This window comes from Bradyrhizobium sp. MI1.10 (assembly GCF_055811035.1).
Map to the genome: position 1 here is coordinate 24,781 of NZ_JBVVPN010000021.1, position 55,879 is coordinate 80,659.

52 protein-coding genes and 2 pseudogenes (1 of these 54 cut by a window edge) are annotated in these 55,879 nt (G+C 64.7%); 27 read left to right on the forward strand and 27 right to left on the reverse strand.

Annotated elements, in window-relative coordinates; genetic code table 11:
- Positions 1-537 (forward strand): DUF6101 family protein (locus tag AC0L3K_RS22310; RefSeq protein WP_473366915.1); only part of this gene is annotated, 537 nt, incomplete at its 5' end.
- Here the strand turns inward: AC0L3K_RS22310 and ubiA are convergent.
- Positions 534-1,466, reverse strand: a complete 933-nt coding sequence (ubiA, locus tag AC0L3K_RS22315) for a 4-hydroxybenzoate octaprenyltransferase (RefSeq protein ID WP_473366916.1) — start codon at positions 1,464-1,466, stop codon at positions 534-536. The two genes, AC0L3K_RS22310 and ubiA, sit on opposite strands and share 4 nt — an antisense overlap.
- Positions 1,463-2,122 carry a hypothetical protein gene (locus tag AC0L3K_RS22320; protein WP_473366917.1) on the reverse strand — a complete coding sequence of 220 codons (660 nt, stop codon included), beginning with the start codon at positions 2,120-2,122 and terminating at the stop codon, positions 1,463-1,465. Before AC0L3K_RS22320 ends, ubiA begins: the two co-directional genes overlap by 4 nt.
- A gap of 210 nt (positions 2,123-2,332) precedes the next feature.
- Here AC0L3K_RS22320 and AC0L3K_RS22325 point away from each other — a divergent pair, with 210 nt between their 5' ends.
- The 6 genes from AC0L3K_RS22325 (at position 2,333) to AC0L3K_RS22350 (ending at position 8,353) form a co-directional block, all read left to right on the forward strand.
- Complete coding sequence (locus AC0L3K_RS22325; RefSeq protein WP_473366918.1) at positions 2,333-3,085, forward strand: 16S rRNA (uracil(1498)-N(3))-methyltransferase; 753 nt, start codon at positions 2,333-2,335, stop codon at positions 3,083-3,085.
- 132 nt (positions 3,086-3,217) lie between these two features.
- Positions 3,218-4,369 carry an ATP phosphoribosyltransferase regulatory subunit gene (locus AC0L3K_RS22330; protein ID WP_007596942.1) on the forward strand — a complete coding sequence of 384 codons (1,152 nt, stop codon included), beginning with the start codon at positions 3,218-3,220 and terminating at the stop codon, positions 4,367-4,369.
- Positions 4,370-4,372: 3 nt separating this feature from the next.
- Positions 4,373-5,350: an ATP phosphoribosyltransferase gene (gene hisG / locus AC0L3K_RS22335; protein ID WP_018453440.1), complete on the forward strand. Its 978-nt coding sequence runs from the start codon at positions 4,373-4,375 to the stop codon at positions 5,348-5,350.
- A gap of 112 nt (positions 5,351-5,462) precedes the next feature.
- On the forward strand, positions 5,463-6,539 hold the full coding sequence (locus AC0L3K_RS22340) for a glycosyltransferase family 2 protein (RefSeq protein ID WP_473366919.1): 1,077 nt from the start codon (positions 5,463-5,465) through the stop codon (positions 6,537-6,539).
- Positions 6,536-7,381, forward strand: a complete 846-nt coding sequence (locus AC0L3K_RS22345) for a ChbG/HpnK family deacetylase (RefSeq protein WP_473366920.1) — start codon at positions 6,536-6,538, stop codon at positions 7,379-7,381. The genes AC0L3K_RS22340 and AC0L3K_RS22345 overlap by 4 nt, the downstream gene beginning before the upstream one ends.
- Positions 7,382-7,516: 135 nt before the next feature.
- A complete protein-coding gene (locus AC0L3K_RS22350; protein ID WP_219685365.1) occupies positions 7,517-8,353 on the forward strand; it encodes a DUF2076 domain-containing protein in 837 nt (278 codons plus the stop codon).
- 73 nt (positions 8,354-8,426) lie between these two features.
- Here the strand turns inward: AC0L3K_RS22350 and AC0L3K_RS22355 are convergent, their stop codons facing one another.
- Complete coding sequence (locus AC0L3K_RS22355) at positions 8,427-9,227, reverse strand: L,D-transpeptidase (protein WP_007596951.1); 801 nt, start codon at positions 9,225-9,227, stop codon at positions 8,427-8,429.
- Positions 9,228-9,541: 314 nt separating this feature from the next.
- Here AC0L3K_RS22355 and AC0L3K_RS22360 point away from each other — a divergent pair, with 314 nt between their 5' ends.
- Positions 9,542-10,321 (forward strand): protein phosphatase CheZ, encoded by a 780-nt coding sequence (locus tag AC0L3K_RS22360; protein WP_007596952.1) that lies wholly within the window; start codon positions 9,542-9,544, stop codon positions 10,319-10,321.
- Positions 10,322-10,489: 168 nt separating this feature from the next.
- Here the strand turns inward: AC0L3K_RS22360 and AC0L3K_RS22365 are convergent, their stop codons facing one another.
- Complete coding sequence (locus AC0L3K_RS22365) at positions 10,490-11,011, reverse strand: hypothetical protein (RefSeq protein ID WP_007596953.1); 522 nt, start codon at positions 11,009-11,011, stop codon at positions 10,490-10,492.
- Positions 11,012-11,324: 313 nt separating this feature from the next.
- Between AC0L3K_RS22365 and AC0L3K_RS22370 the strand changes: the two genes are divergently transcribed.
- The 3 genes from AC0L3K_RS22370 (at position 11,325) to AC0L3K_RS22380 (ending at position 14,814) form a co-directional block, all read left to right on the forward strand.
- Positions 11,325-11,621, forward strand: coding sequence for a co-chaperone GroES (locus AC0L3K_RS22370; RefSeq protein ID WP_007596954.1), 297 nt, complete (start codon positions 11,325-11,327; stop codon positions 11,619-11,621).
- 146 nt (positions 11,622-11,767) lie between these two features.
- A complete protein-coding gene (groL, locus tag AC0L3K_RS22375; RefSeq protein ID WP_027520435.1) occupies positions 11,768-13,399 on the forward strand; it encodes a chaperonin GroEL in 1,632 nt (543 codons plus the stop codon).
- Between the two features lie 203 nt (positions 13,400-13,602).
- A complete protein-coding gene (locus AC0L3K_RS22380; protein ID WP_473366921.1) occupies positions 13,603-14,814 on the forward strand; it encodes a hypothetical protein in 1,212 nt (403 codons plus the stop codon).
- A 157-nt stretch (positions 14,815-14,971) separates the two neighbouring features.
- On the opposite strand, the gene AC0L3K_RS22385 is transcribed toward AC0L3K_RS22380, so the two are convergent.
- Entirely contained in the window at positions 14,972-15,370 is a 399-nt protein-coding gene (locus AC0L3K_RS22385; protein WP_473366922.1) for an META domain-containing protein, read from the reverse strand.
- A gap of 137 nt (positions 15,371-15,507) precedes the next feature.
- Positions 15,508-17,172: an L-lactate permease gene (locus AC0L3K_RS22390; RefSeq protein WP_354201632.1), complete on the reverse strand. Its 1,665-nt coding sequence runs from the start codon at positions 17,170-17,172 to the stop codon at positions 15,508-15,510.
- A 312-nt stretch (positions 17,173-17,484) separates the two neighbouring features.
- Between AC0L3K_RS22390 and AC0L3K_RS22395 the strand changes: the two genes are divergently transcribed.
- Positions 17,485-19,248 (forward strand): ABC transporter ATP-binding protein/permease, encoded by a 1,764-nt coding sequence (locus tag AC0L3K_RS22395; protein WP_007596961.1) that lies wholly within the window; start codon positions 17,485-17,487, stop codon positions 19,246-19,248.
- Positions 19,249-19,494: 246 nt separating this feature from the next.
- Here the strand turns inward: AC0L3K_RS22395 and AC0L3K_RS22400 are convergent, their stop codons facing one another.
- The 5 genes and pseudogenes from AC0L3K_RS22400 to AC0L3K_RS22420 form a co-directional block, all read right to left on the reverse strand.
- Positions 19,495-20,496, reverse strand: coding sequence for a TorF family putative porin (locus AC0L3K_RS22400; RefSeq protein WP_007596962.1), 1,002 nt, complete (start codon positions 20,494-20,496; stop codon positions 19,495-19,497).
- A 430-nt stretch (positions 20,497-20,926) separates the two neighbouring features.
- On the reverse strand, positions 20,927-21,286 hold the full coding sequence (locus tag AC0L3K_RS22405; RefSeq protein WP_007596963.1) for a hypothetical protein: 360 nt from the start codon (positions 21,284-21,286) through the stop codon (positions 20,927-20,929).
- Positions 21,287-21,385: 99 nt separating this feature from the next.
- A pseudogene (glcF, locus tag AC0L3K_RS22410) lies at positions 21,386-22,625 on the reverse strand (glycolate oxidase subunit GlcF).
- The gene (locus AC0L3K_RS22415) at positions 22,622-23,860 is read right to left on the reverse strand and encodes an FAD-binding protein (RefSeq protein WP_354201634.1); all 1,239 of its coding nucleotides are present in this window, start codon (positions 23,858-23,860) and stop codon (positions 22,622-22,624) included. The pseudogene glcF and the gene AC0L3K_RS22415 overlap by 4 nt, the downstream one beginning before the upstream one ends.
- 63 nt (positions 23,861-23,923) lie before the next feature.
- Entirely contained in the window at positions 23,924-25,417 is a 1,494-nt protein-coding gene (locus tag AC0L3K_RS22420; RefSeq protein ID WP_007596965.1) for an FAD-linked oxidase C-terminal domain-containing protein, read from the reverse strand.
- A gap of 273 nt (positions 25,418-25,690) precedes the next feature.
- On the opposite strand from AC0L3K_RS22420, the gene cycA reads away from it, so the two are divergent.
- Complete coding sequence (gene cycA / locus AC0L3K_RS22425) at positions 25,691-26,086, forward strand: cytochrome c-550 CycA (RefSeq protein WP_354201635.1); 396 nt, start codon at positions 25,691-25,693, stop codon at positions 26,084-26,086.
- 18 nt (positions 26,087-26,104) lie between these two features.
- Here the strand turns inward: cycA and AC0L3K_RS22430 are convergent, their stop codons facing one another.
- On the reverse strand, positions 26,105-27,061 hold the full coding sequence (locus tag AC0L3K_RS22430) for an alpha/beta fold hydrolase (RefSeq protein ID WP_354128666.1): 957 nt from the start codon (positions 27,059-27,061) through the stop codon (positions 26,105-26,107).
- Between the two features lie 326 nt (positions 27,062-27,387).
- Between AC0L3K_RS22430 and AC0L3K_RS22435 the strand changes: the two genes are divergently transcribed.
- A complete protein-coding gene (locus AC0L3K_RS22435; protein ID WP_007596968.1) occupies positions 27,388-27,570 on the forward strand; it encodes a hypothetical protein in 183 nt (60 codons plus the stop codon).
- A gap of 12 nt (positions 27,571-27,582) precedes the next feature.
- On the opposite strand, the gene AC0L3K_RS22440 is transcribed toward AC0L3K_RS22435, so the two are convergent.
- The 3 genes from AC0L3K_RS22440 to ykgO all read right to left on the reverse strand — a co-directional run bounded on the left by AC0L3K_RS22440 (position 27,583) and on the right by ykgO (position 28,842).
- On the reverse strand, positions 27,583-27,843 hold the full coding sequence (locus AC0L3K_RS22440) for a hypothetical protein (RefSeq protein ID WP_007596971.1): 261 nt from the start codon (positions 27,841-27,843) through the stop codon (positions 27,583-27,585).
- Positions 27,844-27,967: 124 nt separating this feature from the next.
- The gene (locus AC0L3K_RS22445; protein WP_007596972.1) at positions 27,968-28,609 is read right to left on the reverse strand and encodes a tetratricopeptide repeat protein; all 642 of its coding nucleotides are present in this window, start codon (positions 28,607-28,609) and stop codon (positions 27,968-27,970) included.
- Between the two features lie 107 nt (positions 28,610-28,716).
- A complete protein-coding gene (ykgO, locus tag AC0L3K_RS22450) occupies positions 28,717-28,842 on the reverse strand; it encodes a type B 50S ribosomal protein L36 (protein ID WP_006611362.1) in 126 nt (41 codons plus the stop codon).
- A gap of 323 nt (positions 28,843-29,165) precedes the next feature.
- On the opposite strand from ykgO, the gene AC0L3K_RS22455 reads away from it, so the two are divergent.
- Positions 29,166-30,050 carry a 4-hydroxyphenyl-beta-ketoacyl-CoA hydrolase gene (locus tag AC0L3K_RS22455; RefSeq protein WP_007596981.1) on the forward strand — a complete coding sequence of 295 codons (885 nt, stop codon included), beginning with the start codon at positions 29,166-29,168 and terminating at the stop codon, positions 30,048-30,050.
- 179 nt (positions 30,051-30,229) lie between these two features.
- Here AC0L3K_RS22455 and AC0L3K_RS22460 read toward each other — a convergent pair whose 3' ends face one another.
- On the reverse strand, positions 30,230-30,577 hold the full coding sequence (locus AC0L3K_RS22460; RefSeq protein ID WP_219685374.1) for a MerR family transcriptional regulator: 348 nt from the start codon (positions 30,575-30,577) through the stop codon (positions 30,230-30,232).
- Positions 30,578-30,661: 84 nt separating this feature from the next.
- Here AC0L3K_RS22460 and AC0L3K_RS22465 point away from each other — a divergent pair, with 84 nt between their 5' ends.
- From AC0L3K_RS22465 to AC0L3K_RS22475, 3 genes are all read left to right on the forward strand, one after another.
- Entirely contained in the window at positions 30,662-31,672 is a 1,011-nt protein-coding gene (locus AC0L3K_RS22465) for a zinc-dependent alcohol dehydrogenase family protein (protein WP_354201636.1), read from the forward strand.
- A 93-nt stretch (positions 31,673-31,765) separates the two neighbouring features.
- Positions 31,766-32,497, forward strand: a complete 732-nt coding sequence (locus tag AC0L3K_RS22470; RefSeq protein WP_354201637.1) for a haloacid dehalogenase type II — start codon at positions 31,766-31,768, stop codon at positions 32,495-32,497.
- A gap of 41 nt (positions 32,498-32,538) precedes the next feature.
- Positions 32,539-33,015 (forward strand): YbaK/EbsC family protein, encoded by a 477-nt coding sequence (locus AC0L3K_RS22475; protein ID WP_354168657.1) that lies wholly within the window; start codon positions 32,539-32,541, stop codon positions 33,013-33,015.
- Here AC0L3K_RS22475 and AC0L3K_RS22480 read toward each other — a convergent pair.
- Together AC0L3K_RS22480 and AC0L3K_RS22485 are read right to left on the reverse strand one after the other, a co-directional pair.
- Positions 33,012-33,362: a hypothetical protein gene (locus AC0L3K_RS22480; protein ID WP_007596988.1), complete on the reverse strand. Its 351-nt coding sequence runs from the start codon at positions 33,360-33,362 to the stop codon at positions 33,012-33,014. The genes AC0L3K_RS22475 and AC0L3K_RS22480 overlap by 4 nt on opposite strands.
- 95 nt (positions 33,363-33,457) lie before the next feature.
- The gene (locus AC0L3K_RS22485; protein WP_007596990.1) at positions 33,458-34,441 is read right to left on the reverse strand and encodes a tripartite tricarboxylate transporter substrate binding protein; all 984 of its coding nucleotides are present in this window, start codon (positions 34,439-34,441) and stop codon (positions 33,458-33,460) included.
- Positions 34,442-34,593: 152 nt separating this feature from the next.
- Here AC0L3K_RS22485 and AC0L3K_RS22490 point away from each other — a divergent pair, with 152 nt between their 5' ends.
- A complete protein-coding gene (locus AC0L3K_RS22490) occupies positions 34,594-34,851 on the forward strand; it encodes a hypothetical protein (protein WP_007596992.1) in 258 nt (85 codons plus the stop codon).
- Positions 34,852-34,955: 104 nt separating this feature from the next.
- Here AC0L3K_RS22490 and AC0L3K_RS22495 read toward each other — a convergent pair.
- A pseudogene (locus AC0L3K_RS22495) lies at positions 34,956-35,477 on the reverse strand (REP-associated tyrosine transposase).
- A 56-nt stretch (positions 35,478-35,533) separates the two neighbouring features.
- A complete protein-coding gene (locus tag AC0L3K_RS22500; RefSeq protein WP_473366923.1) occupies positions 35,534-36,469 on the reverse strand; it encodes a LysR family transcriptional regulator in 936 nt (311 codons plus the stop codon).
- A gap of 114 nt (positions 36,470-36,583) precedes the next feature.
- Between AC0L3K_RS22500 and AC0L3K_RS22505 the strand changes: the two genes are divergently transcribed.
- The 3 genes from AC0L3K_RS22505 to wrbA all read left to right on the forward strand — a co-directional run bounded on the left by AC0L3K_RS22505 (position 36,584) and on the right by wrbA (position 38,751).
- Positions 36,584-37,336: an SDR family NAD(P)-dependent oxidoreductase gene (locus tag AC0L3K_RS22505; RefSeq protein ID WP_007596994.1), complete on the forward strand. Its 753-nt coding sequence runs from the start codon at positions 36,584-36,586 to the stop codon at positions 37,334-37,336.
- A 36-nt stretch (positions 37,337-37,372) separates the two neighbouring features.
- Complete coding sequence (locus AC0L3K_RS22510) at positions 37,373-38,071, forward strand: pirin family protein (protein WP_007596995.1); 699 nt, start codon at positions 37,373-37,375, stop codon at positions 38,069-38,071.
- Positions 38,072-38,151: 80 nt separating this feature from the next.
- Positions 38,152-38,751, forward strand: a complete 600-nt coding sequence (wrbA, locus tag AC0L3K_RS22515) for an NAD(P)H:quinone oxidoreductase (protein ID WP_007596996.1) — start codon at positions 38,152-38,154, stop codon at positions 38,749-38,751.
- Between the two features lie 255 nt (positions 38,752-39,006).
- On the opposite strand, the gene AC0L3K_RS22520 is transcribed toward wrbA, so the two are convergent.
- The 4 genes from AC0L3K_RS22520 to AC0L3K_RS22535 all read right to left on the reverse strand — a co-directional run bounded on the left by AC0L3K_RS22520 (position 39,007) and on the right by AC0L3K_RS22535 (position 43,683).
- Positions 39,007-39,891, reverse strand: coding sequence for a protein-L-isoaspartate O-methyltransferase family protein (locus AC0L3K_RS22520; protein ID WP_007596998.1), 885 nt, complete (start codon positions 39,889-39,891; stop codon positions 39,007-39,009).
- A 74-nt stretch (positions 39,892-39,965) separates the two neighbouring features.
- On the reverse strand, positions 39,966-41,111 hold the full coding sequence (locus tag AC0L3K_RS22525; protein ID WP_473366924.1) for a GNAT family N-acetyltransferase: 1,146 nt from the start codon (positions 41,109-41,111) through the stop codon (positions 39,966-39,968).
- A 15-nt stretch (positions 41,112-41,126) separates the two neighbouring features.
- Positions 41,127-42,575: an O-antigen ligase family protein gene (locus AC0L3K_RS22530; RefSeq protein ID WP_473366925.1), complete on the reverse strand. Its 1,449-nt coding sequence runs from the start codon at positions 42,573-42,575 to the stop codon at positions 41,127-41,129.
- A 40-nt stretch (positions 42,576-42,615) separates the two neighbouring features.
- Positions 42,616-43,683 carry a glycosyltransferase gene (locus AC0L3K_RS22535; RefSeq protein ID WP_473366926.1) on the reverse strand — a complete coding sequence of 356 codons (1,068 nt, stop codon included), beginning with the start codon at positions 43,681-43,683 and terminating at the stop codon, positions 42,616-42,618.
- Between the two features lie 248 nt (positions 43,684-43,931).
- On the opposite strand from AC0L3K_RS22535, the gene AC0L3K_RS22540 reads away from it, so the two are divergent.
- A complete protein-coding gene (locus tag AC0L3K_RS22540) occupies positions 43,932-44,918 on the forward strand; it encodes a glycosyltransferase (RefSeq protein WP_473366927.1) in 987 nt (328 codons plus the stop codon).
- 15 nt (positions 44,919-44,933) lie between these two features.
- On the opposite strand, the gene AC0L3K_RS22545 is transcribed toward AC0L3K_RS22540, so the two are convergent.
- Positions 44,934-45,962 carry a glycosyltransferase family 2 protein gene (locus AC0L3K_RS22545; protein ID WP_473366928.1) on the reverse strand — a complete coding sequence of 343 codons (1,029 nt, stop codon included), beginning with the start codon at positions 45,960-45,962 and terminating at the stop codon, positions 44,934-44,936.
- 392 nt (positions 45,963-46,354) lie between these two features.
- Here AC0L3K_RS22545 and AC0L3K_RS22550 point away from each other — a divergent pair, with 392 nt between their 5' ends.
- The 4 genes from AC0L3K_RS22550 (at position 46,355) to AC0L3K_RS22565 (ending at position 51,245) form a co-directional block, all read left to right on the forward strand.
- Positions 46,355-47,155, forward strand: a complete 801-nt coding sequence (locus AC0L3K_RS22550; protein ID WP_473253578.1) for a class I SAM-dependent methyltransferase — start codon at positions 46,355-46,357, stop codon at positions 47,153-47,155.
- Between the two features lie 291 nt (positions 47,156-47,446).
- Positions 47,447-49,822, forward strand: coding sequence for an exopolysaccharide transport family protein (locus tag AC0L3K_RS22555; protein WP_354128667.1), 2,376 nt, complete (start codon positions 47,447-47,449; stop codon positions 49,820-49,822).
- Complete coding sequence (locus AC0L3K_RS22560) at positions 49,815-50,621, forward strand: WecB/TagA/CpsF family glycosyltransferase (protein ID WP_473366929.1); 807 nt, start codon at positions 49,815-49,817, stop codon at positions 50,619-50,621. The genes AC0L3K_RS22555 and AC0L3K_RS22560 overlap by 8 nt, the downstream gene beginning before the upstream one ends.
- A gap of 282 nt (positions 50,622-50,903) precedes the next feature.
- Positions 50,904-51,245 carry a hypothetical protein gene (locus AC0L3K_RS22565; protein ID WP_219680722.1) on the forward strand — a complete coding sequence of 114 codons (342 nt, stop codon included), beginning with the start codon at positions 50,904-50,906 and terminating at the stop codon, positions 51,243-51,245.
- Here AC0L3K_RS22565 and AC0L3K_RS22570 read toward each other — a convergent pair.
- Positions 51,219-55,334: a GAF domain-containing protein gene (locus AC0L3K_RS22570; RefSeq protein WP_473366930.1), complete on the reverse strand. Its 4,116-nt coding sequence runs from the start codon at positions 55,332-55,334 to the stop codon at positions 51,219-51,221. The two genes, AC0L3K_RS22565 and AC0L3K_RS22570, sit on opposite strands and share 27 nt — an antisense overlap.
- A gap of 206 nt (positions 55,335-55,540) precedes the next feature.
- Positions 55,541-55,879: the 3' portion of a hypothetical protein gene (locus AC0L3K_RS22575; protein WP_219680717.1), read on the reverse strand. The gene runs 165 nt beyond the window's last position; only the last 339 of its 504 coding nucleotides appear in the window; its start codon lies beyond the right edge, outside the window — the gene reads right to left on this strand; it ends in the stop codon at positions 55,541-55,543.

The window sequence follows — 55,879 nt, forward strand, 5'->3', positions numbered from 1 at the left end:
CCATCCACCCCCCCCGCGGGCCCCACCCCCCCCCCCCCCCGCCCCCCCCGGGGGGGGGCGCCCCCCCCCCCCGCGCCCCCCCACCCCCTTTCCCTTCCGGTCCGCTTCGATGCGCATGATCCGCGCGCCGACGGATATGTCCGGCAGATCGAGCTTCATCGCGAACGTGTCGTGCTGCACCGTGCCGTCCGCGGCATGCGGATGGCGATCAACGTCCGCGTCAGCGACTTCATCGGCGTCGCGCTGCGCGGCAACGACGAGGCCCAGACCCTCGTCCTCGTGCATCGCGATCCCTCGCTCTCCATTCCGCTGCTGGTCAGCGCCGATGGCGACGAACTCGTTGAGGCCTGGGCGATCTGGAGCGAGCTGTTCGCGCTTCCGCAGCTCGACGAAGGCGCACGCCAACCCGCGCCGCGGCGTCGCCGCGCCAACGCGATCCGCCACCGCCGTCCGAAATTTCTGATGCGCCGCCGCACCGGTGTCGCACGCGAGTTGTCGGTGCATCGCGACGAGCGCGAGATCATCGCGCGGAGTTAGGCCGCTCGCAGCACCGCGTCGGCCAGCAAACCCGCAAACAGCAGAAATCCCGCGTCGCGGTTCGAATAGAACAGGCGTTTGCAGAGATCGCCGTCGCTGATATTCAGCCGCGCGATCTGCGAGGCCAGATGCACGGCGAAGGCCCCAAGTCCGAGCCAGGCCGGCCAGCGCGCATCGCCCGACGCCAGCGCCACGCCGATCAGCAGCACCGCCAGGCCGTAGAACAGGATCAGCGCCTGGTGCGTATGCGCGCCGAACAGGCGCGCGGTGGACTTGATGCCGATCAGCGCATCATCCTCTGCGTCCTGATGCGCGTAGATCGTGTCGTAGCCGATCACCCAGGAAATCGCGCCGGCATAGAGCACGAGTGCGGTGACGTCGATGCGCCCGAAGGTGACGGCAAATCCCATCAGGGCGCCCCAGGAGAACGCAAGCCCGAGCACGATCTGCGGCCACCAGGTGATGCGCTTCATGAACGGGTAGATCGCGACGATCAGCAGTGAGGCAATGCCGGTCAGGATCGCGAAGCGGTTGAACTGCAGCAACACCACGAGCCCGATCAGCGCCTGCGCGACCATGAAGGCCAGCGCCTGCTTCGCGCTCACCTGGCCCGACGGCAGCGGTCGCGAGCGGGTGCGCTCGACCTTGTCGTCAAGATCACGGTCGGTGATGTCGTTCCAGGTACAGCCTGCCCCCCGCATCACGAAGGCGCCGATGAAGAACAGGACGATGGTGAGCGGCAGCCCGCGGACGTCATGCGCCATGCCGGCGGCGAGCGCCGCCGACCACCAGCACGGCATCAACAGGAGCCAGGAGCCGATCGGACGATCAAAGCGGGACAAGCGCAGATAAGGCCGCGCCCATTGCGGCGCACGCGTATCGACCCAGTTGCCGGTGGAATCGGCAACTCGGGCGGATGTGTCGCTCATCGCGTCAGGACGTTGCCGTTGAGTGTATCGAAGGTGCTGCCGCCCTTCTTGCCGGCATTGGCCTCGGGCGCCGAGCCCGAACCCAGCACTTCGCTCAGCGACGGACCGGCCGGTCCGCGCGGCTGGTTCTGCATCTGCTGCGCGACGTTGCAGACCTTCGCCGTCATGGCCTCGGTGTTCTTGTGGCCGTCCTTCATCTGCGCGCCGACCTGCGCCGGAATCCCGCATTTCGAGGCGTTGGCCTCGATGTACTTGATCATCTTGGTCTCAGCCTGGCTGAAGTTGCGGATCAGCTTGCAGGCCTCGTCAGGCGGAGCGTGACGGTCGCTCGCGGCCTTGATCAGCTTGCCGCGCTTTTCGGCATCCTCGCGCAGAGGCATGAAGGCCTTCATGCAGTCCTCGCCGGGACCGGCTTGCGTCGGCGGCGCCGCGCTGAAGGCGCCGGCGCCACCGACAGGCGCGGCGCCGTTCACGGGGAAGGACGATTGCGGCGCGCCGCCGACGGAGGCGACGGGCGCCGAGCCGTTCACGGGCGGAAACGCGGAACTTGTTGGGGCCTGGCCCGGCAGCGGCGCGGGGAAACCCTGCGCATAGGCACAAACGGGGCCCATCGTGACCATGGCGGCAGTGATCGGAACCATCAAATGACGGATCATCAAGGCAGTCTCTCCGGCAGGAGCTTGCGGGGTTCGGCGTCTTCCCAATTGAAGCGCAACCAGCGTGCTCGCGATTTTACGATTCCCGCCGGCCCTTAACAACCCGTTGAATAGGGCAGGAGCGCGGCGCGCCGACGCACCATTTTGGCAAAATTTACCCCGAAACTACTGCTTTCGGTTAAGAACGGCGGCAAATCGGACCTTTGAACCATGCCCTCCCACGATTTCCGCGGCCCCCGCCTGTTCGTCGATGCTCCCCTTGCCCAGGACGGCAGGGTCGAGCTCGACCGCGACCAGAGCAATTATCTCGGCAATGTGCTGCGGCTTGCCGCCGGGGCCGAAGTCTTGGCATTCAACGGCCGCGACGGCGAATGGCAGGCCGCCATCGAAGGCCGCAAGCGGCCGGACGGCCTCGTCATCCTCCAGCAGACCCGGCCGCAGGACCGGCTGCCCGACCTCTCTTACGTCTTCGCCCCGCTCAAGCACGCCCGGCTCGACTATATGGTGCAGAAGGCCATCGAGATGGGCGCTGCCTCGCTTCAGCCGGTTCTGACCCGGTTCACCCAAGCTTCCCGCGTCAATACCGAGCGGATGCGCGCCAATGTCGTCGAGGCGGCCGAGCAATGCGGCATTCTCAGCATCGCCACCGTTGCCGAGCCGATGCCCCTGGAGCGCTTCCTCAGTCAGCGCGCCGCCGGCAGGCTGCTGATCTTCTGCGACGAGGCGGCGGAGCTCGAAAACCCCATTCAGAGCCTGCAAGGCGCAGGCGCGGCGGAGGGAATCGACGTGCTGATCGGCCCCGAAGGCGGCTTTGCCGGGGAAGAGCGCGCGCTGCTGCTGCGGCAGCCGAAAATCCTGCGGCTGGCGCTGGGACCGCGGATCATGCGGGCCGACACGGCCGCGGTGGCCGCGCTGGCGCTGGTGCAGGCGGTGCTGGGCGATTGGCGTGGCAAAATGGCCTGATGCCGATATTGGCCGACCGTTAAGCGATTGATCCTTTGGAGGTCGAAACCGCTTTCGGGCCATGCTAAGGCCTGCGGCAATTCGCTCCCCTTGCTTGCCCTGCCCGGTTCCACCGGGACGATGGACCCCGACATGACCGCGACTGCCACCTCAAATGCTGCCGGCTCCGCCGCCTGGGCGGACACGCTGCTGCTGTCGTTCGCGCAGGCGGGCTATGTCAGGGCCGAGCCCGCGATCCTGCAGCCGGCCGAACCGTTCCTGGATCTCTCCGGCGAGGACATCCGCAAGAGCCTGTACCTGACCACGGACCTCTCCGGCGAGGAGTTGTGCCTGCGCCCGGACCTGACCATTCCGGTGGCCCGCGACTACCTCAGCTCTGGCCGTGCCGGCCAGCCGGCCGGGTTCAGTTATCTCGGCCCGGTGTTTCGCTACCGCAACGGCCAGAGCAACGAATTCCTGCAGGCCGGCATCGAATCGTTCGGCCGCCAGGACCGCGCCGCGGCCGATGCCGAGATGCTGGCGCTGGCGCTGGAGGCGACCGCCGCCTTCGGCGTCCGCGACGTCGAGATCCGCACCGGCGACGTAGCGCTGTTCAACGCGCTGCTCGACGCGCTCAACCTCTATCCGGTCTGGCGCCGCCGCCTGGTCAAGGATTTCAACCGCAAGATCAGCCTGGAGCAGGATCTGGAGCGGCTGGCAGCCGCGACGACCGCGACCCGCAGCGAATATGAGGGCGTGCTCGCGGCGCTCGCCGGCTCCGACCGCAAGGCGGCACTCGCTTTCGTCACCGATCTGATGTCGATCGCCGGCACCACCAATGTCGGCGGCCGCAGCACGGCCGAGATTGCCGACCGCTTCCTCGAGCAGTCGACACTGAAGGGCGGTGCGCTGCCGCGCGAGGCCATCGCCGTGCTCAAGCGTTTCCTGTCGATATCGGGTAACCCCGATGACGCCGTCGCCGAGCTGCGCGCGCTCACCAATGACGCGAAGCTCGACCTCAGTGCTGCGGTCGACCAGTTCGAAAGCCGGGTCGGCTTCATGGCCGCGCGCGGCATCGATGTGAAGGGAACGCGCTTTTCGACCGCGTTCGGACGCGGGCTCGACTACTACACCGGCTTCGAATTCGAGCTGCATCACCGCGGCAACGGGGCCGAGCCGCTGGTTGCCGGCGGCCGCTATGACGGGCTGATGACCCAGCTTGGATCGGCCGAGCCGATCCCTGCGGTCGGTTTCTCGGTCTGGGTGGATGCGCTGACCCGGATCGGCCGCAAGGTGGGAGCTTAAGTCATGAGCGCGCCATTCGTTCTGGCCGTTCCCTCCAAGGGCCGCCTGCAGGAAAACACCGAGGCCTTCTTCGCCCGCGCTGGGCTCAAGCTGTCGAAGGCGGGCGGCGCCCGCGACTATCGCGGCACGCTCGCGGGCCTCGACAATGTCGAGGTCGCCTATCTCTCGGCGAGCGAGATCGCCTCGCAGTTGTCCCGCGGCTCGGCGCATCTCGGCGTCACCGGGGAGGATCTGGTGCGCGAGACCATCGCGGACGCCGACAAGCGCGTCTCCCTGATCGAAGGCCTCGGCTTCGGCTATGCCGACGTCGTCGTCGCGGTGCCGCAGGCGTGGATCGACGTCCGCACCATGGCCGACCTCGACGACGTCACCACCGGCTTCCGCGAGCAGCATCACATGCGGATGCGGGTCGCGACCAAGTTCATCAATCTCACCCGCGCCTTCTTCCAGAGCCAAGGCATCACCGATTACCGCATCGTCGAAAGCACGGGCGCGACCGAAGGCGCGCCGGCCGCCGGCAGCGCCGAGTTGATCGTCGACATCACCACGACCGGCGCGACCCTCGCCGCCAACGGATTGCGGGTGCTCGACGACGGCGTGATCCTGCGCAGCCAGGCCAATCTGGTCGCCTCGAGAGACGCCGATTGGTCGCCGCAGGCACGGGAGACCGCGCGAATCATCCTCGATCACATCGCGGCGCGGGCGCGGGCCAACAAATACCGCGAAGTTCGCACCCGCTTCCGCCAGTGCGACGCGGCCATGCTCACCGAGGCCCACGAGCGCTTCGGCGTCGAAGCCCCGTTCGGCGGACCGACCTCGTCGGGCATGCTCACGCTGCACTGCCCGCCGGGCCAGCTCTATGCACTCGCGAGCTTCCTGCGCGGGCATGGCGCCGAGACCGTCTCGGTGGTTTCGCTGGATTACGTGTTCGACCGGGAGAACCCGCTGTTCGCCAGGCTCGAGGCGTTCCTGCGGCAGTGAGCCCAAAGTTTGTTGAGCAATTCCGTTCAGCGTAGCGACAGCAAACGGCAGCTACCATATGCTGTCGGGATGACCTTGCAAGAAAACCTGATCGCCTCTGGAACCTTGATTCATGACGCTGGGCTCTGACGTTTCCGGCATGACGACCACCGCGGCCAGCGCCGCCGCGAAGGGACTGTCGATTGTCGTCCCGCTCTACAACGAAGCGGCGGGTCTCGCCGCCCTGCACCAGCGCATCTGCGATCTCGCAAAGACCTTGCGGCAGCGCTATCGCCTGGCTTGCGAGATCGTTTATGTCGACGACGGCAGCGCGGACGCGACACTGTCGATCGCCCGCGCACTGCCGGCCGACGCGGTCGACGTCCAGGTGGTGTCGTTGTCGCGCAATTTCGGCAAGGAGGCCGCGCTGATGGCCGGCCTCGACCATGCCCGGCTCGGCGCGGTGCTGTTCATGGACGGCGACGGCCAGCATCCGCCGTCGCTGGTCGAGCGACTGGTGCGGCACTGGATCGAGGACGGCTACGACGTCGTCTATACCGCCAAGGCGCATCGCGACAACGAGCCCTTCCTGCGGCGGCTCGCCGGACGCGGCTTCTATGCGCTGATCAATTGGGGCGCGCGCCAGAAGATACCAGAAGACGCCGGTGACTTCCGCCTGCTGTCGCCGCGCGCCGTCGCAGCACTGAGGCAGCTGCCCGAGCGCAACCGCTTCTTCAAGGGCCTCGCGAGCTGGATCGGCTTCCGCCAGATCCGCGTCGATTACGAACCGGCGCCGCGCACCCATGGCGTGACAACCTTCAGCGCCGCGCGCCTGCTTGGTCTTTCGATCGAAGGCGTCACCTCGTTCTCGGTGGCGCCGCTGCGCTTCGCCAGCCTGCTCGGCGTGATCCTCGCCGGCGGAGCGTTCCTGTTCGGTCTGTCGATCCTCTGGGAGGTCCTGACCACCGGCAAGCAGGTGCCCGGCTATCCCTCACTCGTGATCGGCCTGATGACGATCGGCGGCGTGCAGCTCATCATGATCGGCATCGTCGGCGAATATATCGGCAAGATCCTGTCCGAGCTGAAGGCGCGCCCGATCTACTTCGTCGCCGAGCACAGTGAAAAGCATTTCGAAACCGACAAGGCCCAGGATGCTTCAAGCCAGGACGCTTCAAGCCTGGACGCCTCGAAGAGGACGGCGGCCGAATGAGCGCGGCCGCGCCGCCACGGCGGATCTGGCTCTGCGCCGACGATTACGGCATCAGCCCGGGCGTCAATCGCGCCATCCGCGACCTGATCGAACGCGGCCGTCTCAACGCGACGTCGGTAATGATGGTGGGACCTGCGGTCGAGCGCAGCGAGATCGAGGCGCTCCAGGCGGCGGCGCAAGCGAGCCCGCGCTGCGCGATCGGATTGCACGTGACATTGTCGGCACCGTTCCGGCCGCTCACCATGCATTTCCGCCCGCTCGACGGCGACATGTTTCTCCCGTTTCCGAAGCTGCTCCGCGCCGGTCTTGCGCGAAGGCTCGACCGCGAGTTCTTTCGCAACGAGGTCAAGGCGCAGCTGGCAGCCTTCGCGAAAGCGTTCGGGCGCGCGCCTGACTTCGTCGACGGTCATCAGCATGTGCAGCTCTACCCGCAGGTGCGCGACGGCTTTGTCGACGCAGTCGCCGAAGCCGCGCCAAAAGCCTGGGTGCGCCAGGGCGGCCGCGACCTGCCCCTGATGCAGCGGCTGGCCTCGCCGAAAGCCATGGTGCTGGATATCCTCAGCGCGCAATTCCGCCGCCGTGCCGGCAGCGCGGGCCTCAGCTTCAATCCCGGTTTCGCCGGCGCCTATGATTTCACGCAAGCGGCCGATTTCGGCGCGCTGATGCGGCATTTCCTGGAAGGCCTGCCGGATGGCGGCCTCATCATGTGTCATCCCGGCTTCGTCGACGACATCCTCACCGGGCTCGACCCGATGACGGATGTCCGCGAACGCGAGCACGCCTATCTCGCCGGCAATGCCTTCGCGCGCCTGCTGACGGACAGCGGCGTCACGCTGGGGTGAACCGGTGGAAGTTTGCGAGAAAGCCGCCCGCGAGGCAGCTTGTCGCATACCGAAATTTAATCCTGCCGGCACTGTTGGGGCCACAATGGAACCCTACATCTGCCTCGCGCTTGTTTTGCGCAAGGGAGACTGACCATGACGCCGCAGGAACGCCAGCTCGTCGACGAGCTTTTCGATCGGCTTTCGAAACTGGAAAATGCACCGCGCGATCCCGACGCGATCGCCGCAATCTCCGACGGCCTGCGCAAGGCCCCCGGCGCTGTCTATGCGCTGGTTCAGACCACGCTGTTGCAGGACGAGGCGCTGAAGCGCGCCCACAACCGCATCCAGGAGTTGGAGGCGGGGCAGGCGCCCGAGCAGGCGCAGTCCGGCGGTTTCCTGGACACCATGCGCGACACGCTGTTCGGCGGGGGTCCATCGCGCGGCTCGGTTCCGAACGTACCGCCGCGTGACTCGCGGCCGGTCTGGAACAGCGGCCAGGCGATGCAGCAGCCTCAGCCCGGTTACGGCCAGCCGCCTTATGGGCAGGCATACGGTCAGGGTCCAAATCAGGGTCCAGGCCAGGGCTATGGCGCGCCGCCGGTCGGCGGTGGCGGCTCGTTCCTCGGCACGGCGGCGGCAGCCGCGGCCGGCGTCGTCGGCGGCTCGCTGCTGCTGTCCAGCATCCGCGGCATGATGGGCGGACCGCACCAGCAGGCTTTTGGCGACACCAATGCCCTGGGCGACCGCAGCGCTGGTGGAGGCCCCTGGAGCGGCGGCGACCAGTCCGGCGGATCGCTCGCGCGCGATGCCGGCCTCGACGACATCGGCTCGAACCGCGACCGCGGCGATGCGTCCCGCCAGGGCTTCGCCGACCACGCATCGAACGACGACCAGAATTACAACGATCAGAACGACAATGACGACAATGTCGACCTCGCCGACGACGGCGATTTCGGCGGCGGAGACGATGGCGGCAGCGATTACGCCTGACGCTTCTTACCCGTGCTCCAAACGAGAACGGCCGCCGATGAGGCGGCCGTTTTTGGTTCCGGGCACTATGCGCCTACATCACGACGACCTTGGTGCCGACGTTGACGCGGCCATAGAGATCGATGACGTCTTCGTTGCGCATGCGGATGCAGCCCGAGGAGACGTTGGTGCCGATGGTCCAGGGCTCGTTCGAACCGTGGATACGGTAAAGCGTCGAGCCGAGATACATCGCGCGCGCACCGAGCGGATTTTCCGGGCCGCCTTCCATATGCCTCGGCAGGTCGGGACGGCGCGCGATCATTTCCGCCGGCGGCGTCCAGGCAGGCCATTCGCGCTTGGCCGTGATCGACTTCACGCCGGACCAGGTGAAGCCGGGACGCCCGACGCCGATGCCGTAGCGCATCGCACGACCGCTGCCCTCGACCAGATAGAGGAACTTGTTCGGCGTATCGACCACGATCGTGCCGGCGCTTTCGTTGCCGCTATAGTCAACGAGTTGTTTCTCGAATCTCGGATCGAACTGACGCTGCCGCGGATCGACCGCCTCCTGCTGGAGACCTGCGCCCTGTGTCTGCGGCTCGCCCATCGGCGGCAGGCGACGCTGGTCATAATAACCAGGCTGCTGTTGGTACACCGGCTGCTGCGGAGCGTAGGCCGGACCGCGGCCGGGCCCGTCGCCGAAGATGAACTCGATGAAGCCGCCGCCCATGTTCGAATTGGAGGCGACACGCACCGGCGCAGGCGGCACCTGCGGCTGGTACAGCACCGCGGGCGGATCGTTCGGCACGCTATTGTCGAAGGCGCTGGCGCTGTTGACGCCGGCAATGAAGGTGCAAGCGCTGCCAAGCAGCGCAACAGACATTTTCTTGAACATCGACGTACTCTGTACTGTTTCGTCTAGATCACATGCGTCGTGGCGAGGTGATGGCTGATCCGCACCCGCGACGTGGTCAATAAAGAGCAAAAGCCGTTTTGTTTGGTAAACGGAAACGCCATTTCGATTCACCACGTCGTCGGCAGCGGTGCAATTTGGCGATCAGCGTTTATTTTCGATGAACGCCGCGCACGCATGGTTAATCGCCCGTTTGCAAGCCGTCGCGCACAACCGCACGACAGTTCCGGCTGTGAACTTCGTGTTAAATCGCTTCTGCCTACAAAGACGCGTGAGTGAGGTGGGGGGAGTTCTTGATGGCTATTCACCGCAAACGTTTTCGTGTCGAAGAGGCTATTGTCGGCGAGATGCCAAGCCCCGAAATGATTGAGGAGGCTGCGCCGATGCATAGCGAGATCATGGCCGAGTTGCGTGCGATCCGTGCACAGATGGCGAAGGGCACCGTGCCCTTGTCCGGCAGCGCCGCCATGGCGGCGATCGACGCCTCCACCGCCCATGAGCTCTCCGAAGCCCGTACCATGCTCGATACTTACCGGGCGCAGATCGAGCAGTGCGAGAAGCTGAAGGTCGAGCTCGACCTCATCCACGACGCCATCGACCGCACCAAGCGCGAGATCGCGACACTGCATGGCAAGAGCTTCGACGGCGGCGAAATGGCCAAGGTCAATGGCGAGCTCGGCGCGGTCGTCGGCGGCACCGAACAGGCGACCCAGCAGATCCTCGAAGCCGCCGAGTCGATCGACCAGGCGGCCAGCGCGATGGCCAAGGTGCAATCGGCCGATCAGCAGAAGCGGCTCGCCGACGATATCCAGGAACGCGTCATCTCGATCTTCGAAGCCTGCAACTTCCAGGACCTGACCGGCCAGCGCATCAGCAAGGTCATGAGCACGATGAAGTTCATCGAGCAGCACATCAATTCCATGATGGAAATCTGGGGCGGTGTCGACGCGATCAAGTCCCACGTCGTGCCGCAGGTCGACACCCGCAGCGACGACGACAAGCTTCTCAACGGCCCGAAGCTCGCCGGCGACGTCGGCCACGCCTCGCAGGACGACATCGACGCGCTGTTCGACTGAGTGGACGCGACGCTACGGAAAACAAAACGCCGGCGAGAGCCGGCGTTTTTTTGTTTTGGACGTCATTGCGAGCGAAGCGAAGCAATCCAGATTGTGTCCGCGGAGACAGCCTGGACTGCTTCGTCGCTTCGCTTCTCGCAATGACGAGTGGCTAGGCCGGCGCCGCGATCACGCCCTCGGCGCGCAGCGGACGTAGACCATGTTGCCGTAGCGGGTGGCGGCGTCCTTGTCGATGAAGCGGGTGATGAGGACGCGACCGTCGAAGGAGACGATCTCGCGGTCCTGCTCGCCGGGCGTCGGACCCGCCGGCCCGATATAATTCTTGCCGCTGGGCGACCCCTTCAGCCGCAGCTCCTGCGGTGTTGCCTGGTCCGCCAGATGCATGATCACGCCGCCGGAGGAGCCGGCGGTGATCACGTAAGGATTTTTGCATTGGGCCCGGGCGGCAGCCTCGGTGCGGGCGCGGTCGGCCGGGTTCTGGAACGAGGCGAGGCCCCAGCGCCCAACGATCTCGTCGGCGCGGATCGACGCGGGCATTTCCGGACCGGTGCCGGGCTCGGCCTCGGGGGGCGGTGAGGACGAAGAAAAGGACGGCAGGCTCATGCCGCCGCCGCAGGCGCCAAGCAGCAGCGCCAGGCAAGAAGCCGCCGCCAGATTGGCGACCGTGCGCGCGTGAGCTGAACTGATCATGGCATTCCCCCGGACAAAACCATGGCCGCACCCCTTCCGCAGCCAAGCGCAAAACCGCTGCCGGAGCAATGACGTCCTTTAATACGCCGGCGCCCCGAACAAGTTTCCAATGTCACCATCCTATATCCGTCTCACCAATCGCTTAACCACCTTTGCTTGACAGGATCGCGGCCAAGCCATATTCCCGGACGCACCATTAGCACTCTGAAAGATGGATTGCTAACGCGCGCCGATCGATCCTCGGGAAGGGTAGACGGAAGCGCCGCCCGCCCACTTTCACTCCTTCCGAAGCGAGCCTCCAAAGGGAAACGTCATGACTAAATCCAAATTTCGTCCGCTGCATGACCGTGTCGTGGTCAAACGTATCGACGCCGAGTCAAAGACCAAGGGCGGCATCATCATTCCGGACACGGCCAAGGAAAAGCCGTCCCAGGGCGAAGTCGTCGCCGTCGGCCCCGGTGGCCGCGACGAGGCCGGCAAGCTGATCCCGATCGACCTCAAGGTCGGCGACCGTGTGCTGTTTGGCAAGTGGTCGGGCACCGAGGTCAAGATCGACAACGATGAGCTCCTGATCATGAAGGAGTCGGACATCATGGGCGTGATGGCCTAAGGCCAGACGCCTGAACGGCCGCTGAATGCATGCCCGGGTCACTCGATCCGGGCATGCATCATTCCGCCGGGTTCGATCGCGGACCCCGGAATGAGGCGGCCCAACAAACAAGACACATCACGAAAAAAGAAGAGGAATTGCAGACCATGGCTGCCAAAGACGTCAAGTTTTCCGGAGACGCGCGCGATCGCATGCTGCGCGGCGTCGACATTCTCGCCAACGCCGTCAAGGTGACGCTCGGCCCGAAAGGCCGCAACGTGCTCATCGAGAAGTCGTTCGGCGCGCCCCGCATCACCAAGGACGGCGTCACCGTCGCCAAGGAGATCGAGCTCGAGGACAAGTTCGAGAACATGGGCGCCCAGATGGTGCGTGAGGTCGCCTCCAAGACCAACGACCTCGCCGGCGACGGCACCACCACCGCGACCGTGCTGGCCCAGTCCATCGTGCGCGAAGGCGCCAAGTCGGTTGCCGCCGGCATGAACCCGATGGACCTCAAGCGCGGCATCGACATCGCGGTCGCAGCCGTCGTCAAGGACATCGAGAAGCGCGCCAAGCCGGTCGCCGCCTCTTCCGAGGTCGCCCAGGTCGGCACCATCTCGGCCAACGGCGATGCTGCCATCGGCAAGATGATCGCGCAGGCGATGCAGAAGGTCGGCAACGAGGGCGTCATCACCGTCGAGGAGAACAAGTCGCTCGACACCGAGGTGGACATCGTCGAGGGCATGAAGTTCGACCGCGGCTATCTCAGCCCCTACTTCGTGACCAACCCCGAGAAGATGACCGCCGAGCTCGAGGACGCCTACATCCTCCTGCACGAGAAGAAGCTGTCCGGCCTGCAGGCCATGCTGCCGGTGCTGGAAGCCGTGGTGCAGTCGGGCAAGCCGCTCGTCATCATCGCCGAGGACGTCGAGGGCGAGGCGCTGGCCACTCTGGTCGTCAACCGCCTCCGTGGCGGCCTGAAGGTCGCCGCCGTCAAGGCGCCGGGCTTCGGCGACCGCCGCAAGGCCATGCTCGAGGACCTCGCGATCCTCACCGGCGGCCAGCTGATCTCCGAAGACCTCGGCATGAAGCTCGAGAACGTTACGGTGAAGATGCTTGGGCGCGCGGGCAAGGTGGTGATCGACAAGGAGAACACCACGATCGTCAAGGGCGCCGGTAAGAAGCCGGAAATCGAGGCCCGCGTCGGCCAGATCAAGGCCCAGATCGAGGAGACCACCTCGGATTACGACCGTGAGAAGCTCCAGGAGCGTCTCGCCAAGCTCGCAGGCGGCGTCGCGGTGATCCGCGTCGGCGGCGCCACCGAGATCGAGGTCAAGGAGAAGAAGGACCGCGTCGAGGATGCGCTCAACGCCACCCGCGCCGCGGTGCAGGAAGGCATCGTCCCCGGCGGCGGCGTCGCGCTGCTCCGCGCCAAGAAGGCGGTCGGCCGTCTGACCAATGCCAATGCCGACGTCCAGGCCGGCATCAACATCGTGCTGAAGGCGCTGGAAGCCCCGATCCGCCAGATCTCCGAGAACGCGGGCGTGGAAGGCTCGATCGTCGTCGGCAAGATCCTGGAGAACAAGTCCGAGACCTTCGGCTTCGACGCCCAGACCGAGGAGTATGTCGACATGGTCGAGAAGGGCATCATCGACCCCGCCAAGGTGGTGCGCACCGCGCTCCAGGACGCCGCCTCGATCGCCGGCCTGCTGGTGACCACCGAGGCCATGGTCGCCGAGTCGCCGAAGAAGGACGCCGCGCCCGGCATGCCGGCCGGCGGCGGCATGGGCGGCTTCTAAGGCCCGCCCGTTCCATTGCAGTGTTGCGAAGGCCGCCTCCGGGCGGCCTTCTTTTTTGGCAATCGTGCCCCGTGCTTTCCAATTCAACCGGCGGCCAAAACCCACTACGGTGACGCCCGATTCGAATTGTTTGGGCATGATCTGATCGGAAAACCGCTCCACATTTTTCCGGATCATGCCCCATTGCCTCAGGGATTTCCTCGATGCGCGCGCTTGTGTTTTGCTCCACGGCCGTTCTGGCGGCTCTGCTTGCAGTTTCGCCTGAGGTCGCATCCGCCCAGATGAAGCTGTCGCCGAAGGCCACGGCGCCCGGCGGCGTCGAGACGCGCTATTTCACCTCGATCGACGGGCTGATGGACGGCAATGCCGACGTGATCCTGAAGGAGACACGCCAGGGCAAGACCGTCACCGCAGCCGTGCTCGACGTCTGTTATCCCGTCGCGAAGAATTCCGACCGCAAGGACCGCTTCGTCGTCAATCTCCAGGTCGCCGGCCAGAACCTGACGGGTACGACGCAGAGCCTCGGCGCGAAAGCGCCGGTCACCGTCAAACTGCTGCGCAAACAGGCCGGAGACACCTTCGAATTCCGCGGCCAGATCAGCATTGGCCAGGCCGTGACCGAGGTCACCTCGCCCGACAATTCCGATCTCAGCGAGAAGGAATTCCTCGACAACCAGACCTCCGACGACGGCATCACGCCGCAGCCGAAGGATTTCACCGACGTCTCGCCGGAAGCGATCGCGGTCAAGGTCAAGCTGGATGCCGCGACCGAGTTCCTCAAGAGCCTGAAGGGCCAGGACGTCGAGGTGACGCTGGCGAGCCTCACCGTCGGGTGCGACGCGCTGCGCGCGGGCGAGCAGACCATCAACATGTCGGTCGATCCGGAGCGCGCCAGCGCGCTGCTGGCAAAATTCAAGGCGACGCCCGGCGTCACCGCCGCGGGCTGGACCGCGGGCATGACCGAGATGGACCGCACCATCCGCATTGCCGCCGCCGATTGGCGCGAGGGCGACAAGATCAACCGCGACAAGCTCGCGGCCGCGGTGGCCGGCGTGCTGAGCAGGACGCTGGCGGCAAAGCCGGTCTCACAAGGCTTCAACCCGGCGACCGGCAAGCTCAAGCTGGTGTTCAAGCGGCCGAACCAGGATTTTCCGGCGCTCGAGCTCACCGACACGATCGAGGTCGCGGGCCTCGTCTCGCCCGACAAGCCCGGCACGACCGACAAGCTCATGCTCTGGGTCGGGAATCCCGTGACCACGACCACCGACGAGAGCAGCGGTGCCAAGCTCAATCTCTCGGACGAAGCGACCGCCGACGAGGAAGGCGATCAGCCCGACGACAACGGTTCGGTCGAGGCGCTCGCCAAGGAGCTGAAAGGCCAGCGCTGGGACGCCGACAAGTCGGTGTGGAAGTAGCCCGCTGAACTATCGTGCCCCGGACGCAGTGCGGCACGTCAGTGATGCGCTGCTGAGCCGGGGCCCAGAAGCCGCGCACGAGATCGACGATAGATAACTGGGTCCCGGCTCTGCGCAGCAGCGTTGCACGCTGCAGCGCGTCCGGGACGCGAGAGATCTAATTCCCGTTGACGCGGAAGCGCAGCGGCTTGGGGCCGACGAGCGTGAGCACGTCGCCCTGGCGCTTCCAAGTCTCGACGCTGCCCAGCGCTGCAACGAGATCGTCGTCGGCCTGGGCCCGCGCCGGCGGGCAGGAGCGGTCCTGGATCTGGCCGGGCACGAAGATCACGGTGTTGCCGGCGACCGAGAACTGGCCCTGGCCACCCTTGCACCAGAGCTCCAGCACGACCTCGCCATTGTCGCTGATCTCGATGTTTGGAATCCGCTTCGAGCCCGGCTGCGGCAGCGCCTCCAGCGTCATCTCGGTGCCGAACGGAAAACCGTCCTCCGCACGCGCGAGCGTGGACATCGCCAGCATTGCAACCGCCGCGCACACCGTCTGCCTGAACGAAACCATGAGACCTCTCGACCGACCTGATTTGCGGCACCTTCTATAAGACGGCGGCGCCGTTGAGAAGGTTCGCCCATGCACGACGCAAAAATCCCCGCGAGGACCAACCTCGCGGGGATTTGGCTTGAAGCCGGCGTGGCCTGCTACTTCAGCACCATCGCCGTGAAGGGCCAGACATAGGCCTGCAACGTCACGAACACGCCGACCAACGAGGCCAGCACGATCGAGTGCCAGAACACGAAGCGCAGGATCGTGCCCTCATGGCCGTACCAGTTGGTCGCGGTCGAGGCGACCACGATCGACTGCGCGTCGATCATCTTGCCCATTACGCCGCCGGACGAGTTCGCCGCAGCCATCAGGATCGGCGACAGGCCGAGTTGCTCCGAGGTGATCTTCTGCAGGTTGCCGAACAGCACGTTGGAGGCAGTGTCCGATCCCGTCAGGGCCACGCCCAACCAGCCGAGCAGCGTGCCGAAGAAGGGATAGAGCACGCCGGTTGCGGCGAAGGCGAGGCCGAGCGTCGCGTCGACGCCGGAGAGCCGCGTCAGCGTACCGATCGCGAGCATCGCCGAGATCGTGATCAGCGAGATCGCGCACAGCCGGATGGTACGCCCGTATTCCGTCAAGAGCCGGCCAGGACCGACGCCCATCAGGAAGCCTGAGATGATCGCCGCAATCAGCATGCCCGTGCCGGTGAAAGAGAGATAGGTGAAGCCGAACACCGCGCTCTCTTTCGTCGGCCCTGGCGCGACCGGCGGCATCTTGTTGATCATCTGATGCAGCTCGGGAACGGGATAGTTCCAGGTGAAGATCGAATTCGCCCAGGTCTTGAATCCACCATTGCCCCAGATCAGCATCACGATACAGACGATGATCCACGGCAGCAGCGCGCTGAACAGCTCGCTCTGCGTCAGCGGCGTCTTGTCCATCGGTTTTGCCGCAGCCATGGTGGCGGCCGATTCATCGCGGCCGCGCAGCGCGGGGGACAGCCAGAGCTGCCTCGGCTGCCAGACCTTCAGGAACAGGATCAGCGCGCCCATCGAGATCAGCGATGCGCCGATGTCGACGATCCAGGGATTGATGAAGTTCGAGATTAAGAATTGCGGGACCGCGAACGACACGCCGGTGACCAGGATCGCCGGCCAGACATCCTTCATGCCCTTCCAGCCCGCGAACGCCCACACCACCCAGAACGGCACGATCAGCGAGAAGAACGGCAATTGCCGGCCGACCATCGCGCCGAGGATGTAAGGATCAAGCCCGGTGACCGAGGCCAGGCCCTGGATCGGTGTGCCCAGCGCGCCATAGGCGACCGGCGCGGTGTTGGCGATCAGCGACAGGCCGCTTGCTGCAAGCGGCGAGAAGCCGAGGCCGATCAGGACGGCGCCCGTGATCGCGACCGGCGTGCCGAAGCCCGAGGCACCCTCGAAGAACGCGCCGAACGAGAACGCGATCAGCAGCAATTGCAGCCGCCGGTCCTCGGTGACGCCGCCGACCGCGCGCTTGAGCAATTCGAAGCGTCCGGTGCTCACCGTCACCTGGTAGAGGAAGATGACGTTGAGAACGATCCAGCCGATCGGGAAAAAGCCTGTCACGATGCCCAGCACCGAGGCGCGGATCGACATGTTCGCCGGCATGGTGAAGACGAAGATCGTGATCAAATTGGCCACGATCACGGCGATGACCGCCGCGATATGAGCCTGGACGCGGCCGCTCGCGATCAGGACCAGCAATGTGACGACAGGGACTGCCGCCGCGATCGTCGACAGCACGGGGCTGTGCAACGGGTCATAAACTTGATTCCACATGATCTTCCTCCCCCACGCATGTGTGCTGCAGGCGGCCCGCGTGGACAGCCGATCCTGCTTGACGCTGAAGCGATAACCCCCGAGCCGGACGCGAATTCCTCGCGAATGCAGCGGTTCCCGTCCGCTCACAAGCTCGCGAAATCCCGGAGGCCCCCACCCCGCGCCGATGAGCCCCATGCTAGGGTTGCAAGCTGCGACAAGCCAACGCAAATTGCAGGACTCGCGACTTTAGTCTAAGCGCGCCGATTTCCGCCGTCGTCCCAGGTCTTTGGCCCGGGCAGTTGTGCACATCCCCTCAGGAGACAGAGCTCTGTGAAGAACATCAGCGCCACGCTCGCGATCGTCTGGCGAATCGCCGCCCCGTATTTCCGATCGGAGGACAAATGGGCCGGCCGCGGTCTGCTCGCCGCGGTCATCGCGATGGAGCTGGCGCTGGTCGCGATCGACGTCCTGGTCAACCAATGGCAGAACCGGTTCTACAGCTCGCTGCAGGCAAGCGACTGGGATAGCTTCGTCAGGGAGATCTGGATCTTCATCGGCCTCGCCTCCGCCTTCATCGCGCTGGCGGTCTACAAGCTGTATCTGAACCAGTGGCTGCAGATCCGCTGGCGGCAATGGCTGACCCGGCACTATCTGGGCGAATGGCTGCAAGGCGCCACCCACTACCGCATGCAGCTCAAGGGCGATGCGGCCGACAACCCGGACCAGCGCATCACCGAGGACGTCAAGAACTTCGTCGAGCAGACCCTGACCATCGGGCTCGGCCTGCTCTCGTCGATCGTGACGCTGTTCTCCTTCGTGATCATCCTCTGGGGGCTTTCCAACGCCGCGCCGTTGCACCTGTTCGGCGCCGACCTCATGATCCCCGGATATCTCTGCTGGGGCGCGTTGGTCTACGCGATCTTCGGCACGGCGCTGACGCACTGGATCGGTGCCCCGCTGGTCAATCTCAATTTCGAGCAGCAGCGCTTCGAGGCCGACTTCCGCTTCAACCTCGTCCGCGTCCGCGAGAATTCCGAGCAGATCGCGCTGCTCAAGGGCGAAGGCGCCGAGCGCGGCCGCCTGCTGGATCGCTTCGGCTTCGTGATCGGCAATTGGTACGCCATTATGAGCCGTACCAAGCGCCTCACCGCGTTCACCGCGAGCTATCAGCAGGCCGCCGTGATCTTTCCCTACGTGCTGGTGGCGCCGGCCTTCTTCGCCAAGAAGATCCAGCTTGGCGACATGATGCAAACCGCTTCCGCCTTCTCGAGCGTACAGGGCGCATTGTCGTTCTTCGTCACGGCGTACCGATCGCTGGCGGAATGGCGCTCGATCGTCGCCCGCCTCGACGGCTTCGAGATGTCGGTCGATGCGGCCGCGCACCTGCCGCCGCACGAGCCTGCGATTGCCCTCAAGGCCGCCGGCGGCAATCGCAATATCGCCCTCGAACAGCTCTGCGTGAACCTGCCGAGCGGCACGCCGCTGGTCGCCGCCGACGCCTTCTCCGTCCAGACGCCGGAGCGCGTGCTGGTGACCGGACCGTCCGGCTCCGGCAAGTCGACGCTGTTCCGGGCCATCGCCGGCATCTGGCCGTTCGGCACCGGCACCATCTTCGTCCCGGAAAAGGCGAAGCTGATGATGCTGCCCCAGCGCCCCTATTTCCCGGTCGGCGTGCTGCGCGACGCGGTGGTCTATCCGGCCGCGCCGGGCGCGTTCGAAACCTCACGCGTCAGGGATGCGCTGATCGCGGTCGGATTGCCTGACCTGGCCGAGCGTCTTGAGGAGGACGGTCATTGGAACCGGATGCTGTCGCTCGGCGAGCAGCAGCGGCTCGGGCTCGCCCGCGCGCTCCTGCATGCGCCGGACTATCTGTTTCTGGACGAGGCCACGGCCTCGCTGGACGAGCCGTCCGAGGCCCGCCTGTACCGGCTGCTGGCGGAGAAGCTGCCACAGGCCACCCTCGTCTCGATCGGCCACCGCTCGACGCTGGAAGCCTTCCATACCCGCAAGGTGACGATGGTGAAGCACGGCGCGATCCACGTCCTCGGTGACGGTGGTGTGCCGGTCGAGAAGGAGCCGAGCGCGGCGCGCTGAGACGGCTCGACCAAGCCCTGAGGCTATCGCCCTTCGTTGCGGCCATGCTTCGAGACGCCCGCCCTTGGCGGGCCCTCAGGATGAGGTCTGTCCTCGCGGTGAAAACCGTGCCCCCTCATGGTGAGGAGCCCGCCGGAAGGCGGACGTCTCGAACCATGCAGGCCCTCAGCCTGCGCCCCAAAAGTCCCAAAGCAAAAGGGCGGCAGGTTGCCCTGCCGCCCTCATCAAGTCGCTTCGGGAAGAAGCTTACTTCAGGTTGCTCATCGCCGTCAGGTCGAACGACAGCTTGGCAATGCCGGCCGCGCCGCACCAGTTGGATCCAGCGCCGCCCGGATTGATCGCGGTGACGTTGGTGGTGCCGGTGGCGTTGAAGGCGCTGGTGAAGGCGTTGCAATCACCCTTGTTCAGGTCGGTGTCGGAGTAACGCAGATCCAGCGTGAACACCTTGTAGGTGAAGCCGATGCCGATGTTCCAGGTGTTGTAGTCCTTGTAGGGGATACCGTTGGCGAAAACGGTGCCGACGCCGGTGCCGTAGAAGGCGTCCGAAGTTCCGAACCACTGCCGGCCGAATTCACCCGACACGTACATGCCCATGCCGGAGGGACCGAAGGCCGTGCTGGGCGCCGTGTATTTGGCGGTCAACGAAGCGTAGTTGCCCCAAGCACCCGAGTTCAGGAAGTTCGGCGAGTAGTACTCGGTCGCGCCGACCGTGAAGCTGTCGTTGATGGTGTAGTTCACCTTGCCGTAGACTTCGACGAAGCTGACGTCCTTCTTCATGACGTTGCCGTCGGCGAGGAAGATCGTGGTCGTGCTGACGCCGCAGACGTTGCCGCCGGGAATGCCGCCGGTGAGCACGTTGTCGGCGCAGCTGCCGCCCGGATACAGGTAGCCCCAGACACCGATGTCGAACGCGAAGGCGCCGAAGGTCGGGCGGATACCGCCGTAGATGTCGACTTCAGCAGCGGCGCGATTGGCGAAGGAGATGCTCTCGGCGGACACGCCGACGTAGAGCTGGAGGTCCTTGTTGACGTTGTAGCGCGGCTCGAAATAGGCCGCGACCGACGCTTTGTGGTTCGACTGCGTGACGCCGCGGAAGATGTAGTCGCTCATGATGGCGCCGCCGAAGGCGATATCCCAGGGATCGAACGCAACCACCGGGGCCTTCTTAGCCTTCACCGCCATGTCTGCCGCGAAAGCCGAGCCCGTCACCATTGCCAGCGCCGTTGCCAACAAAGCCACTTTTTTCATTTCGATCCCCATCACCAGTTCTATGACCCCAGCCGGATCCCGGAAGCCCCCGGAACGCACGACCTGATTGCAAATTTCGTAACTGCGGCAATCTGGATGGAGTGGCGCAAACCGAGAAGCAAAAAACGCGGGCATCTGCCGACTTTTTGGGCGTTCTGACGATTCCACGGCAGGTTGTCAGCCTGTGTGTCTTCTCGAACACATTATTTGCAATCCAAAGTGCACTGGGAGGCCCGGGTTAGTACGGGTCCTGCGGTACCGTGCTGCCCGCGCCACGAATCAGGCTGCTTCCGGACAAGACCATCCCTCGCGGCCCGTCTCGCCGATGCAAAAAGGGCCGCAGCATCACCGCTGCGGCCTTCCTGTTGTCGATCATGGTCGTCGGATTGGACCCAGCCCTTTGGCCTAACCTTGGGCCTGAACCTTGGGCCTAACCTTGTCCTTCGGCCGGCGTCGAGTCCGCAGAAGACGAAGGCATCGCCCAGCTTGTCTCGGCGGCGGGCTCAGGAGCCGGAGCTGCCGGCGTTGACGGCTTCGGCGCGGGAGCTGCCTTCGCCTTCTTCGGCGCCGCTTTCTTCGCAGCCTTCTTGGCGGCCTTTTTGGGCGCAGCCTGCTTAGCGGCCTTCTTGGCCGCCTTCTTCGGCGCGGCCTTCTTCGCAGATTTCTTTGTAGCCTTCTTGGCAGACTTCTTCGCAGACTTCTTGGCTGCCTTCTTTGCGGTCTTCTTCGCCGCTACTGCCTTCTTGGCCTTTTTGGCCTTCTTGCTTTTTTTCTTCTTCGCTTTCGCCATCGTGGTCCTCCTGTTGCCGCCGAACAATGGTCGATCGGGTGTCTTCAGCCGTCACCTCCGGACGAAAGCTCAGCCCTCGAAAGCTCGGTCTTCGAAAGCTCAGTCTTGCGCGTTCAATGCCGGCCGCGACCCGCCCGTAGCCCAATCGAGAAGCTCAATCGTGTGTACGACCGGAACTGACGTGCCACTGGCAATCTGCACCATGCAGCCGATATTGCCTGTGGCAATCATGTCCGGCTTGACGCTCGCGATGTTGGCGACCTTGCGATCACGCAACCGGCCCGCAAGCTCGGGCTGGAGAATGTTGTAAGTCCCCGCCGAACCGCAACACAAATGGCTCTCGGGCACATCTTTCACCACGAATCCGTTATTGGAAAGCAATTCTTTCGGAAGGCCCGTGATTTTCTGCCCGTGCTGCAACGAACACGCCGAGTGATAGGCGACGACGATGTTGTCCTGTCGCGCCGTGGCCGCGAGTCCAAGGCCGGCGACATATTCAGTGATGTCCTTGGCGAGCGCAGAGACCTTCGCCGCATCGGCGGCAAGCGCAGCGTCCTCGCGCAGAAGGTAGCCGTAGTCCTTGATCACGGTGCCGCAGCCGGACGCGGTCACCAGGATGGCGTCGAGCCCCTCGCCGGCCGCTTCCGCGCGCCACGCCGCGACATTGGCGCGAGCCCGCGCCAATGCGTCCTGGTCGTTGCCGAGGTGATGGGTCAGCGCGCCGCAGCACTGCTCGTCCCTGACCAGGACGACCTCGATGCCGTGGCGCGTGAGGAGACTGATGGCAGCCTGGTTGATGCGCGGCGCCAGCACCTGCTGGGCACAGCCCTGGAGCAGCGCGACCCGGCCGCGCTTCTTGCCGAGAGCCGCGAACACCCTGCCGCCGCCGGGGCGGCGGCAGGAACGCGGCCAGCGGGCGGGCCAGCCGCGCCAGCACCATGCTGGCGCGGAAACGCTGCGGGTCCGGCAGGACGAAGGCCAGCACCCGGCGCAGCAGCCGCTCGGCCAGCGGCCGCTCGTAACGCTGCTCGATCCTGACCCGGGCCTGATCGACCAGATGCATGTAATTCACCCCCGAGGGGCAGGTCGTCATGCAAGCCAAGCACGACAGGCAGCGGTCGACATGTTTGACCACTTCGGCGGTCGGCGTCTGGTCCTTCTCCAGCATCTCCTTGATCAGATAGATGCGGCCGCGCGGGCTATCGAGCTCGTCGCCAAGCAGCACATAGGTCGGGCAGGTTGCGGTGCAGAAGCCGCAATGGACGCAGGCGCGCAGGATCTTGTCGGCTTCCGCGATGTCGGGATCGGCGAGCTGCGCGAGTGAGAATTCGGTCTTCATGCCGCAACGCCCCGCGACAGCCGGCCCCGGTTGAGGATGGTCTTCGGATCGAAGCTGGCGCGGACCCGCTCGCTCAAGGCGGCAAGGCCAGGGCATTGGGGGTGGAATACATCGATCGTGCGCCTGATGTCCTCGGCCGCCCGGATCAGCGTAGCGTGCCCGCCGGCCGCATTTGCACGTTCGCGCACGGCCGCGGCATGCGCGTCCGGCTTCGGTGGCAACGCCGCCCAGATCAGTCCACCACCCCAATCGTAGATCAATTCGCCGCCGGTCTCGCGCGCCAGCAGCGTCCCGAGCGCCGCGCCCGACGCCGGCGGACAGACGATCCGCCAGACTGGCCACGCCCCCAGCGCGCCGTCAGCCGCGAACGGCAGGACGTCGCGGATCGTGGTCCACAGCGCCGCTGACACCGTGTCCTCGACGAGAGTTGCGGTTCCGAACGGCGCCAGCAATTCGCGCAGCGAGCCGGCACGGTGAGCGGCCGAGGCGGTAATGCCCTCGAGCCGCAGCACGGTCAGCGCCTCGCTTTGGCCTGCGATATCGCCGAGACCTTCGATCTTGGTCCGGAACGCCGATGTCGGCAGATGCGCGGCCCCGGAGACGTCGAAGGGCGAGCCGAGCGCCGCCGTCATCGCCTTGTTCGCGGCGGCATCGTCGAGCCCGCGCAGCAACAGCGTCCGCTCCGCCTCCGGCTTCGGCATCACCTTCAGCGTGACCTCGGTCATGATCGACAGCGTGCCCCAGGAACCCGCGAGAAGCTTACAGAGGTCGTAGCCCGTGACGTTCTTCACCACCTTGCCGCCGGTCTTGAAGCTGTCGCCGAAACCGGAGACAGCATGCGCCCCAAGCAGATGGTCGCGCGCCCCGCCCGCCTTGATCCGGCGCGGACCGGCCAGGCCAGCCGCGATCATGCCGCCGATGGTGCCGAGCGCGGGCGTGCCGAGCAGCGGCGCGGTGTTCATCGGCTCGAAGGCGAATTGCTGGTTCTTGGCATCGATCAGCGACAGCACGTCGGCCAGCGGCGCCCCGGCCTGGAGCGTGACAATGAGTTCGTTGGGCTCATAGGCGGTGATGGCATTCAGCGCGGAGACGTCGAGCACGGCGTTGGTCGCCATCGCATGACCGATGGCACGCTTGGAGCCATGGCCGATGATCTCGAGCGGCTGCTCATTGGCAATCGCCGCGCGCACCACCTCTTCGACGTCTTTGGCGTCTCGTACCTTGAGCGTATCCACGCCTGTAGCGGGTACCGAAGTTTGCAGCGAAAATCAAATTTGGCGCGTTGCAGCGAGGCGGCTCTAGAACCGCGGAATGTCGGGAAACGCCAGCTTGCCGGCATGGACGTGCATGCGACCGAGCTCGGCGCAGCGGTGCAGGGTCGGAAACACCTTTCCGGGATTGAGCAGGCCCTGCGCGTCGAAGGCGCATTTCAGGCGCTGCTGCTGGTTGAGGTCGATCTCGCTGAACATCTCCGGCATCAGATCGCGCTTCTCGATGCCGACGCCGTGCTCGCCGGTGAGCACGCCGCCGAACTCGACGCAGGCGCGCAAGATGTCGGCGCCGAAGGCTTCGGCGCGCTCGATCTCGCCGGGCTTGTTGGCGTCATAGAGGATCAGCGGATGCAGATTGCCGTCGCCGGCATGGAACACGTTGGCGCAACCGAGCTGGTATTTTTCGGATAGCTCGCGGATGCGCGCCAGCGCCTTCGGCAGCGCACCGCGTGGGATGGTGCCGTCCATGCAGAGATAGTCCGGCGAGATGCGGCCGACGGCGGGGAACGCGGCTTTCCGGCCGGCCCAAAACAGATTGCGCTCGGCCTCCGAGGTCGAGATCTGGCAGGTGGTCGAGCCGCAAGCGTTCGCAATCGTCTCGACCCGCGTGATCAGCTCATCGACCTCGATCTTGGGACCGTCGAGCTCGATGATGAGGAGGGCCTCGACATCGAGCGGATAGCCGGCATGGACGAAGGCTTCCGCGGCGTGGATCGCAGGCTTGTCCATCATCTCCATGCCGCCTGGAATGATGCCGGCGCCGATGATGCGCGCCACGCATTCGCCGGCCGCCTCGACTTGCGCGAATCCGACCATCAGCGCACGCGCCGTCTCCGGCTTTTGCAGGATGCGCACCGTGATCTCGGTGATGACACCGAGCAGGCCTTCCGAGCCGGTGATGACGCCCATGAGGTCGTAGCCGGAGTTCTCCGCCGATTTGCCGCCGATGCGCAGGATCTCGCCGCTCATCAGCACGATCTCGCAGCCGAGCACGTTGTTGGTGGTCATGCCGTATTTCAGGCAGTGCACGCCGCCGGAATTCTCCGCAACATTGCCGCCGATCGAGCAGGCGATCTGCGAGGACGGATCCGGCGCGTAGTAGAACCCGGCATGGGCGACGGCCTGGCTGATCGCGAGGTTGGTGACGCCGGGTTCGGTGACGACGGCGCGGTTGTCGAAATCGATCTCGCGGATGCGCTTGAACTTGCCGAGGCCCAGGAGCACGCCGTCTTCCAGCGGCAGCGCGCCGCCGGAGAGCGAGGTGCCCGAGCCGCGCGGCACCACCTTGATGCCTTGTCCGGCACAATATTTCAGGACGAGCGAAACCTGCTCGGTCGTGTCGGGCAGCACCACGACCATCGGCGGCTGCCGATAGGCCGTCAATCCGTCGGATTCATAGGCCCGCATCTCGGCAGGCGTATCGATCACGCCTTCGCCTGGGACGATTGCGCGCAATGCAGCCACGATCTCGGCGCGGCGCGCGAGCACGGCCTGGTCGCTCGCAGGCATCATGATGGCCATAACATTTCCTTCATGGCGTATCCTTCCGGCTGAGGCCGCACGATCGAATTGTCGCGGCAAATCAACCACGTCCGCGGTGGTTTGGGTAGGCCATCCGAAAGTCGGATCGACGATCTTGCGCGAGTTCGCTCTGGGACAAGTAGGAAATCGTGAAACCTGCCATGGTTTGGCGGCTTGTCCAATCCGGACAGGCCTGCCAAAACCGGCAGGTCCGACCATTGCCGATCAGGCATGCAACTGACCAGACCCCAGGGAAGAGACGAAGAGCACCCGATGACAAAACTGATTTTTGGCGCATTGACCATCCTCACCGCGATTGCCACCGCACCCGCCGCGATGGCGCAGGACGTCGCGGCCGGCAAGTCGTCGTTCAACAAATGCCTGGCCTGTCACGCGATCGGCGAAGGCGCCAAGAACAAGGTCGGCCCCGAGCTCAACGGCCTCGACGGCCGCAAGTCCGGCACCGCGCCGGACTACAATTATTCCGACGCCAACAAGAATTCCGGCATCACCTGGAACGAGGCGCTGTTCAAGGAATACATCAAGGACCCGAAGGCCAAGATCCCCGGCACCAAGATGGCGTTCGCCGGCATCAAGAACGAGAACGAGATCAACAATCTCTGGGCCTATGTGTCGCAGTTCGACAAGGACGGCAAGATCAAGCAGTAAGCGCGTAAGCGGCGGCCGCTAATCGGCGGCCGCCTGCGCCGGGACGATGTTTCCGATCATCGTCTCGATCTCCGTCTTGACGAGATCGGGCACCGCGTTCTGCACCATGTGGCCGAGATCAGGCAGCACGATCAGCTTGGCATTCTGCACGGTGGCAGCGAACGGGCGCGCGTGAATGTCGGTCTTCACCGTCTTGTCGGGTTCGCCGGCGATGATCGTGACTGGCGCCGATATCTCGCCGTAGCGGACGACCTGCACGGCGACCGCTTCCTTCAGCGTCACCAGATCATAGGCATTGGCGATGAACTCGCGCGGGCGCAGCAGCAGCGGCGTCGCGGAGTCCCGCACGAAACCATCCGGCATCATTTGCGGCAGGAAGACGTTGCGCGCGCCGGGCTCGCTCAGGAAATAGCCCAGCGGCAGGGTTATGGTGTAGGCGAGCAGCGGGCCGATCACGGGCGTTGCTATGATCTCGTTGTAGCGGCCGACGCCGCCGCGCCAGGGATGGGTGACGGGCGCGAGCATCACAAGGCCCGCGACGCGGCCAGGATGATCGAGCGCCAGCCGCGCGCCAAGCGCGCCGCTCCAGGAATGCACCACGAAGACCGCGCGATCGATCCCGAGTTTGCCGAGCGCCTCATCGATCATCCGCGCCTGCACCTCCGGGGTCGAATCCTGCCGCCGCGCCCGCGTGCTCCAGCCATGACCGGGACGGTCGATCAGGATGACGCGATGATCCCTGGCGAGGAGATCGCCGAGCGGCCGCCGCATCGCCTCGAGGTTGGAGCTCGCGCCGTGCAGCATCACGATCGGCAGGCCCGAATCGCGCGGGCCGATATCGACGAGGTGAAGCACGGCGCCATCGACCTCGATCATCCGGCCTTGCGGTGGAAAGGCGCGTTGCACGGCGAGGACGCCGGCCTGCGTGACCAGCGCCAGCACAACCAGCGCGGTCACGACTGACATCACGATCATGGATGGAATCCGGGCGATCCAGGGCACAGGGCAGTTACGTGGCTTGCGGGCGGCAGTTTCGCCCGGGGAGCCCCCGCGCTCCACTTGAAATACCGGGGCTGTGGATATGTGCATAATTCAAGCGGTAAAAACGCAACGAAATCAATGCTACTCCCCGCAGCACGCAAGCCTCGAAACAGCTTCATGCAGTCGTCATCGCGGCGTCCATATAATCGCCACGGTCGGTTCCGCCATTTAGACGCAGGTGAGCGCCGATCCTGCTCGCAACCCTCGGGGATGCGGGAAAGACCGGCAGGATTTATCCTGATTTGAACCGGAGAATTTCGATGAGCCTGAGATCCAAAGATACTGCGATCGACGAGATCGTGGCAAGCTGCCACGGCGACCTGCGCGGTGCTGTGCGCGCGCTGCTGCTGATCAACGAGCACCTCGAGACGGAGCTTGCAAAGGCCTACGCCGCAGCAGTCGATCGCGGCCTCGCCGAGCGCGAGGGCAGCGTTTTGCACTAGGTCGCTGTCGACCTAGTTCGTGCTGTCCTCGTCCTTTTCCTCGTCAGGCGTGGGTGCGGGACAGGCGCGGATGGTCGAACGGGCAAGCTTGGCGTCGGCCTTCGATTTGTAAGGACCGTCACCGAACCAGACGTCGCCGATGATCACGGGATTGCTGGTCACGATGTTGCATTTTCCGGTGGCGCGATTGCCGACCACCCAGAACAGTCCGTCGGCGAGGCTCGCCGTGCCCGACGCCAACAGCAATGTACCTGCAAAGATCAAACGCTTCATGGCTGTGCTCCCGCCATGAAGGTAGGCCTGCGGCGGTGCCACCCACACCCCTCGTGACGCAGCGCGTGTCATCGTGGTTAATCCGCCTGCGTTGCATTCGCTCGAGCAATGATCGACTTGTCCGCTAAATATCGCGGCCTTCGACCTTCTCGGTCAGCGCCTTGACCTGATCGGGGATCTTCTCGAGGTGCGGATTGACGGCGAGCGCCTTGCGGTAGGCCTCGAGTGCGCGCTTTTCGTCGCCGACCTCCTGCATGATCATGCCGAGGCCTGCGAGCGCGCCGAAATGGCGGGGCTCACGGATCAACACCTCGCGAATGTCGGCGAGCGAACGGCCATAATCGTTCTGCATGTAGTAGAGCGTCGCGCGACGATTCCAGGCCTCGATATAGTCGGGCCTGAGCTTGACGACCGAATCCAGCAGCTTGATCGCGACCTCGATCTTCTTTGCGTCGACCGCGGTCTTGGCCCGCGCCATCAGCAGCGCCGCGGTGTCGCTCGGGGTCTGGATCCAGATCGCCCAGATCCGCGCCTCGACGTGCTTGGCGCTGGCCTCGTCGGGCGCAGCTTTCAGCGCGCCGAACAGGAAATCGAGATTCTTGGTGCGGTCGACCTTGGGCAGCTTGGCCGGCGCTTCCGGAAGTTTCTTCTGCTTGCCGGGTGGGGTCGGTGGATCAATCTGCTGCGCCAGCGCCGGAGCGAGTCCGGCGGCTCCCAGCACAAGAGCCAGACACAGGGTGCGCGCGACGAAGAATCTCACTGCCATGGCCGAAGTCTAAACGCGCAAAGCCGCCCTTGCAAAGCAGGGGCGGCGTCAAACTCGTGTGAGACCGTGGTCTTGCGGGGCGCTCGCGAGCGTCCGGCAGGGCGAAATCAGCCCTGACGTGCCTTGAAGCGGCGCTGCACTTTGTTGATCACATAGACCCGGCCCTTGCGGCGGACCAGGCGGTTGGCGCGATGGCGACCGCGCAGCGATTTCAGCGAGTTACGGACCTTCATGGCAGAATCCTGAACGTTCGAAAGGCCGTGTTCGGCACTACCGTTTCGGCACGCGCGAATGAGGCAAAATGAGATTTTCCCGCTGGCGGACCGACCGCCCGGGACGGGGCGGTTCTTAAGGCATGGGAGGACCGGATGTCAATGTTAACTGGCCCGATCCCACCCAGCAAATTCAGGAAAACAACCCCATGCAAAGTAGAAGCGGCCGGATCGGCCCAATCAGCATCTCGGGCGACGCCTGTCCCACGACGCCTTGTCCCACAATGTCTTGCCAAATTCGTTATATCATATAATCAATTCGACAACCCGTCGGGAGGAAACCCATGCCGAAGCTGAAGCTGCCCAATATCGACGACGTCGTCGCCATCGATATCCACACCCACGCCGAGGAGCCCTGCGGCACCCATCCCGACGACGGCTATGACGACTTTCAGGCGCAGATGGCGGACTATTTCAAGTCGCCGCACAAGCATCCGCCGACCGTGCCGGAGACCGCCGCCTACTATCGATCCAAGAACATCGCCGCGGTGATCTTTCCGGTCGACGCCGAGCGCGAGACCGGCTTCCGCCGCTACAAGAACGAGGAGATGCTGGAGATCGCCTCCGACCATCTCGACGTCCTCATCCCCTTCGTCTCGATCGACCCGCACAAGGGCAAGCTCGGGGTGCGCGAGGCGCGCAAGCTGATCGAGGAATACGGGGTGCGCGGCTTCAAATTCCACCCGACCATGCAGGGCTTCTATGCCAACGACCGCATGGCCTATCCGCTCTATGAAGAGATCAACAATGGCGGCGCGATCGCGCTGTTCCACACCGGCCAGACCGGCGTCGGCTCGGGCATGCCCGGCGGCATGGGCATGCGGCTGAAATATTCCAACCCGATGTACATGGACGACGTCGCGGCCGATTTCCCCGACCTCAAGATCATCCTCGCGCATCCCTCTTTCCCCTGGCAGGAGGAAGCACTGTCGGTCGCGACCCATAAGCCCAACGTCTACATCGACCTCTCGGGCTGGTCGCCGAAATATTTCCCGCCGATCCTGGTGCGCTACATCAACTCGATCCTGCAGGACAAGATGCTGTTCGGCTCGGACTGGCCGGTGATCACGCCGGACCGCTGGCTGTCGGATTTCGCCAAGATCGACATCCGCGATGAGATCCGGCCGAAGGTGCTGAAGGCGAACGCAAGGAAGCTGCTGGGGATCTAGGGGCGCACTCGTCAGCGCATTGAGGGCTTCGACGCTGCTATCGAAGCCCTCATGCTCAGGTCCTCAAGGCTTAAGACTCAAGGCCGATGCTCGCGCCGCGCAGGTCCAGCACCCAGCTGCGGCCCAAGTTGCGGATGGCGGCCTTGGCGCGGTGAATCCGATGGCGGCGTCGCGCGCGATCAGTTCACGCTTGCGAGGAAGCCGGCCAGGATTGTCCGGCTTTCGCTGAGCGTCTCGATACGTTCGTCGATCAGGCCGACCTGCTGAGTGAGTATTTTTCGCAGCTCGTTGCACGGCGTGAAAGCCGGATCGTTGTTCCTTACGCAGGGGAGCAACCGCTTGATGGTTTCGAGCGTCATCCCCGCGCCGCCGAGCATCTTGATGCGCCGTACGGTTTCCTCTTCGGCCGTGCCATAGTCGCGATAGCCGGAGTTCGTCCGCAGCGGCGCAAGCAGTCCTTCGCCTTCGTAGTAGCGCAGCATTCGGACGCTGACCCCCGTCCGTCGGGAGAGTTCGCCGATTTTCATCTGAAGCCTCTTGACCCTCACAGCGCTGTCAGACCTTACAGACTTCGCTCGTCCAAGTGAATGCCACTTGTGAAGGGAGCAACGATGAAAGCCTACCATTTGAATGGCCATGCTGGTGCTGGCCGCCTTGCGTGCGTCGACGTCGGCAAACCCGAACCCGCCAATGGCGAGGTCCGCATTCGGGTCGAAGCGGCAAGTCTGAATTACCGCGACCTCCTGGTCCTCGACCGTGCAGGCCAAGGCGAGCTCAACGGACGCGTTCCACTCTCCGACGGTGCGGGTGTCGTTGACGCCATCGGCGCCGGCGTCGCGCAATGGCGGCTCGGGGACCGCGTCGCTGCATCGTTCTTCCGCGATTGGATCTCCGGGCCGTTCAAGTCCAGCTATATTCCGTCATCCCTCGGTGGCAACACGATGGACGGAATGCTGGCCGAGTATGTCGTGCTGCCGGCAACCGCGCTGGTCTCAGTGCCGGCGCATCTGTCCGCGGTGGAGGCAGCGACCCTGCCCTGCGCCGGCGTCACGGCTTTTCATGGCATCATCGCACGCGGCGGGATGCGCAAAGGCGACACGCTGCTGGTCCAGGGGACAGGCGGCGTCGCGCTGTTCGGGCTTCAATTCGCAGCGGCGCTGGGCGCGCGCGCGATCGTGATATCATCCTCGGACGAAAAACTCGCCCGCGCCAAGGCGCTGGGCGGTTCGATCCTCATCAACTACCGCGACACGCCGGACTGGGATGTCGCCCTGATGAAGGCGACGAATGGCGCCGGCGCCAGTCATATCCTCGAACTCGGCGGTCCCGGCACCTATGACCGATCGCTGCGATCGGTCGCTTCGGGTGGCAAGATCGTTCAGATTGGGGTTTTGACGGGGTTCGGTCCCAAGCCCGACCTCGCACGCCTGCAGTGGGAGAATGCCGACATCATCGGTGTCACCGTCGGATCGGCCGAACACTTTGTCGCGATGAATCGCTTCCTGACCGAGCATGCGATCCACCCGATCGTCGATCGGGTCTACGACTTCGACGAGGTTCCCGAAGCATATGCGCACCTGCGGACCGGCTCACATTTCGGCAAGGTCGTGATCAGGCTTTAGAAACCAGAGGCCCAAGTCGCGATTGCCTCTTGGACCGATTTCGCTGCGCCTTGTATAGTCCGTGGACCGCAACGATCCCGGGGGACAGGTGAATTGAGTCTCAAAGCCGTTGTCTTCGACGCCTACGGAACGCTTTACGATATCCAATCGGTCGCGGAGATCACCGAGGATGCGTTTCCCGGCTACGGTGAGATCATCACGCAGATCTGGCGGATCAAGCAGCTCGAATACACCTGGCTGCGCTCGCTGATGCGGCGCTACCAGGACTTTGCAGCCATCACGCGCGACTCGCTCGCCTATACGTTGCGCGTGCTCGGGCTCGCTTACGAGAACGAGGCATTCGAGCGCGTGATCGAGAAGTACCTGCATCTCGATCTCTATCCGGATGCGACGGCAGCGCTCACGGCTCTGAAACCGCGAAAACTCGCCATCCTCTCCAACGGCAGTCCGGACATGCTGAATGCGCTCGTGCGCAACTCCGGTCTCGACGCCCTGCTCGATGCCACGATCAGCGTCGACGCGAAGAAGATCTTCAAGCCGAGCGCGGAGGCCTATGAGCTGATCGGCGAGGCGCTCGGCACCGCGCCGGACGAGGTGCTGTTCGTCTCCTCCAATCCCTGGGATGTCGCAGGCGCGAAAGCATTCGGACTGAACGTTGCCTGGATCGAACGGGTGAGGCCCGAAGCGATGGCACTGGCTTGCGTCGAGAACGAACTCGTGGCACCGCTGACGATGTTCAAGGCGATCCGCACCCAGATGGACGAGCTCGGCTTTGCGCCGGATCATCGTGTCCGGGCGCTCTCTGAGCTGCCAAGGATTGCTTAGGCGTCGCCGCCCGCCCTTAAGTCTGGAATGAGCCGACCTGAATGAGCCTTCAATCCGTTCGCGATTTCTTCGCCGAAAAAGCCCCCGACATCACGGTTATCGAATCCCCGATCAGCTCCGCGACCGTGCCGCTGGCCGCCGAGGCCTACGGCGTCGAGCCCGGAATGATCGCCAAGACGCTGTCCTTGCGGATCGGCGAACGCGTCATCCTGATCGTCGCGGCCGGCACCTCGCGCATGGACAACAAGAAGGTGAAGGCGGCGTTCGGCGGCAAGCCGAAGATGCTGGGGCTGGAAGAGGTCGCGGAGGTCACCGGCCACGAGGTCGGCGGCGTCTGCCCGTTCGGACTGAAGGCGCCGCTGCCGGTCTATTGCGACATCTCGCTGAAAGCGTTCGACGTGGTGGTGCCGGCTGCCGGCTCGACCCATAGCGCGGTACGGATCACGCCGGAGCGGATGGCCGAGCTGACCGCGGCGGAATGGGTCGATGTCTGCGAGACCAGATCCGAAGCGCGCTAATCATCCTCGTCGTAAGGCCGGGGCTGGGTCGCCGGAGGCGGCGGCGCAGCATTGTATCGTGGCGCCGGCGCGGCGCGATTGCCCGGAACCTGCTGCTGCGGCGGCATCTGGTTGTTGGACTGGAACACCGCGCGACAACCGCTGGAGAGCTGGGGCGTATTCTGCCGCAAGCAGGCCGTAATGCGGCTCACATCAGGGATCTGGTCGCTGCACAGCCGCCATACATCCGGCGTGCAGGCCATCTGCTGCTCCATGGTTCCGCGATACTCTTCAGCGGATGCAACGCCCTGCGCGGCGATGCCGCCGATCGCAAGCGCCACACCCAGCGCAATCCGCTCTGTTCGCATGTCCGATTCCTTCGCGAGTCTCTCGAATTCTGCTGAATCAATGAGACGCGGGGAGGTTCTGGACCAACAAAAAATTGTGAAAACGGGCCAGGAACCTATTCGACCTTGCCGATCTTCTTCACCGCCGCAATCAGCCGCGCGCTGTCGACCGCCACGAACTCGGCAAACGCCGGCGCGTCCTGATAGGCAACGAGACTGCCCGACGTTTCGAAGGCCTTGAGCACGTCGGGGCTCGTCATCACCTGCGCCATTGCCTCGCGCAGGCGAGTCGCGATCGGGGCAGGAAGAGCATTCTGGGCAAAGAGTCCGGCCCAGATGTACATCTCGACGTCCTTGTAGCCGAGCTCCTGGAAGGTCGGCACATCGGGGAAGCTTGCGATGCGCTTGGCGCCGCAATTGCCGAGCACGCGCAGCTTGCCGTCCTCCACTTGCGGCTTCAGCGTTCCCGGTGCGGCGGCGATCGCCTGCACGGTGCCGCCGAGCAGCGCGGTGAGTGCCGGTCCGGCGCCGCGAAACGGCACATGGAGCAGCTTGATGTCGGCGCTGCTCGCAAACATCTCCATCGCCACATGCAACGTGCCGTAAGGCCCCGACGAGCCATAGGTGATCTGGCCGGGACGCTTCCTGGCATCCTCGACGAAATCCTGCGCGGTCTTCCACGGCGCCGAGGCCGGTACCGCGAGCAGCGTGGGATCGGCCAGCACCCGCGCGATCGGCATGAACTGCGAGAGCTCGTAGGCGACCGGACGGTCGAACAGCCGGTCGGCCTCGGGCAGCACCGCGAGCGAGGACAGCGTCATCAGCAGCGTGTAGCCGTCAGGCTCGGCGCGCGCCGCCGCGGCGTTGCCAACGGATCCACCGCCACCGCCGGCGCGGTTGTCGACGATGACCGCTTTGCCGAGGATTCGCTCCAGCGCCTGTGCGACGGGGCGCGCCGCGAGATCCGCCTGGCCGCCGGCTGGAAACGGCACGATCATGGTGACGTTGCGAGTGGGATAGGCTTGCGCGAAAGCCGCGCTCGACAACGCAGGCAACAACGGCAATGCGGCAGCGGCGCGCAGGACATCGCGTCGATCCATGGCAGACTTCCCCCCTGTTTTTTTGTGTCGCCAGCCTAGCGTGACCCTCCGCAAGAACAAGCCGCGCGGCGGGATTAACGAAGCATTATCCATGTTCCGCCCGGTCAGGAACGTCCCCTGGACCCTCCCGTTGCCTCCCAGGGAGTGGAGCGATGAATAGACTTCAGACCATTGACGTGGCGCTGGACGAGATGCTGGTGAATCTCGCCGCTATCGTGTTGCGGCTTTCAAAGCCTGACGTGACACGAACGCCGGAAGCGCAACGCGCATTGGCGCAATCCGTGCATCAATACGCGGTGTGTGCGGCACGCTCGAGCGATCCGCGCGTGCACGAATTGAAGACACAGCTGGAGGGGACGTTGCGGCCGGCCTTGCGCGTGGTCGCGATCGACGGCGTGAAGGTATCGTAGTCGAAGATTGGTGGGCACGCTTCGCTTTGCCCACCCTACGATAGCTGTGCGGCGAGGTGCCGTAGGGTGGGCAAAGGCGCGCTCTTCGCGCGCCGTGCCCACCATCATTCGCCGAATTGCCCGGCAACGTCCCGCATATCCCCTCCCCAATCCACGGGAAGGGTGCCTTGATCAACATAGCGGTGGAAGCTGCTGAACGACCAATCGCGCACACGCGTGACGAGGCCATGCTTCACGGGATTGAAGTGTATGTAATCAACGTGCCGCTCCAAGTCAGCATCGTCGCGAATTGAGTGCTCCCAGAAGCGGCGCTGCCAGATGCCCTTCTCGCGCTTCCTCGACTTACTGATTGAACGCTCGCCGGCCTCCAGCCGCCGCGAAAACCCACCCTTGATCAGATTCCATCGCGACGAAAAGTCGGCGTCATCCTAAGGCAACGCCCAGATCGCATGGAGGTGGTCAGGCAAGATACAAATCGCGACGGTCTCGAACGGCCGGCGTTGCACGACCGTTCGGTAAATCTGGCGTAGGCGATCAACCTGGTCGACGAGTAGCGTACTTGACCGATCAGCTAGCACGACGGTGAAGAAGAACATGTTGCCTTGCGCTCGGCGGTACTGAGGCACTTGCGATTCCTCGCGTGAATTGGTGGGCACGCTTCGCTTTACCCACCCTACGGCACCTACGCTGTTCGCTCGCTCTTCTTCACCCGCCGTTTGCACGTACCCGGCAGTTTCGCTGCGAGAAAATCGCCGAGCGCCTCGACGCGTGCGGGGCGCGGGCCGCCGGGTGGCGTCACCAGATGCACGGCGCCTTCGACCTGCTTCCAGTCCTTCAGGATCACTTCGACCTCGCCGGAGGAGATGGCGTCGCCGACGATGAATTCTGGAAGGTCGGCGATGCCGAGGCCGGCGATCAGCGCCGGCATCACCGCGTCGCCGTTGTTGGCACGGAGCTGTCCGCCCGGACGCACGCTGGCCTGCTCGCCGGCCGCATTGGTGTAGTGCCAGACGTTCGGCGTCGAGAGATAGGCGTAGCTGAAGCATTTGTGCGCGGCCAGATGCATCGGATGCGTCGGTCGTCCCTCGCGCTTCAGATAGGACGGCGCGGCCACAGTGAAACGCGGCATGGTGAAGAGGCGCCGCGCGATCAACGAGGAATCCGGCAGCCGCGCGATCCGCACAGCCATGTCAAAGCCCTCGCCGATCAAATCGATGGTCGCATCGCTCAGATGCAGGTCTACCGAGACTTCGGGATAGGTTTCGAAGAACTCCGGCAGCAGCGGCGCCACCGCCTTGATCCCGAATGTCATGGGCACGGCGAGCCGCACCAGGCCCCGCGGCGCGACCGACTGCGCCAGCGCCTCGTTCTCCGCGGCTTCGCCATCGGACAGCAGGCGCGTCGCACGCTCGGCGAGCTTATGGCCAGCATCGGTCAGCGCGAGCCGGCGTGAGGTGCGGTTGAACAGCCGGGCGCCGAGCCGCTCTTCGAGGCGCGTGACCGCTTTGGACACCGTCGCCTTGGACATCGCGAGCTCGCTCGCGGCCCCCGCAAACGACCGTAATTCCATAACTTTTGCGAAAATCGCGAGTGCCTCGAAATCGGGAAGTTTGGCCATGGCGGGTCCGATCGGGATGTTTTTGGAAACAATACGTTTCAACAGTTTCTATTTATATACCACAGGCGGAGGCTTATCCAAGGGTCATCAGACATTCAGGACTGGAGAAATCCAATGACCAAGAAGCTCTCAGGCAAGGTTGCCCTCGTCACCGGCGGCTCGCGCGGTATCGGCGCGGCCTCTGCCCGCGCACTCGCCGATGAAGGTGCTGATGTCGCCATCAGCTACGTTGCCTCTCCCGAAAAGGCGGAAGCGGTCGTCACCGAGTTGAAGGCCCGGGGCGTCAAGGCCCGCGCCTTCAAGGCCGACCAGGCCTCGGCCAAGGACGTGACGCAGCTCGTCAAGGCCGTCGCGAAGGAGTTCGGCCATCTCGACATCCTCGTCAACAATGCCGGCGTCGCGAGCGGCGGCGCGATCGACGATGCCAATGCCGACACCGAAGCGCTCGCCCGCCAGGACGCGGTCAACGTGCATGGCGTGATCGCGGCGATCCGCGCCGCTTCGCAATTGATGGGCGAGGGCGGCCGCATCGTCACCGTCGGTTCGATGCTTGCCGACCGCGCCTCGTTCCCGGGCCTTGCCGACTACGTCGCCACCAAGGCGGCCGTGGTCGGTTACACCAAGGGCGCAGCCCGCGACCTCGGCCCGCGCGGCATCACCGTGAACGTGGTGCAGCCCGGCTCGATCGACACCGACATGAATCCGAAGGACGGCGGCGAGTTCGCCGAGACCCAGCGCAAGCAGCACGCGCTGCAGCGCTTCGGCCGTCCCGAGGAAGTCGCCGCCGGAATCGTCTTCCTCGCAAGCCCGGAAGCCTCCTTCGTCACCGGCGCGGTGCTCAACGTCGACGGCGGTTTCGGCGCCTGAACAAGGCGCCACCCGCCAAAACAAGGAATTACGCAGATGATCGAACTCAGACCTTTCGCAAAGCTCGGCGGCGCCGATCACGGTTGGCTCAACGCCAAGCATCATTTCTCCTTCGCAAGCCATTATGACCCCGACAACATGGGTCACGGCGCCTTGCGGGTGTGGAACGACGACGAGATCGCGCCGAACACCGGCTTTCCAGCCCATCCCCACGCCAACATGGAAATCATCACCTATGTGCGCGAGGGCGCGATCACCCATCAGGACAGCCTCGGCAACGAGGGACGCACCGAAGCGGGAGACGTGCAAGTGATGAGCGCCGGCAGCGGCATCCGCCACTCCGAGTACAATCTGGAGCCGAGCAAGACCCGGATCTTCCAGATCTGGATCGAGCCGACCGCGCGTGGCGGACAGCCGACCTGGGGCTCGAAGCCGTTTCCGAAAGGAGACCGCTCCGGCAAGCTCGTCACCATCGCGAGCGGCTTCGAGCAAGACACGGACGCGCTGCCGATCCGCGCCGATGCGCGGGTGCTCGCCACCACGCTGAAGGCAGGCGAGAGCGCGGAGTACGTGCCGCACAAGTCGCGGCACCTCTATCTCGTGCCCGCGGCGGGGTCGGTCGAGATCAACGGCGTGCGCGTCAACGCCCGCGACGGCGCCGCGATCCGCGACGAAGACAGTCTGAAGATCACGGCATTGGAAGATTCCGAGATCGTGCTCGTCGACGCGGCTTAGAAACGCATTCGTCATGCCGGCTTGTCCCGGCATGACGCTCCCGACACCCACCATCAAATCTGCATCCAACGGAGATCATCATGACCAAAGTTCTCGTCCTTTATTATTCCGCCTATGGCCACATCGAAGCGATGGCCAATGCCGTCGCCGAGGGCGCGCGCGAAGCCGGCGCCACCGTCGACATCAAGCGCGTGCCCGAGCTGGTGCCGGCCGAGGTCGCGAAAGCCTCCTATTACAAGGTCGACCAGACCGCCCCGATCGCCAAAATCGAGGACCTCGCCAATTACGATGCGATCATCGTCGGCACCGGCACCCGCTTCGGCCGCATGGCCTCGCAGATGGCGAACTTCCTCGACCAGGCCGGTGGTCTCTGGGCCAAGGGCGCGCTGCACGGCAAGGTCGGCGGCGCCTTCACGGCGACCGCGACCCAGCATGGCGGCCAGGAGACGACGCTGTTCTCGATCATCACCAACCTCTTGCATTTCGGCATGGTCGTGGTCGGCCTGAACTACGGCTTTGCCGGCCAGATGAAGCTCGACGAGGTCACCGGCGGCGCGCCCTATGGCGCCACCACGATCACCGGCGGCGACGGCAGCCGGCAGCCCAGCGCCAACGAGCTCGCCGGCGCACGCTATCAGGGCCGCCAGATCGCGGAGACGGCCAGGAAGCTGCACGGCTGAGCGCGGTTAAGCTTTACGCCTGAACCACTGCATGGCAGGTGCGATCTGGGCGGCATTCTCTTCGGGGGATGCCGCCCCATCTCTGTGGTCAGGATATTTCACCAAAAGCGATACGAATGGCTTTCGAACTCTTGTTGATCGCGCAGATGATCCGCAGGCCCGCTCAGGCGCTGGCGCGGCGATGGTATTGCCGAAGCCTGTTCCGCGCCTCGCGCGGCCGCTTTCATTGTGCCGGCTGCACGAAGGCGTGACCGGCTAGGCCTGCGTGATGTCCGCGTTGGGCTTGATGGGCGCAGTCGCGACAGGCGCCGGTGCCGTCGAGAGCCACCAGCCGTCACCGCCGAACCAGCACGTCTCGTCGGGAGCGCCCTCTCTCCGCAACGACTGCACGCCCTCCCATCCCCTTGCGAAAGCCTCCGCCAGTCGCCGGGCAGCATCCGCATCCTGCAATCCCGCGCAGCCGATGAATTGGGCACGCCCGAGGAATTTGGCGGGCCAGGCTGCACCCTCGTCCGGGCGCGTGATCATCAGCATGCCGCCGAGCATGCCTTCAGGCGCGAGCGGAAACACCAGCCGCCCACCGGGCAGCAAGGCATCGAGCCATTCGGCAGCCGGCTGCGCCGCACCCGCGCAGACATAGATCACGTCGGCTCTGGGCAGATCGGACGCGATGCCCGAACGATCCCACACATCCACATGGTCGATGTCCTTCAGATTCTCGCGCGCGAGCCCTGCCAGACGTTCGTCGATCTCGTAGGCATGGACGCGGCCGCCGGGGCCGACGAGATGCGCGAGGATCGCCGTGTAGTAGCCGCTCCCCGCGCCGATCTGGATCACGATCTCGCCTTGCTTCACCGCGCAACCGCTGAGCCAATAGGCGTGCGCGCCGGGCATCCCGATATTGAGACCCCGCGCGCTGTCGAGCGCGAGCAGCGTGTTCTGGTAGAGGAAGGCGGGATCATCGTCGGGCGTCACGACATAGGGGTGTCCGCCAACCGAGATCGACCACGGCCCGGGTCCGGCGAACGGCTCGCGCCTGACGGTGCGATAGGCTTCCTCGATACGGGGGTCCGCGGCCCTCGCCGCGGCGCAGATCAACTGCGCATAGAATGCGCGATATTTTGCCGAACGATCTTTCATGTCGCCTCCGGGAAACAGGCGACGATAACACAACGATTGCGATAATCGCGTGACCCTGCAATCCAGGCAGCGCGTCAGCGCGTCCCCTTGCCCATCGCCTGCGCCGCAAAGGCGGCGAGCCTGGGGTGACGGCGCAGGCCCTGCGCGACATGGTCACGCCACGCGAAGAGCATGCCGCGCCAGGACAGCGCGACGCTGACATCGGTCAGCGGCACCGGCTCGGCGCCGAAGCGGCGCTTGTAGTCCTGGTTGCCGATGCTGAGGTCGAAACGGCGCACGCCGTCGGCATGCAGCGCCGCCATGGTGCGCTCGGTCACGAGCAGCCCCGGCGAGCAGTTCGACCAGGAATCGCCGGCGTGGCTGATGCGCAGCAGGAAATAGGTCGCACCAGACCTGACGCCGAGCGTGGTGGCAACGACGGCCTCGTCGCAGACCAGCGCCGAAATGACGGCGTAACCGTCCGCAGCACCCTGGCGGGCGACCTCGCGATAGAACTGCGCATGGGTTTCGTCGTTGAGGACGAAGCGCGAGCCGAGCTTTCGCATGCGCGCCTGCTGCTGGGCATCCATCACGTCCAGCAGCTCGCGCGCACGCGCGACATCGGTGGCGATCTCGAATCGCGCCCCGGCGTGACGTTTGAAGACGCGCCAGCAGCGTGGCATCTGCATGCGCTTGATCGAGGCCCGGTAATCTTCATAATCGTCGCCGGTCAGCACGAGGTTGCCGTTGAGCGAGCAGGATCCGATCCGGCCGAGCGACACCAGCGGGTTCGGCCTGCCGCCGATCTGGGCCGGCATCTTCTTCAGGCGCAGCAGATCGAAGCGGTCCGGCAATGCGCGCAATGCGTCGATCAACGCCTTGCCGATCGCATCCGCCGCCGCCGCGTCCAGCGCGGCATCGAGCGCCAGAATCGGCGCGTTGTTGTCGGAGACGCCGAGATCGGCGAATTCGACGATGCGGATGCCGCGCCTGAGATGGCTGATCATCGGCACCATTGCGATGTCCTTGCCGGTCGTGGCATCGGAGATCAATGCAATCAGCGGCGAGAGATCGTGGAACGCCTCGTACCAGGCGCTAAGCCAATAGCCATGCTGGAATGCAGTGCGATGGCCAGCGTTCAGGCGCGATGCGGCCTGCTTCCAGTCACGCACGAAATCGACCGCGATTCCCGACGTGCTGGACACAAGACCATCTGGTTGCTCGACGCTGAGGATCGTCATCCGCGGGACATACGATTACTGGGTGTTTCCAGATAGATTATGTTTTGTCGCGGCCACAAGTGACCTCTGCTTATCGTTAAGCCGATGCCACTGCGGCAGCACCGGCTGCGACAAGTCGTCCGGTTCCGTTTCCGCGACGCATTGGAACCTGGCCAGGAAGTGCAGGCCGGCCACGGCAACGGCGAACATGAACCAGATCGGATTCTGCCGGTCCAGCAGGAAGGTCTCGGTGGCCCCGTAGTACAGGCCGAACAGCCACACGGTCAGGAACAGCTTTGCCAACGCACCGCTGCGGTTGTGAGTTCGGGCCGTCTGGAAATTGCCGAGCGGCGCGAGCACGAAGACGAGGATCACCAGCAACAACCCCGGAAGGCCGATGGTGACCGCGAGGTCGAGATAGCTGTTGTGGCTGTGCGCGGCGCTCGTTGCCCATTCGGCGCCCTGGACGGTCTGCCGTGCCGTCACGTCGTCCCAGAACGCGGCGTAGCCGTGACCAATGGTCGGCTTCTCGGCGACGGCTGCGAGCGCGAACTCCCAGATGGCAGAACGGCCGGTGAAGGTGGGATCGAGCGGAAGCAGCCGCGTCATCGCCCCGAGCGCCGGGCTCAGGACGCTGCCGACTGTCAGCAGGTTCATCACGATCAGCGGCACGAAGCAGATCATCCGCCTCAGCCACAGGCTCGGCGTGACGCAGACCAGCGAGGCGAGCGCGTAGATCGCAAGACACAGCACCGACGACGTCTTGCCGCCGGTGAAGATCAGGAAGATTCCGGCCAGCGCGGCGATGGCCGGCCCCATCACGAAGGAGCCGACGGCGGACAGATAAATGCCGACATAGATCAGGATGGTCATCACCGGCGAAGCGATGTTCTTGTGACCAAAGCTGCCGCGCCAGTCGCCGGCCAACTGCGGCTCGGTGACGTCGAGTGCGGTGTGCATCGAGTATTGCGGCGCCAGGAAGACGCCGAGATAGCAGAGGGTAAGCAATACGAGCGCGGCGCCGCCGAGACACAGGTTGAAGCTGCGCTGCGTCGGCGGCAGCAACGGCAAAAGCACCGCGAGCGACATCACGCTGGCTGCGAGCACGAAGCGCTGCATCGAGACTCCGCGATTCTCGGAGAAGACGATGTTGATCAACAGCCATCCGACCAGGCAGAGATGCAGCGGCGTCACCAGCGTCTTCAGCGCGGGCGCATCCGTTGCGGCGACCAACAGTACCGCGACCGCCGCCAGCAAGCCCCAGGAGACATAAGTGAGCGCCATCCGTCCGCCGACGACGGTGGTGACATCCTCGTTGCGCAGGTCAGGAAACGGATCGAGCGTCACCAGCACCAGGAGCAGGGCTGCGACTGCGACGAGGCAGCGCGCCGCCCGCACGGCGTCGATCCCCGCAAGCCCATCGCGCAGGACGCCGCCGAACGATCGGGCCTCGACGTCGGTCATATCAGTGGCGCTGCGATCCATGGCTCGAGAGTAGTGGTGAAGCCGGGGGAAGCTCCAAGAGTTAGCCGATCCCTGTTAAGCATTCGTCAACCAGTCCAACGGGGCTCTGCGGCACCGCCTGCGGCCGCACGATGCTCCGCGCGATTTCGTAATATTGAAGCGCGCGCTGTTCCAGCGTGAGGTTGTCGAGCACGAAGCCGCGCGGATCGAACGTATCGGCGGCGCACCCGGCCCAGAAATCATCCCAGCCCGCCTCGAACCCGGCGATGTCGACGAACTTGGCGCCGCAACGATCGTCCCAGTACGGCACCGACGAGACCGGGGCGAACTGGACGCGATGCGGATAATAATCGGGGTCCCGCCAGGGGCCGCCGGGATCCCAGGCGAGCACCGGGACGCCGCAAGACAATGCCTGCTGATAGGCGATGCCCTGGCTCTCGTTCTGGCAGAGGAAGATCATCGCACGCGATCGCGCGAGCGCGGCCCGATAGTCCTCTTCCTTGTAGCTGCCGTAACGCAGCTCGGTGAACGAGCGGCCTTCCCTCGTGAGCCGGGCGCGGACGGGTTCGATCAGCTCCGCCGCGTAGCGATCGCGGTCCCAATGCACCTTGTCGTAGATCAGGACGTCGACACTCTTTTGCGAGGTCGGCGACGGTGCCCAGAGATCCGTGTCGATGCCGATCGGCCAAGCCTCCGTGTCGGGCCAATGCGGCCGATACATGTCGGCGTACCACGGGCCGGGCACCACGACCTTCTTGACCGGCAGGCGCTTGAACAGGTCGGGATCGTCGAGCGGATGATTGTGGGCGGCAACGCCGAGCAGGATCGGATTTTTCCAGGCGAATTTGTCGAGCAGGAAGGTGCGGCCGATGATGCAGGCGAGTTCGCCCGGATGCCGCGCGATGTAGCCATAGTCGTTGACGCGATAGCGGATACCGAGCCGATCGAGCCCCGCACAGAGATTGAGGAACACGCGGAGCTGCCCGCTCATGCGCGGCTCGCCGAGCAGCATGCGACGCGCCACGCGCCGCAGATGCCGATCGCCGGGAAACCAGCGATCGTCCTTGTCCTCGTAGAACAGGTTGAGGACCATGTCGTCGGGATCGTAGTCGAATGTCTTTGCGGGCACTGGGTCCATCCGCGGCAGCCAGGTTGCCCATTCTCGCATGGGACCGGCTGTCGCACTCTTCCAAATTTGCCACAGGCTTAATGCCGGCGGCTTAACGCTAATTGACGAAACCAACGCTGCGGCAGCCTTCGTGGCGACGCTTTTTTCCCCAATGCGAGTATCATTCGCGACGGCCAAGGTTCCGATCGATCGCGTTGCCAACTCGCAGATGCGCCCTGGTTAACAGACGGTTAAAGGCGAGTCGTATCTTGATCACCGCGGAAGAAATTCTCGAATTGCCGGCGACATCGCGCGTCGTTCCGGCGGCACGCGTCCCGCTGCAGGTCGGCTCAACGACGTCGGTATCCGTCGTCATTCCGGCCAAGAATGTTGCGGCCTACGTCGGCGAAACCCTCGCCAGCGCACTGGCGCAAGCCGAGGTCACCGAAGTGATCGTCGTGGACGACGGCTCGACCGACAGCACCACCGCGATCGTCCGTGCCATTCGTGACCCGCGACTGCGCCTGATGACCAACGGCGCCGCTGGCGTATCGGCAGCGCGCAATCTCGGCGCACAACATGCGAGCAGCCAATGGCTGCTCTTCCTCGATGCCGACGATCGCCTGCGGCCCGGCGCGGTCGCGACCCTGCTGGCCACTGCGCGTGCCGCGCCGCGAGCGGTTCTTGTCTACGGCGACTACAACACGATCGACAGCGAGGGACGGCAGATCGGCCGCCGGGATCTGCTGAAAGGACGCCGCAAACCGTCCGGCGACGTGCTGGCGCGGCTCGCGGCCGGAAACTTCATCGTCAATGGCGGCATTGCGCTGGCACGTGCAGAGGCCTTCCGCGCTATCGGCGGCTTCGACGTCTCGCTCAGATATTGCGAAGACTGGCACTGCTGGTGCCGCCTTGCCGCGATCGGCGAATTCGAATTTGCGCCAAACCTTCTGCTCGACTACCGCCTGCACACGGCCAACACCATGAACGCGGCGGTGCGGACGCCACAGGATTTCTTTCCGGCGATCGCACGAATATTCGACGACGGGTTGATCATGGCGCGACTGCCCGCGGGCATGGCAGCCGGGCTGCGCCAGGCCGCCGAGGTTCATCTCGTCACGTATTCGGCGATGCAAGCGGTCCGCTTCGGCAGATATCGCCAGGCCTTCGCCTATCTCGGGATGGTCGGGCGCCGCTCGCTCAAATCGCTGCCGCGTTCCGCGGTTAGGGTCGCCCTCGCCTGCTTCGGTATTTAGACCGCGACCTCGGCGTCAGGACGCGATCTTCGAGGCCTTATAGGGTTTCGGCTCGATGCCGAACGCGGCGAGCGCCGAGCCGAGCGCGACCATCACGGGATGCATCGCGACGAAGGCTTTCGACGATTTCAGCAGAGCGGCCGCGCGCACCAGCGACAACGGCAACCTCCCGAGCATCTGCGCAAACACCCACACTCGCGCCGCGGCGCCCTGCGCGGCCTTGGACTGCACACGATAATTGATCGCGCCGATGCGCAGGCCTCGCTTCACGATCCAGCCGAAACTGGTGCGGCTTTGCGGCACCGTCTCGGTGATGACTGCCTCCGCCGTCCAGTGGAACGTCATGCCGGCATTGCGGCAGCGCACGAAGAAATCGCAGTCGCCGCCCCCGAGGAAGTTGAAGCGCGGGTCGAAGGCCGGACGGGCGAACCTCTCGAACGCCGCACGCGTGATCAGGCAATTGCCGCAGCCGTAGATCACGGGCACAGCGCCGCTGTAATCATAGGCGGGGCAGAAAACGGGGTGGCGCGAAAGCCAGGGCATGCTGCGATCCTCGAAGACCGGCAGCACCGGCCCGCCGACCAGATCGGCGCCGGTCGCCTCCGCGGTGCGAACCATCAGCTCGAGCCAATCGGGCGAGGCGATCTCGTCGTCGTCGATCATCAGGAACCGGATCGCGGCGGGAAACAGCGCCAGCGCCGTCTCGAACGCGGCGTTGATCGCCTGGACGTTGCCTTGCCGTTTCTCAACCAGGCAGACACCCTGGAGCCTGCCATCGGCGAGATATTCCGCGGCCACCGGCGCGCTTTCACGCCGGACCGTATCGTTCTCGACCATGACGACGGCGAAGGAGCGCGGGGTGCGCTGACTGACGAGCGAGTCCAGCGTCGACCGCAGATGCTGCGGGCGGCGGAAGCAGGGAATGCAGACGACGATCCCAACCGACAGGTCGATAATCCGGGAGCTGGACGCGATCTCCCGGTCGGGATCGCGCACGGCATCCGAGATACGCGTGGCGGACCGGTCTGTCGGGATCAATGTCATGACGTTCTAGATGTCCGAGATAGATTGAAAAAGCCCTGCTTCGATCCGGGGATCAGCGCCGTCCCGCGACGGCACATCGCCGCGGGACAGGCACGTCCCAAAATGAACGGCCGGTTTGAGCCTCGCGACGGCGCCACGCCGCCGATTTTCCGCCATCCATGCACTTAACTGATTTCGGGTGTTTCTGCTGCGAAGCCTTGCGCGCGTGATACTGCAATTCGCGGTCCACCGTGCCGACGGTGGCTGGCGTGGACGATACCGTAGTTAATGCACATGCTCATTAACCCGATCGTAAGTACCGCGACGGGTGAAGCGTCGCGGTATCGGATTTGCTCTACGGGCACACGAGATTTTTCCTGTAAATTTAAGTCGAACAAGCGCGGTCAGAAAATATGAACAAGCCAGCCACGATCGATTTCGCGACAGCCACGACGGTCCAAATTCCCGCGGCCATTGCACACACTCAGGCGCTGCACGATCTCGTCCCCGGTGAAGCCCGCGACAGCCTGCTCGCCGTCCACGACGTACTGCGCCGCGGACTGCCGCAGGGCCAGCTCGCCACCTACGAAGCCGGAGGCGGCTCGTGCAGCGTCCTGCCACCGGAATTGCTGAGCCGCAGCAAGGTCACCGTCGTCGATATCGACGAGGACCAGGTCCGCAACAACAGCTACGCGGACGAAGCGATCCTCGGCGATGTCCAGACCTACCGCTTCGGGCGCGAGACCTTCGATCTGGTGATCTGCTACAACGTGATCGAACATCTTCCCAACGTCGACGCCGCACTTCTGAATTTCCGAGATGCGCTCAAGCGCGGCGGGATGATCCTGATCGGCGCGCCCAATCCGCGCTCGTTGTCCGGGGTCGTCACCAAATACTCGCCGCACTGGTTCCACGTCTGGTTCTACCGGCACATTCGAGGCATCAAGGATGCCGGCTTGCCGGGCGAGCCGCCGTTCCCGACCTTCTTCCATCCCCTGGTGTCGCTACCGAGGCTCGAAGCGTTCGCCGCCGCCAATGGCCTCGAGATGATCTACCGCCGTGAGGTCGAGAGCCCGCGCTATCCCGAGATGCGCCGGCGCAAGCCGCTGTTCGCAGCCCTGGTCGACGCCGGCGCCGCCGTGCTCAACGCCATGCTCCCGCGCGGGACCGACGTCCGCCGCGGCGATTATCACGTCATCCTGCGGAAAAGCTGACGGCCATGGTGCGCGCGCAGCCGATCGCAAGACCAGCGAAGCCTCGCGGCCACGATGCACGCGGTAACGAACCGTTAATCTCTGAAGGACCGCGCCATCGCATGCGTCACGGCGACGCGTCGAAGAGTGGCATGCGCTTAAACGCTTTGTTTGCCATTTCGGTGAATAGTCCCTCAATGAGTATGGTTAATTTTCCCTGTTGCGTTGAGTGGGCACCTATATCTGAGGTGCGTGGCGTAGAGCGAAGAGTACCCCCTCAGCTCGCGGCACTTGGAATGAAAGCTGGGGATCATGCTTGACTATAACCAGCCGATAGATCGGGCCGGACCGGAGGCCCCGCAGCAGCGGCCTCGGGTTGGCTTCAACGTGCTGGAGCTGGTCAATCTGCTCTGGCGGCGGAAGGTCGCGATTGCCGTTGCCGCGCTGCTCGGTGCAACGGCGGCCGTCACCGTGGGCAAGAGCCTGACGCCCCGCTACACCGCCACCGCCCAACTCTATGTCGACCCGCGCGAGCTTCAGCTCGTCGATCGCGAGCTAACGCCTCGCGCGCAGGACGTCTCCGGCATGTCGATGGTGGTCGAGAGCCAGGCGCGCCTGATCACCTCCAACAGCGTGCTGCTCCAGGTGATCCAGCAGGCTGATCTGGACAAGGATCCCGAATTCGGCGGCGGCGCCGACGGCAAAGGCGTGATGTCCTCGCTGCTCGGTCTGATCGGCCTTCAGCCCCGCGCGCCCTCCGCCACGGAGAAGAGGGAAGTGCAGCTCGCCGCCCTCGAGGCGCTGAACCGGCACATCACGATCCGCAAGACCGAGAAGAGCTTCATCGTCGACATCGAGGTCTGGTCGACCGATCCGGCGAAAGCGGCGATGCTCGCCAACACGCTGACCAGTGCCTACCTCGCGGAATCCCGCAACTCGCAGGCGTCAGCCGCGCGGCGCGCCACCAACGATCTCTCCGGCCGCTTGAAGGAGTTGCGCGAGCGGCTGCGCAACGCCGAGACCGTGCTTGCGACCTACAAGGCCCAGAACAATTTCGTCGGTACCCAGGATGCGCTGATCAGCGACCAGCAGCTTTCCGCCAGCAACCAGCGGCTTTCCGCCGCCCGCGCCGCGACCATGGACGCGCAGGCGCGCCTCGATCAGATTGAGGCGAGCCGGCGCACCACGGCAGATGCGGGCGCGAACTCCGAAGCGCTGCAATCGCCGACCATCGCGAACCTGCGCGCGCAATATGCCGACGCGCGCAAGAAATATGCGGAGCAGGCCGGCGAGCTCGGCCCACGTCATCCGGCGCTGCGCCAGACCGAGAAGCAGGTCGAAGATCTCAAGCGCACCATCAACGAAGAGATCGACCGCTTCGCGCAGTCCGCCAAGAACGATTTGACGCGTGCCCGCGACTTTGAAGCCTCGCTCAGCCGGGCGCTGGAGGCACAGAAGCGGCAGAGCGTCCAGCTCAGCCAGGCCGCCGTGCGCTTGCGCGAGCTCGAGCGCGAAGCCGATGCCAGCCGTGACGTCTATCAATCCTTCCTCAAGCGTTCGCGCGAGACCGAGGAGCAGGAGACGCTGAACACCTCGGCGGCCCGAATCATCGGCGAAGCGACGGTGCCGCAGCGGCGCTCGTTCCCGCCGGCGATGAGCCTGTTCGCCATGATCGGCTTCATCTTCGGCGCGATCGCTGCATCGAGCTGGTTCGTCGCGGCCGAACTGCTGTTCGCCGGCGCATTCGCGCCGGCGCCGGCGCCGGCCCGGCCCAATCGCACTCCGTTGCCGCAAGCTCCGCGAGCTTCAGAGCCTTCGCGAACGGCGGAGACCGCCCGGCCCCACCCGGCCTCGCGAGCCCCGGAAATCGCGCAGGCACTGCCGGAACTCACAGCCCCGCCGCTGCAACCTTCGATGGTCGAGAAGCCCCTGATCGAAAAGCCGCTGATCGCGCGCCTCCAGGAGGCCGACGTCATCCACACGCTCGGTGCCATTCTCGCCACCGGCGGCGGCATCGACCTCACCCGGCTGGGCTGGCCGACGCTGCGCCCCGGCTTTCCCCTGACGACGCTGCTCAACGCCTGGCGCGACATGCGCGCTACGGCGGCCCGGCGCGCCGGCGGAAAGACAATGCCTGTTATCGCGCTCGTCGGTGCCAGTGAGACCACCGGGCGCAGCGTGACCGCGCTGAATTTCGCGCTCGCGGCCGCGCGCGACGGCGCTCGGGTACTGATGATCGATGCCGACCACCAGGCCCACTCGCTCTCGAACAAGGTCAACCGTCCCGGCAAGAGTGAGCCGAGCAAGGTTGGATGGCTTTCGATCGGCAGCAAGGCCGCGCGCGAGATCAAGACACTCAACGGCATCTCGGTATTGCCGGCCGCCGAACGCGACGCAGGCAAGGCCACTGACGCCATCCGCAAGGCCATCGAGCAGGCGCGCTCCGCCGGCGGTTATGACCTCGTGATCCTCGACGGTCCCGCGGCGCCACTCACGACCGGCAGCCGCAAGCTGCTCGATGATGCCGACGCGCTGGTGGCGGTGCTGCCGACCAGCCTCGACATCAACGACGGCCTCGAAGAGATATTGAGCACGCTCGGCCGCGCCGAGCGCAAGCTCGTCGGCGTCGTGCTCGACGAACTCACCCCTATGGCCCAAGCTCGCCAACGAGGCAGACAATATGCTTGAGCGCCGCATCAATCTCGATGGCCGGACCGCAACTGCCGACGTGCCGCGGATCACCATCGGCGGCCTTCGCATGGCCGCACTCGACCTGGAAGCGACCGCGGATTTCATGATCGAGGCGACCGATCCGCGCCATCGCATCGGCCGTCCGCTGCACCTGACCTCGGCCAACGGCGAGGTGCTGGCGCGGTGCTCGACCGAACCGGAGACCGAGCGCCTGTTCCGCGGCGCCGACCTCATCAACGCCGATGGCCAGCCGCTGGTGGCGGCGTCGAGGCTGCAATCCTGGTTTCCGCTGCCCGAGCGCGTCGCCACGACGGATCTGTTTCACCTCGTCGCGCGCAAGGCCGAAGCGGTCGGCCGCACCTTCTACATGTTCGGCGCGAGCGAGGACGAGAACGCCGCTGCGGTCGAGAACGTCCGGAAGATGTATCCAAACCTCAAGATCGTCGGCTACAGCCACGGCTATCTCCGTGGCGATGCACTGCGCGCGAAGGTCGACGAGATCAACGCGCTAGCACCGGATTATCTCTGGGTTGCGCTGGGCGTGCCAAACGAGCAGGCTTTCGTCGAGGAATTCACGCCGCATCTCACCAATGTCGGCGTCATCAAGACATCCGGCGGCCTGTTCAACTTCTTGTCGGGAAGCCGCGCCCGCGCGCCGCGATGGATGCAGAAGATCGGCCTGGAATGGGCCTGGCGCACCTTGCTCGAGCCCCGCCGCCTGTTCTGGCGTTATTTGACCACCAATCCTCGCGCGATCTATCTGCTGTTCAGCCGCAATCGGCCCCTTAATCGCTGAGTAGAACGACATGACCGCCGCCGGTTATCAGCCCCGCCTGCGCTGTTTCAACGCCGGCGGCGCCGGTATTGCGCCTTGCGGGTCGGGCTCATAAGCGGCTAAAGAGACTGTCACAGTCGGCGCCGGCAACTTTCGCGGCCGCCGCATGTTTTTGTATGGCCGCCGACACAAGCGGCACAATCGGCTCAGCCAATAGCGCGAGCCAGCTTTTCACAGCGAAGGCCACGATCGAGTCCGCGCATCGGCCTGCTTTCAGGCGCGACCCAAGGGAGCACGGAACGAATGCATCAGGCCGCAAGCCTGCAATTCGAGCGCATGATGGACGAGCTCATCCTCTGGCATGCCGTGCCGGAGGACGAACGATCGCCGGCGCCGGCCTGGTGGTGGGGTCCGGCGATGGCGGTATTCGACACGCACGAGCCGATGCGACAGGCCTGGTGTCGTGAGCTCGGCCTTAACGACGGATCGAGCTTTGCCGAAGGAGCGCATATCCTTATCGCGCTCTTCGCCGAACAAACCTCGCTTCCGTGGCCGGATGATTTTCCACGCAAGGCGGAGATCAGGGAAGAGGACGTCCGCGAGCTCCACCCGCAGCCATCAGACGACAGCGCTTTTCAACCGTAGCGCCGCGGCCGCGGTGGCGGCATGGTCCGGCTCCGGCTGGAGCGGCGGCGCGACAGACGGCTCCGTCGGCCGCAGCAGCTCGGCCATCTGCCGCGCCGGCACCGGCTTGGAGATCAGGAAGCCCTGCATCTCGTCGCAGCCATGAGCGCGCAGGAACGCCTCCTGTTCAGCGTTCTCGACGCCTTCCGCCACCACGGTCATACCGAGCGCCTTGCCCATGCTGATGATGGCCTGCGCGATCGCCTGATCCTCCGCATCCTGCGGCAGGTCGCGCACGAAGGAGCGGTCGATCTTGATGGTGTCGATCGGAAAATGCTTCATCAGCGACATCGACGAATATCCGGTGCCGAAATCGTCGATCGCCAAGCGAATGCCGCGGCTCTGGATGGCGTCGAGCACCTTGATCGCACGTCCGACATTGCGCATCATCATACTCTCGGTGACTTCGAGCTGGAGCAGCACCGGCGACATGCCGCTTGCGGCGAGCGCTTCGTCGACGTCCTGCAAGAGATGCTCGTCGACGAACTGGCGCGGCGACAGGTTCACCGCCATGGATACCGGCAAGAGGCCGCGCCGCTGCCAGGCCATGGCCTGCGCGCAGGCCTCCTTCATCACCCAGCGGCCGATCGGCACGATCAATCCGGTCTCCTCCGCCAGCGGAATGAACTGCGCCGGCGAGATATTGCCGAGATCGGGATGCGTCCAGCGCAATAGCGCTTCCACGCCGGTGATCTGGCCGGTCACCATGTCCACCTTGGGCTGGTAGTTCAAAGTGAACTGATCCCGCTCCAGCGCCCGGCGCAGCGCGCTCTCCAGCGACAGCCGCTCGATCGACTGCGTGTTCACTTCCTTGGAGAAGAAGCGATAGCCGTTCTTGCCGTCTTCCTTGGCGAGATACATCGCCATGTCGGCATTCTTGGTCAGCGTCAGCGCGTCGGCACCGTTGGCCGGATACATCGCAATGCCGATGGAGGCGGTGGTGTGGCACTCGTGGCCGGCCAGCTCCATTGGCTTCGCGAGCACGCGGAGCAGTTCCGTCGCGATGCGCTGGACGTCGTCGATCTCGCCGCACTGGTCGAGGATAACCACGAACTCGTCGCCTCCGAGGCGCGCCACCACGTCGCTCGCTCGCAGCGCGCTGCGCAACCGGTCGGCGACTTCGAGCAGGAGCAAATCGCCCGCCTCGTGGCCGAGCGAATCGTTGATGACCTTGAACCGGTCGAGATCGATGAACAGCACCGCGAAACGATGGTCATGGCGCTCCGCCGCATCGATTGCCGCGCGCAACACGGCACTGAATGTCTCGCGGTTGGGCAGGTTGGTCAGGCTGTCATAGGAGGCGAGATACTCGATCCGTTCGTCGGCCTTGTTCTTCTCGTCGGCGCGATCGAAATTCTCCATCGCGAAGGAGACGTTTTCGGCGAGACGCTGCAGCAGCTCGACGAACTCGTCGGTAAAGGCGGCAGGCTCCGCCGACAAGTAGATCATGACGCCAACTGCCTGGTCGTGGGCGACCAGCGGGAATGCCGCTCCCGAGCGCGCGCCGTCGCCGCGGACGATGGCGTGGAAGGCGCGGACGCGATCGTCGTTGAGATAATCGTTGCTGATGCAAGGCTGGCGCGTGCGGAATGCCGTGCCGCTCATCCCACGACCTTCCGGGCAATCGGGGTCGATGGAGAGGCGGACGGTGCGCGTGGTGCCGGCCGCGGGTCCGGCGCTGGCGACGATTTCCAGCTGGTCGCTCTCGGCGCTCGCGAGCGCGATGGTGGTGGAGGTGAATTTTGCGCCATTCGAAGCAGCAAGGCAGACGAGGTCGAACAGTTCGGCGCGCGACTTCGCCCGCATGATCGCCTCGTTGGTGGCGCTCAGCGACGCAAACATCCGCGTCAGGCGTTCCTTCTGCGCTTCGGTGCGGGCCTTCTCCTCGGCACGATCGAAATTGTCGAGGGCGAAAGAGACGTTTTCAGCCAGACGTCCGAGCAGCTCGACCAAATCGGGTGTGAACGTATTCTCTTCCGGTGCGAGGAAAAGCAGGATGCCAATCGGCTCCTGGCCGCCCCGCAGCAGCGGGAAGCTGGCAGCAGCCCGGGTTCCATCCTCGATCGCCTTGGAATGCCAGTACACCGATCGCGGATCATTCAGATAATCGTTGATGACACTGGCCCGGCGGGTCCGCAGCGACATCCCTATGATTCCCTGGCCTTCAGGATGGTCGGCGGAAACAAGGCAGGTGCGTCCCACCATTCGTTCCTGCAGGCGTCCCTTCACGGCGACGACCCGGACAAGTTCACGTTTGTCGTCCAAAGTGGCGATTGTCGCGGAGGCGAACACCCCGCCGAGCACGGCGGCCTGGCACGCGACCTCGAACAGCTCCTCGCGCGTCTTGGCGCGCATGATGGCTTCGTTGGTCGCGCTCAGCGCCTCGAACATGCCACTCAGGCGATCGCGCTGCTTGTCGGCCCGCGCTTTTTCGTCGGCTCGATCGAAATTCTCGAGCGCAAAGGCGACGTTGGCCTGGAGCTTACGCAGGAGCTCGACGAACTCGTCCGTGAAAGTGCCGCGCTCGCGCGAGTTAAACAGGAATACGCCTTCGACCTTGTCGCCATTGAACAGCGGCAGCGCGGTTGACGACGCAATGCCGTTGCGACGCGCGCTGGCGTGCCAGGGCTCGAGGCGGGCGTCTGCCAGGATGTCGTTGCTAATGCAAGCCTTCCGGGTCCGGAACGCAGTGCCGGTCAACCCACGTCCCTCCGGCACCTTGTCGCTGACCGGCAATCTGAAGGTTCGTACCTCAGCGGCGTTCGGTCCAAAGGATGCGACAACGCGAAGCAGTCCCGCGTCGCGGTCGAGCAACGCAATCGAGGTCGAGGCGAACTTCGCGCCCTGCGCCGTGGCTTCGCAAACCAGGTCAAACAGTTCGCTGCGGGATCTTGCCCGCAGAATGGCCTCGTTGGTCGCGCTTAGCGCCGCGTACATGCGCGCCAGCCGTTCCTCCTCCAGCGCGATCTGGGCCTTCTCCTTATCGCGGTCAAAGTTCTCGAGCGCGAAGCATACGGTTTCGGTCATGCGCAGCAACAGTGCGACGATGCCTTCGTCTTTTGCCCAGGCTTTGCTCACGAAGAAAAACAGCACGCCGATGCTGGTGCCACGCTTGATCAAGGGAGCAGCCACGCAGGCGACGGCGCCGGCATCGACGTTGGTTTGCTCCCAGGTCGTCCCCTTGGTACGATTGAGGAGGTCGTCCTCGACGATCGCTTTCTGAGTCCGGAACACCTGGCCGGAGATGCCCTTGCCATAGGGACTCTCCGCATCGATCGAGTAGCGCGTGCGTCTGATCAGATCCAGATTTTGTCCGGTCGCTGCCACCGGCGTCAGCCATTCGGAATCCGGCTCGCGCAGCAGAACGAAAGTGGCAAGCGATTTGCCGCTATGCACAGCGGCGTCGCAGACCCGCTGGTATAGATCCTGCTCAGTGCTGGCGTGAAGGATTGCTTCGTTGGTCGCAGTGAGGGCGCCGAACATGCGGTTGAGCCGCCGCACTGCCCGCTCGCCATCCAGGCGCGCTGTCTCGCGCGCGAAATTCTCCAGCGCATGTGAGATATTGCTCGACATCCGCTCGAAGAGCGAGACCATCGCCTCGTCGAGCGTGCCTGCCCCCGAGCGCGTCACATACAACACGCCGATGCTGCGACCGCCACAGATCAGGGGAAGCGCCGCGGCTGCCCCGACACCCGCTCCGGCAGCGCCTTCGCGCCACGCGAGCGAGCGCGGATCGTTCAGATAATCGTTACTGATGCAAATCCCCTGGCTGCGAAAGGCTTCGCCGCCGACGCCCGACCCCTCCGGCGTGCCGGCCTGCGTGGTGATCGTGATCGCACGCAGCCGCGCAACGTCGTCGCCGCAGCCGGCCGCAAATCGGAGCCGCTGGCCATCCGGCTCCGCCAGGAACACGGCGACGGCCATGAAGTCCCCACTCGAAAACCCGGCGTCGCAGACCTTCTGGTACAGCTCGTCCGGCGACTTCGCGTAAAGGATGGCTTCGTTGATGTCGCTCAACGCTGCAAGTGTGCGCGCGAGGGTCGTCTGCACGATCTCAACTCCCCGGCATTTCTGCCAATTTCTCCCGGGTAGCTTATGAGGGCGATGGCCTAAGTGGTGGTTATTGGTTCCCGCAAACCGTCGATCAAAGTGAACGAGCTGCAAACAGCTGTCGCGAACCTGTCAAAATCGCTATACTGAATGCCGGTTTCAGCCACAGACGCGCTCCCTTTACGAATTTGCAGCCCTGTATTGGTTTACGGGAGATTGATATCGCACCGGTGCTTTGAGACGATGGCTTCCAACAGGCACAACCCGCCAAGGGCGAGACCTGAGGAAACGCCATGCCGATCGTCCAGGCCGACCGCCTCACGCGCATCAGCGCCGCGCTGCTTCGTGCCGCCGGAGCTTCCGCGGAAGAGGCCGACGCGATCGCATGCGGCTGCGTCAACGCCAATCTCGCCGGCCACGATTCCCACGGCGTGATCGCTGTTCCCGCTGATGGCGATGCGCGAAGGCATGATCGGGATCGCGACGGCGGATTCCGGCCGCTCGCGGAAGCACGTGGCGCCCTTCGGCGGCAAGGAGGCACGGCT

What these genes read in the sequence shown, in the direction of transcription:
- ubiA (WP_473366916.1), bottom strand. Translation starts at nt 1,466, where the DNA reads ATGAGCGACACATCCGCCCGAGTTGCCGATTCCACCGGCAACTGGGTC.
- AC0L3K_RS22320 (WP_473366917.1), bottom strand. Translation starts at nt 2,122, where the DNA reads ATGATCCGTCATTTGATGGTTCCGATCACTGCCGCCATGGTCACGATG.
- AC0L3K_RS22325 (WP_473366918.1), top strand. Translation starts at nt 2,333, where the DNA reads ATGCCCTCCCACGATTTCCGCGGCCCCCGCCTGTTCGTCGATGCTCCC.
- AC0L3K_RS22330 (WP_007596942.1), top strand. Translation starts at nt 3,218, where the DNA reads ATGACCGCGACTGCCACCTCAAATGCTGCCGGCTCCGCCGCCTGGGCG.
- hisG (WP_018453440.1), top strand. Translation starts at nt 4,373, where the DNA reads ATGAGCGCGCCATTCGTTCTGGCCGTTCCCTCCAAGGGCCGCCTGCAG.
- AC0L3K_RS22340 (WP_473366919.1), top strand. Translation starts at nt 5,463, where the DNA reads ATGACGCTGGGCTCTGACGTTTCCGGCATGACGACCACCGCGGCCAGC.
- AC0L3K_RS22345 (WP_473366920.1), top strand. Translation starts at nt 6,536, where the DNA reads ATGAGCGCGGCCGCGCCGCCACGGCGGATCTGGCTCTGCGCCGACGAT.
- AC0L3K_RS22350 (WP_219685365.1), top strand. Translation starts at nt 7,517, where the DNA reads ATGACGCCGCAGGAACGCCAGCTCGTCGACGAGCTTTTCGATCGGCTT.
- AC0L3K_RS22355 (WP_007596951.1), bottom strand. Translation starts at nt 9,227, where the DNA reads ATGTTCAAGAAAATGTCTGTTGCGCTGCTTGGCAGCGCTTGCACCTTC.
- AC0L3K_RS22360 (WP_007596952.1), top strand. Translation starts at nt 9,542, where the DNA reads ATGGCTATTCACCGCAAACGTTTTCGTGTCGAAGAGGCTATTGTCGGC.
- AC0L3K_RS22365 (WP_007596953.1), bottom strand. Translation starts at nt 11,011, where the DNA reads ATGATCAGTTCAGCTCACGCGCGCACGGTCGCCAATCTGGCGGCGGCT.
- AC0L3K_RS22370 (WP_007596954.1), top strand. Translation starts at nt 11,325, where the DNA reads ATGACTAAATCCAAATTTCGTCCGCTGCATGACCGTGTCGTGGTCAAA.
- groL (WP_027520435.1), top strand. Translation starts at nt 11,768, where the DNA reads ATGGCTGCCAAAGACGTCAAGTTTTCCGGAGACGCGCGCGATCGCATG.
- AC0L3K_RS22380 (WP_473366921.1), top strand. Translation starts at nt 13,603, where the DNA reads ATGCGCGCGCTTGTGTTTTGCTCCACGGCCGTTCTGGCGGCTCTGCTT.
- AC0L3K_RS22385 (WP_473366922.1), bottom strand. Translation starts at nt 15,370, where the DNA reads ATGGTTTCGTTCAGGCAGACGGTGTGCGCGGCGGTTGCAATGCTGGCG.
- AC0L3K_RS22390 (WP_354201632.1), bottom strand. Translation starts at nt 17,172, where the DNA reads ATGTGGAATCAAGTTTATGACCCGTTGCACAGCCCCGTGCTGTCGACG.
- AC0L3K_RS22400 (WP_007596962.1), bottom strand. Translation starts at nt 20,496, where the DNA reads ATGAAAAAAGTGGCTTTGTTGGCAACGGCGCTGGCAATGGTGACGGGC.
- AC0L3K_RS22405 (WP_007596963.1), bottom strand. Translation starts at nt 21,286, where the DNA reads ATGGCGAAAGCGAAGAAGAAAAAAAGCAAGAAGGCCAAAAAGGCCAAG.
- AC0L3K_RS22420 (WP_007596965.1), bottom strand. Translation starts at nt 25,417, where the DNA reads ATGGCCATCATGATGCCTGCGAGCGACCAGGCCGTGCTCGCGCGCCGC.
- cycA (WP_354201635.1), top strand. Translation starts at nt 25,691, where the DNA reads ATGACAAAACTGATTTTTGGCGCATTGACCATCCTCACCGCGATTGCC.
- AC0L3K_RS22430 (WP_354128666.1), bottom strand. Translation starts at nt 27,061, where the DNA reads ATGATCGTGATGTCAGTCGTGACCGCGCTGGTTGTGCTGGCGCTGGTC.
- AC0L3K_RS22435 (WP_007596968.1), top strand. Translation starts at nt 27,388, where the DNA reads ATGAGCCTGAGATCCAAAGATACTGCGATCGACGAGATCGTGGCAAGC.
- AC0L3K_RS22440 (WP_007596971.1), bottom strand. Translation starts at nt 27,843, where the DNA reads ATGAAGCGTTTGATCTTTGCAGGTACATTGCTGTTGGCGTCGGGCACG.
- AC0L3K_RS22445 (WP_007596972.1), bottom strand. Translation starts at nt 28,609, where the DNA reads ATGGCAGTGAGATTCTTCGTCGCGCGCACCCTGTGTCTGGCTCTTGTG.
- ykgO (WP_006611362.1), bottom strand. Translation starts at nt 28,842, where the DNA reads ATGAAGGTCCGTAACTCGCTGAAATCGCTGCGCGGTCGCCATCGCGCC.
- AC0L3K_RS22455 (WP_007596981.1), top strand. Translation starts at nt 29,166, where the DNA reads ATGCCGAAGCTGAAGCTGCCCAATATCGACGACGTCGTCGCCATCGAT.
- AC0L3K_RS22460 (WP_219685374.1), bottom strand. Translation starts at nt 30,577, where the DNA reads ATGAAAATCGGCGAACTCTCCCGACGGACGGGGGTCAGCGTCCGAATG.
- AC0L3K_RS22465 (WP_354201636.1), top strand. Translation starts at nt 30,662, where the DNA reads ATGAAAGCCTACCATTTGAATGGCCATGCTGGTGCTGGCCGCCTTGCG.
- AC0L3K_RS22475 (WP_354168657.1), top strand. Translation starts at nt 32,539, where the DNA reads ATGAGCCTTCAATCCGTTCGCGATTTCTTCGCCGAAAAAGCCCCCGAC.
- AC0L3K_RS22480 (WP_007596988.1), bottom strand. Translation starts at nt 33,362, where the DNA reads ATGCGAACAGAGCGGATTGCGCTGGGTGTGGCGCTTGCGATCGGCGGC.
- AC0L3K_RS22485 (WP_007596990.1), bottom strand. Translation starts at nt 34,441, where the DNA reads ATGGATCGACGCGATGTCCTGCGCGCCGCTGCCGCATTGCCGTTGTTG.
- AC0L3K_RS22490 (WP_007596992.1), top strand. Translation starts at nt 34,594, where the DNA reads ATGAATAGACTTCAGACCATTGACGTGGCGCTGGACGAGATGCTGGTG.
- AC0L3K_RS22500 (WP_473366923.1), bottom strand. Translation starts at nt 36,469, where the DNA reads ATGGCCAAACTTCCCGATTTCGAGGCACTCGCGATTTTCGCAAAAGTT.
- AC0L3K_RS22505 (WP_007596994.1), top strand. Translation starts at nt 36,584, where the DNA reads ATGACCAAGAAGCTCTCAGGCAAGGTTGCCCTCGTCACCGGCGGCTCG.
- AC0L3K_RS22510 (WP_007596995.1), top strand. Translation starts at nt 37,373, where the DNA reads ATGATCGAACTCAGACCTTTCGCAAAGCTCGGCGGCGCCGATCACGGT.
- wrbA (WP_007596996.1), top strand. Translation starts at nt 38,152, where the DNA reads ATGACCAAAGTTCTCGTCCTTTATTATTCCGCCTATGGCCACATCGAA.
- AC0L3K_RS22520 (WP_007596998.1), bottom strand. Translation starts at nt 39,891, where the DNA reads ATGAAAGATCGTTCGGCAAAATATCGCGCATTCTATGCGCAGTTGATC.
- AC0L3K_RS22525 (WP_473366924.1), bottom strand. Translation starts at nt 41,111, where the DNA reads ATGACGATCCTCAGCGTCGAGCAACCAGATGGTCTTGTGTCCAGCACG.
- AC0L3K_RS22530 (WP_473366925.1), bottom strand. Translation starts at nt 42,575, where the DNA reads ATGGATCGCAGCGCCACTGATATGACCGACGTCGAGGCCCGATCGTTC.
- AC0L3K_RS22545 (WP_473366928.1), bottom strand. Translation starts at nt 45,962, where the DNA reads ATGACATTGATCCCGACAGACCGGTCCGCCACGCGTATCTCGGATGCC.
- AC0L3K_RS22550 (WP_473253578.1), top strand. Translation starts at nt 46,355, where the DNA reads ATGAACAAGCCAGCCACGATCGATTTCGCGACAGCCACGACGGTCCAA.
- AC0L3K_RS22555 (WP_354128667.1), top strand. Translation starts at nt 47,447, where the DNA reads ATGCTTGACTATAACCAGCCGATAGATCGGGCCGGACCGGAGGCCCCG.
- AC0L3K_RS22560 (WP_473366929.1), top strand. Translation starts at nt 49,815, where the DNA reads ATGCTTGAGCGCCGCATCAATCTCGATGGCCGGACCGCAACTGCCGAC.
- AC0L3K_RS22565 (WP_219680722.1), top strand. Translation starts at nt 50,904, where the DNA reads ATGCATCAGGCCGCAAGCCTGCAATTCGAGCGCATGATGGACGAGCTC.